At 45.0% G+C, this 53,811-nt stretch carries 75 protein-coding genes and 3 pseudogenes (1 of these 78 only partly in view); 36 read left to right on the top strand and 42 right to left on the bottom strand.

What is annotated here, in order from left to right:
* The 19 genes from ABR397_RS09805 to ABR397_RS09715 all read right to left on the bottom strand — a co-directional run.
* Nucleotides 1-1,080, bottom strand: partial view of a lytic transglycosylase catalytic gene (locus ABR397_RS09805; RefSeq protein WP_350305588.1) — the 5' portion only. It extends 933 nt beyond the left edge of the window; 1,080 of the gene's 2,013 nt are visible here — the first part of the coding sequence; its start codon is at nt 1,078-1,080; its stop codon lies off the left edge, out of view.
* Nucleotides 1,070-1,222: a DUF6889 family protein gene (locus tag ABR397_RS09800; protein ID WP_350305620.1), complete on the bottom strand. Its 153-nt coding sequence runs from the start codon at nt 1,220-1,222 to the stop codon at nt 1,070-1,072. Before ABR397_RS09800 ends, ABR397_RS09805 begins: the two co-directional genes overlap by 11 nt.
* A 35-nt stretch (nt 1,223-1,257) precedes the next feature.
* A complete protein-coding gene (locus ABR397_RS09795; RefSeq protein ID WP_350305587.1) occupies nt 1,258-1,683 on the bottom strand; it encodes a phage tail assembly chaperone in 426 nt (141 codons plus the stop codon).
* Between the two features lie 2 nt (nt 1,684-1,685).
* Entirely contained in the window at nt 1,686-2,126 is a 441-nt protein-coding gene (locus tag ABR397_RS09790; RefSeq protein ID WP_350305586.1) for a phage structural protein, read from the bottom strand.
* 9 nt (nt 2,127-2,135) lie between these two features.
* Entirely contained in the window at nt 2,136-3,599 is a 1,464-nt protein-coding gene (locus ABR397_RS09785; RefSeq protein WP_350305585.1) for a DUF3383 domain-containing protein, read from the bottom strand.
* Between the two features lie 3 nt (nt 3,600-3,602).
* The gene (locus ABR397_RS09780) at nt 3,603-4,154 is read right to left on the bottom strand and encodes a phage neck terminator protein (protein WP_455430658.1); all 552 of its coding nucleotides are present in this window, start codon (nt 4,152-4,154) and stop codon (nt 3,603-3,605) included.
* Entirely contained in the window at nt 4,141-4,530 is a 390-nt protein-coding gene (locus tag ABR397_RS09775; protein WP_350305584.1) for a head-tail adaptor, read from the bottom strand. Before ABR397_RS09775 ends, ABR397_RS09780 begins: the two co-directional genes overlap by 14 nt.
* A complete protein-coding gene (locus ABR397_RS09770; RefSeq protein WP_350305583.1) occupies nt 4,517-5,035 on the bottom strand; it encodes a hypothetical protein in 519 nt (172 codons plus the stop codon). The genes ABR397_RS09775 and ABR397_RS09770 overlap by 14 nt, the downstream gene beginning before the upstream one ends.
* On the bottom strand, nt 5,032-5,442 hold the full coding sequence (locus ABR397_RS09765) for a DUF4054 domain-containing protein (RefSeq protein ID WP_350305582.1): 411 nt from the start codon (nt 5,440-5,442) through the stop codon (nt 5,032-5,034). Before ABR397_RS09765 ends, ABR397_RS09770 begins: the two co-directional genes overlap by 4 nt.
* Nucleotides 5,411-5,806 carry an STY1053 family phage-associated protein gene (locus tag ABR397_RS09760; RefSeq protein WP_350305581.1) on the bottom strand — a complete coding sequence of 132 codons (396 nt, stop codon included), beginning with the start codon at nt 5,804-5,806 and terminating at the stop codon, nt 5,411-5,413. The genes ABR397_RS09765 and ABR397_RS09760 overlap by 32 nt, the downstream gene beginning before the upstream one ends.
* Nucleotides 5,807-5,845: 39 nt before the next feature.
* Nucleotides 5,846-6,793, bottom strand: a complete 948-nt coding sequence (locus ABR397_RS09755) for a DUF2184 domain-containing protein (RefSeq protein ID WP_350305580.1) — start codon at nt 6,791-6,793, stop codon at nt 5,846-5,848.
* A gap of 11 nt (nt 6,794-6,804) precedes the next feature.
* A complete protein-coding gene (locus ABR397_RS09750) occupies nt 6,805-7,311 on the bottom strand; it encodes a structural cement protein Gp24 (protein WP_350305579.1) in 507 nt (168 codons plus the stop codon).
* Between the two features lie 10 nt (nt 7,312-7,321).
* A complete protein-coding gene (locus ABR397_RS09745; RefSeq protein WP_350305578.1) occupies nt 7,322-8,578 on the bottom strand; it encodes a DUF2213 domain-containing protein in 1,257 nt (418 codons plus the stop codon).
* A 49-nt stretch (nt 8,579-8,627) separates the two neighbouring features.
* Nucleotides 8,628-9,161, bottom strand: coding sequence for a phage head morphogenesis protein (locus ABR397_RS09740; RefSeq protein WP_350305577.1), 534 nt, complete (start codon nt 9,159-9,161; stop codon nt 8,628-8,630).
* 70 nt (nt 9,162-9,231) lie between these two features.
* The gene (locus ABR397_RS09735; protein ID WP_350305576.1) at nt 9,232-10,707 is read right to left on the bottom strand and encodes a DUF1073 domain-containing protein; all 1,476 of its coding nucleotides are present in this window, start codon (nt 10,705-10,707) and stop codon (nt 9,232-9,234) included.
* A gap of 211 nt (nt 10,708-10,918) precedes the next feature.
* A complete protein-coding gene (gene terL / locus ABR397_RS09730) occupies nt 10,919-12,445 on the bottom strand; it encodes a phage terminase large subunit (protein ID WP_350305575.1) in 1,527 nt (508 codons plus the stop codon).
* Nucleotides 12,399-13,055, bottom strand: coding sequence for a terminase small subunit (locus tag ABR397_RS09725; protein ID WP_350305574.1), 657 nt, complete (start codon nt 13,053-13,055; stop codon nt 12,399-12,401). Before ABR397_RS09725 ends, terL begins: the two co-directional genes overlap by 47 nt.
* Nucleotides 13,056-13,067: 12 nt before the next feature.
* A complete protein-coding gene (locus ABR397_RS09720) occupies nt 13,068-13,244 on the bottom strand; it encodes a hypothetical protein (protein WP_350305573.1) in 177 nt (58 codons plus the stop codon).
* A 206-nt stretch (nt 13,245-13,450) separates the two neighbouring features.
* Nucleotides 13,451-13,663, bottom strand: coding sequence for a BRO-N domain-containing protein (locus ABR397_RS09715; protein ID WP_350305572.1), 213 nt, complete (start codon nt 13,661-13,663; stop codon nt 13,451-13,453).
* 330 nt (nt 13,664-13,993) lie between these two features.
* On the opposite strand from ABR397_RS09715, the gene ABR397_RS09710 reads away from it, so the two are divergent.
* Nucleotides 13,994-14,104 carry a KTSC domain-containing protein gene (locus tag ABR397_RS09710; protein WP_350305571.1) on the top strand — a complete coding sequence of 37 codons (111 nt, stop codon included), beginning with the start codon at nt 13,994-13,996 and terminating at the stop codon, nt 14,102-14,104.
* On the opposite strand, the gene ABR397_RS09705 is transcribed toward ABR397_RS09710, so the two are convergent.
* The 4 genes from ABR397_RS09705 to ABR397_RS09690 are packed head-to-tail and all read right to left on the bottom strand — an operon-like array spanning nt 14,082 to nt 15,640.
* Nucleotides 14,082-14,531: a lysis protein gene (locus ABR397_RS09705; RefSeq protein ID WP_350305570.1), complete on the bottom strand. Its 450-nt coding sequence runs from the start codon at nt 14,529-14,531 to the stop codon at nt 14,082-14,084. The two genes, ABR397_RS09710 and ABR397_RS09705, sit on opposite strands and share 23 nt — an antisense overlap.
* The gene (locus tag ABR397_RS09700; RefSeq protein ID WP_350305569.1) at nt 14,528-14,953 is read right to left on the bottom strand and encodes a lysozyme; all 426 of its coding nucleotides are present in this window, start codon (nt 14,951-14,953) and stop codon (nt 14,528-14,530) included. The genes ABR397_RS09705 and ABR397_RS09700 overlap by 4 nt, the downstream gene beginning before the upstream one ends.
* A 19-nt stretch (nt 14,954-14,972) precedes the next feature.
* On the bottom strand, nt 14,973-15,317 hold the full coding sequence (locus tag ABR397_RS09695; protein ID WP_350305568.1) for a nucleoside triphosphate pyrophosphohydrolase family protein: 345 nt from the start codon (nt 15,315-15,317) through the stop codon (nt 14,973-14,975).
* Nucleotides 15,314-15,640, bottom strand: a complete 327-nt coding sequence (locus tag ABR397_RS09690) for a phage holin, lambda family (RefSeq protein WP_149616189.1) — start codon at nt 15,638-15,640, stop codon at nt 15,314-15,316. The genes ABR397_RS09695 and ABR397_RS09690 overlap by 4 nt, the downstream gene beginning before the upstream one ends.
* Nucleotides 15,641-15,805: 165 nt before the next feature.
* Between ABR397_RS09690 and ABR397_RS09685 the strand changes: the two genes are divergently transcribed.
* The 4 genes from ABR397_RS09685 (at nt 15,806) to ABR397_RS09670 (ending at nt 17,278) form a co-directional block, all read left to right on the top strand.
* Nucleotides 15,806-15,970, top strand: coding sequence for a hypothetical protein (locus ABR397_RS09685; RefSeq protein ID WP_350305567.1), 165 nt, complete (start codon nt 15,806-15,808; stop codon nt 15,968-15,970).
* Nucleotides 15,971-15,986: 16 nt separating this feature from the next.
* Nucleotides 15,987-16,433 carry a hypothetical protein gene (locus tag ABR397_RS09680; RefSeq protein ID WP_350305566.1) on the top strand — a complete coding sequence of 149 codons (447 nt, stop codon included), beginning with the start codon at nt 15,987-15,989 and terminating at the stop codon, nt 16,431-16,433.
* A 159-nt stretch (nt 16,434-16,592) separates the two neighbouring features.
* Nucleotides 16,593-16,853, top strand: a complete 261-nt coding sequence (locus ABR397_RS09675; protein ID WP_105396299.1) for a type II toxin-antitoxin system RelE family toxin — start codon at nt 16,593-16,595, stop codon at nt 16,851-16,853.
* 65 nt (nt 16,854-16,918) lie between these two features.
* On the top strand, nt 16,919-17,278 hold the full coding sequence (locus ABR397_RS09670) for a helix-turn-helix domain-containing protein (protein ID WP_214085823.1): 360 nt from the start codon (nt 16,919-16,921) through the stop codon (nt 17,276-17,278).
* 178 nt (nt 17,279-17,456) lie between these two features.
* Here the strand turns inward: ABR397_RS09670 and ABR397_RS09665 are convergent, their stop codons facing one another.
* Genes ABR397_RS09665 through ABR397_RS09635 form a run of 7 tightly spaced genes read right to left on the bottom strand, consistent with a single transcriptional unit; the run spans nt 17,457 to nt 22,417 of the window.
* Nucleotides 17,457-18,221, bottom strand: coding sequence for an antitermination protein Q (locus ABR397_RS09665; protein WP_350305565.1), 765 nt, complete (start codon nt 18,219-18,221; stop codon nt 17,457-17,459).
* A 2-nt stretch (nt 18,222-18,223) separates the two neighbouring features.
* Nucleotides 18,224-19,198, bottom strand: a complete 975-nt coding sequence (locus ABR397_RS09660; RefSeq protein ID WP_350305564.1) for a DUF7146 domain-containing protein — start codon at nt 19,196-19,198, stop codon at nt 18,224-18,226.
* A complete protein-coding gene (locus ABR397_RS09655; RefSeq protein ID WP_350305563.1) occupies nt 19,195-20,742 on the bottom strand; it encodes a DEAD/DEAH box helicase in 1,548 nt (515 codons plus the stop codon). Before ABR397_RS09655 ends, ABR397_RS09660 begins: the two co-directional genes overlap by 4 nt.
* Nucleotides 20,736-21,629, bottom strand: a complete 894-nt coding sequence (locus ABR397_RS09650; RefSeq protein WP_350305562.1) for a hypothetical protein — start codon at nt 21,627-21,629, stop codon at nt 20,736-20,738. Before ABR397_RS09650 ends, ABR397_RS09655 begins: the two co-directional genes overlap by 7 nt.
* A 35-nt stretch (nt 21,630-21,664) precedes the next feature.
* A complete protein-coding gene (locus ABR397_RS09645; RefSeq protein ID WP_350305561.1) occupies nt 21,665-21,829 on the bottom strand; it encodes a hypothetical protein in 165 nt (54 codons plus the stop codon).
* Complete coding sequence (locus tag ABR397_RS09640) at nt 21,826-22,149, bottom strand: hypothetical protein (protein ID WP_350305560.1); 324 nt, start codon at nt 22,147-22,149, stop codon at nt 21,826-21,828. Before ABR397_RS09640 ends, ABR397_RS09645 begins: the two co-directional genes overlap by 4 nt.
* 34 nt (nt 22,150-22,183) lie before the next feature.
* Nucleotides 22,184-22,417 carry a helix-turn-helix domain-containing protein gene (locus ABR397_RS09635; RefSeq protein WP_350305559.1) on the bottom strand — a complete coding sequence of 78 codons (234 nt, stop codon included), beginning with the start codon at nt 22,415-22,417 and terminating at the stop codon, nt 22,184-22,186.
* 116 nt (nt 22,418-22,533) lie between these two features.
* Here ABR397_RS09635 and ABR397_RS09630 point away from each other — a divergent pair, with 116 nt between their 5' ends.
* The 18 genes from ABR397_RS09630 (at nt 22,534) to ABR397_RS09545 (ending at nt 28,735) form a co-directional block, all read left to right on the top strand.
* Complete coding sequence (locus tag ABR397_RS09630; protein WP_350305558.1) at nt 22,534-22,959, top strand: transcriptional regulator; 426 nt, start codon at nt 22,534-22,536, stop codon at nt 22,957-22,959.
* Between the two features lie 178 nt (nt 22,960-23,137).
* Nucleotides 23,138-23,404: a hypothetical protein gene (locus ABR397_RS09625; protein WP_350305557.1), complete on the top strand. Its 267-nt coding sequence runs from the start codon at nt 23,138-23,140 to the stop codon at nt 23,402-23,404.
* A gap of 218 nt (nt 23,405-23,622) precedes the next feature.
* Nucleotides 23,623-23,814, top strand: coding sequence for a hypothetical protein (locus ABR397_RS09620; RefSeq protein ID WP_350305556.1), 192 nt, complete (start codon nt 23,623-23,625; stop codon nt 23,812-23,814).
* Nucleotides 23,807-24,004 (top strand): hypothetical protein, encoded by a 198-nt coding sequence (locus tag ABR397_RS09615; RefSeq protein ID WP_350305555.1) that lies wholly within the window; start codon nt 23,807-23,809, stop codon nt 24,002-24,004. The genes ABR397_RS09620 and ABR397_RS09615 overlap by 8 nt, the downstream gene beginning before the upstream one ends.
* Nucleotides 24,001-24,195 (top strand): hypothetical protein, encoded by a 195-nt coding sequence (locus ABR397_RS09610; RefSeq protein ID WP_350305554.1) that lies wholly within the window; start codon nt 24,001-24,003, stop codon nt 24,193-24,195. Before ABR397_RS09615 ends, ABR397_RS09610 begins: the two co-directional genes overlap by 4 nt.
* The gene (locus ABR397_RS09605; protein WP_350305553.1) at nt 24,195-24,317 is read left to right on the top strand and encodes a hypothetical protein; all 123 of its coding nucleotides are present in this window, start codon (nt 24,195-24,197) and stop codon (nt 24,315-24,317) included. Before ABR397_RS09610 ends, ABR397_RS09605 begins: the two co-directional genes overlap by 1 nt.
* A gap of 3 nt (nt 24,318-24,320) precedes the next feature.
* Nucleotides 24,321-24,773: a hypothetical protein gene (locus ABR397_RS09600; RefSeq protein ID WP_350305552.1), complete on the top strand. Its 453-nt coding sequence runs from the start codon at nt 24,321-24,323 to the stop codon at nt 24,771-24,773.
* 21 nt (nt 24,774-24,794) lie between these two features.
* Entirely contained in the window at nt 24,795-24,956 is a 162-nt protein-coding gene (locus ABR397_RS09595; RefSeq protein ID WP_350305551.1) for a hypothetical protein, read from the top strand.
* A 74-nt stretch (nt 24,957-25,030) separates the two neighbouring features.
* Nucleotides 25,031-25,429, top strand: coding sequence for a hypothetical protein (locus ABR397_RS09590; protein ID WP_350305550.1), 399 nt, complete (start codon nt 25,031-25,033; stop codon nt 25,427-25,429).
* A gap of 89 nt (nt 25,430-25,518) precedes the next feature.
* The gene (locus ABR397_RS09585) at nt 25,519-25,881 is read left to right on the top strand and encodes a hypothetical protein (RefSeq protein WP_350305549.1); all 363 of its coding nucleotides are present in this window, start codon (nt 25,519-25,521) and stop codon (nt 25,879-25,881) included.
* Between the two features lie 15 nt (nt 25,882-25,896).
* A complete protein-coding gene (locus tag ABR397_RS09580) occupies nt 25,897-26,187 on the top strand; it encodes an ANR family transcriptional regulator (protein WP_350305548.1) in 291 nt (96 codons plus the stop codon).
* Entirely contained in the window at nt 26,184-26,375 is a 192-nt protein-coding gene (locus ABR397_RS09575; protein WP_350305547.1) for a PerC family transcriptional regulator, read from the top strand. Before ABR397_RS09580 ends, ABR397_RS09575 begins: the two co-directional genes overlap by 4 nt.
* Complete coding sequence (locus ABR397_RS09570; protein WP_350305546.1) at nt 26,375-27,163, top strand: Rha family transcriptional regulator; 789 nt, start codon at nt 26,375-26,377, stop codon at nt 27,161-27,163. The genes ABR397_RS09575 and ABR397_RS09570 overlap by 1 nt, the downstream gene beginning before the upstream one ends.
* The gene (locus ABR397_RS09565; RefSeq protein WP_350305545.1) at nt 27,160-27,690 is read left to right on the top strand and encodes a hypothetical protein; all 531 of its coding nucleotides are present in this window, start codon (nt 27,160-27,162) and stop codon (nt 27,688-27,690) included. The genes ABR397_RS09570 and ABR397_RS09565 overlap by 4 nt, the downstream gene beginning before the upstream one ends.
* On the top strand, nt 27,678-27,923 hold the full coding sequence (locus ABR397_RS09560; protein ID WP_407072873.1) for a hypothetical protein: 246 nt from the start codon (nt 27,678-27,680) through the stop codon (nt 27,921-27,923). Before ABR397_RS09565 ends, ABR397_RS09560 begins: the two co-directional genes overlap by 13 nt.
* A complete protein-coding gene (locus ABR397_RS09555) occupies nt 27,920-28,165 on the top strand; it encodes a hypothetical protein (protein ID WP_350305543.1) in 246 nt (81 codons plus the stop codon). The genes ABR397_RS09560 and ABR397_RS09555 overlap by 4 nt, the downstream gene beginning before the upstream one ends.
* The gene (locus ABR397_RS09550) at nt 28,158-28,415 is read left to right on the top strand and encodes a hypothetical protein (RefSeq protein WP_350305542.1); all 258 of its coding nucleotides are present in this window, start codon (nt 28,158-28,160) and stop codon (nt 28,413-28,415) included. The genes ABR397_RS09555 and ABR397_RS09550 overlap by 8 nt, the downstream gene beginning before the upstream one ends.
* Nucleotides 28,412-28,735, top strand: a complete 324-nt coding sequence (locus ABR397_RS09545; protein WP_350305541.1) for a hypothetical protein — start codon at nt 28,412-28,414, stop codon at nt 28,733-28,735. Before ABR397_RS09550 ends, ABR397_RS09545 begins: the two co-directional genes overlap by 4 nt.
* Nucleotides 28,736-28,855: 120 nt before the next feature.
* Here the strand turns inward: ABR397_RS09545 and ABR397_RS09540 are convergent, their stop codons facing one another.
* From ABR397_RS09540 to ABR397_RS09530, 3 genes and pseudogenes are all read right to left on the bottom strand, one after another.
* Nucleotides 28,856-30,130, bottom strand: a complete 1,275-nt coding sequence (locus tag ABR397_RS09540) for a tyrosine-type recombinase/integrase (RefSeq protein WP_350305540.1) — start codon at nt 30,128-30,130, stop codon at nt 28,856-28,858.
* Nucleotides 30,131-30,338: 208 nt separating this feature from the next.
* A pseudogene (locus ABR397_RS09535) lies at nt 30,339-30,899 on the bottom strand (Rpn family recombination-promoting nuclease/putative transposase); the annotation flags it as partial.
* A gap of 269 nt (nt 30,900-31,168) precedes the next feature.
* Nucleotides 31,169-31,480 (bottom strand): tail fiber protein, encoded by a 312-nt coding sequence (locus ABR397_RS09530; protein ID WP_350305539.1) that lies wholly within the window; start codon nt 31,478-31,480, stop codon nt 31,169-31,171.
* 71 nt (nt 31,481-31,551) lie between these two features.
* On the opposite strand from ABR397_RS09530, the pseudogene ABR397_RS09525 reads away from it, so the two are divergent.
* Nucleotides 31,552-31,785 (top strand): annotated as a pseudogene (locus tag ABR397_RS09525) (helix-turn-helix domain-containing protein); the annotation flags it as partial.
* 87 nt (nt 31,786-31,872) lie between these two features.
* Here the strand turns inward: ABR397_RS09525 and ABR397_RS09520 are convergent.
* The 3 genes from ABR397_RS09520 to ABR397_RS09510 form a co-directional block, all read right to left on the bottom strand.
* Nucleotides 31,873-33,711 carry a hypothetical protein gene (locus ABR397_RS09520; protein ID WP_350305538.1) on the bottom strand — a complete coding sequence of 613 codons (1,839 nt, stop codon included), beginning with the start codon at nt 33,709-33,711 and terminating at the stop codon, nt 31,873-31,875.
* A gap of 169 nt (nt 33,712-33,880) precedes the next feature.
* Nucleotides 33,881-34,372: a TraB/GumN family protein gene (locus ABR397_RS09515; protein WP_350305537.1), complete on the bottom strand. Its 492-nt coding sequence runs from the start codon at nt 34,370-34,372 to the stop codon at nt 33,881-33,883.
* A 242-nt stretch (nt 34,373-34,614) separates the two neighbouring features.
* Nucleotides 34,615-34,938, bottom strand: coding sequence for a hypothetical protein (locus ABR397_RS09510; protein WP_350305536.1), 324 nt, complete (start codon nt 34,936-34,938; stop codon nt 34,615-34,617).
* An 833-nt stretch (nt 34,939-35,771) separates the two neighbouring features.
* Here ABR397_RS09510 and ABR397_RS09505 point away from each other — a divergent pair.
* From ABR397_RS09505 to ABR397_RS09450, 12 genes are all read left to right on the top strand, one after another.
* Complete coding sequence (locus ABR397_RS09505) at nt 35,772-36,344, top strand: type 4 pilus major pilin (protein WP_021325162.1); 573 nt, start codon at nt 35,772-35,774, stop codon at nt 36,342-36,344.
* Nucleotides 36,345-36,364: 20 nt separating this feature from the next.
* The gene (locus tag ABR397_RS09500) at nt 36,365-36,649 is read left to right on the top strand and encodes a hypothetical protein (RefSeq protein ID WP_350305535.1); all 285 of its coding nucleotides are present in this window, start codon (nt 36,365-36,367) and stop codon (nt 36,647-36,649) included.
* Nucleotides 36,594-37,322, top strand: a complete 729-nt coding sequence (locus tag ABR397_RS09495; RefSeq protein WP_350305534.1) for a prepilin peptidase — start codon at nt 36,594-36,596, stop codon at nt 37,320-37,322. The genes ABR397_RS09500 and ABR397_RS09495 overlap by 56 nt, the downstream gene beginning before the upstream one ends.
* A gap of 99 nt (nt 37,323-37,421) precedes the next feature.
* Nucleotides 37,422-39,050 (top strand): shufflon system plasmid conjugative transfer pilus tip adhesin PilV, encoded by a 1,629-nt coding sequence (pilV, locus tag ABR397_RS09490; RefSeq protein WP_350305533.1) that lies wholly within the window; start codon nt 37,422-37,424, stop codon nt 39,048-39,050.
* A gap of 51 nt (nt 39,051-39,101) precedes the next feature.
* Nucleotides 39,102-39,635 carry a hypothetical protein gene (locus ABR397_RS09485; RefSeq protein ID WP_350305532.1) on the top strand — a complete coding sequence of 178 codons (534 nt, stop codon included), beginning with the start codon at nt 39,102-39,104 and terminating at the stop codon, nt 39,633-39,635.
* Between the two features lie 83 nt (nt 39,636-39,718).
* Nucleotides 39,719-40,060, top strand: coding sequence for a toxin co-regulated pilus biosynthesis Q family protein (locus ABR397_RS09480; protein ID WP_350305531.1), 342 nt, complete (start codon nt 39,719-39,721; stop codon nt 40,058-40,060).
* 4 nt (nt 40,061-40,064) lie between these two features.
* Nucleotides 40,065-41,666 carry a PilN family type IVB pilus formation outer membrane protein gene (gene pilN / locus ABR397_RS09475; protein ID WP_350305530.1) on the top strand — a complete coding sequence of 534 codons (1,602 nt, stop codon included), beginning with the start codon at nt 40,065-40,067 and terminating at the stop codon, nt 41,664-41,666.
* A gap of 36 nt (nt 41,667-41,702) precedes the next feature.
* Nucleotides 41,703-42,965, top strand: coding sequence for a type 4b pilus protein PilO2 (gene pilO2 / locus ABR397_RS09470; RefSeq protein WP_350305529.1), 1,263 nt, complete (start codon nt 41,703-41,705; stop codon nt 42,963-42,965).
* Nucleotides 42,952-43,491 (top strand): type IV pilus biogenesis protein PilP, encoded by a 540-nt coding sequence (gene pilP, locus ABR397_RS09465; protein ID WP_350305528.1) that lies wholly within the window; start codon nt 42,952-42,954, stop codon nt 43,489-43,491. The genes pilO2 and pilP overlap by 14 nt, the downstream gene beginning before the upstream one ends.
* Before the next feature lie 22 nt (nt 43,492-43,513).
* Nucleotides 43,514-45,073: a GspE/PulE family protein gene (locus tag ABR397_RS09460; RefSeq protein ID WP_350305527.1), complete on the top strand. Its 1,560-nt coding sequence runs from the start codon at nt 43,514-43,516 to the stop codon at nt 45,071-45,073.
* 6 nt (nt 45,074-45,079) lie between these two features.
* A complete protein-coding gene (locus tag ABR397_RS09455) occupies nt 45,080-46,177 on the top strand; it encodes a type II secretion system F family protein (protein WP_350305526.1) in 1,098 nt (365 codons plus the stop codon).
* Nucleotides 46,178-46,191: 14 nt separating this feature from the next.
* On the top strand, nt 46,192-47,307 hold the full coding sequence (locus ABR397_RS09450) for an ATPase, T2SS/T4P/T4SS family (protein WP_350305525.1): 1,116 nt from the start codon (nt 46,192-46,194) through the stop codon (nt 47,305-47,307).
* Nucleotides 47,308-48,783: 1,476 nt separating this feature from the next.
* Here the strand turns inward: ABR397_RS09450 and ABR397_RS09445 are convergent.
* The 6 genes and pseudogenes from ABR397_RS09445 to ABR397_RS09425 all read right to left on the bottom strand — a co-directional run.
* A complete protein-coding gene (locus tag ABR397_RS09445; protein WP_350305524.1) occupies nt 48,784-48,990 on the bottom strand; it encodes a hypothetical protein in 207 nt (68 codons plus the stop codon).
* Between the two features lie 576 nt (nt 48,991-49,566).
* Nucleotides 49,567-49,956 (bottom strand): annotated as a pseudogene (locus ABR397_RS25020) (hypothetical protein); the annotation flags it as partial.
* 69 nt (nt 49,957-50,025) lie between these two features.
* Nucleotides 50,026-50,232: a hypothetical protein gene (locus ABR397_RS25015; protein ID WP_407072872.1), complete on the bottom strand. Its 207-nt coding sequence runs from the start codon at nt 50,230-50,232 to the stop codon at nt 50,026-50,028.
* Nucleotides 50,233-50,441: 209 nt separating this feature from the next.
* Nucleotides 50,442-50,987 (bottom strand): immunity 42 family protein, encoded by a 546-nt coding sequence (locus ABR397_RS09435; protein WP_350305523.1) that lies wholly within the window; start codon nt 50,985-50,987, stop codon nt 50,442-50,444.
* A gap of 161 nt (nt 50,988-51,148) precedes the next feature.
* Nucleotides 51,149-51,349 carry a hypothetical protein gene (locus ABR397_RS09430; protein WP_350305522.1) on the bottom strand — a complete coding sequence of 67 codons (201 nt, stop codon included), beginning with the start codon at nt 51,347-51,349 and terminating at the stop codon, nt 51,149-51,151.
* Nucleotides 51,339-53,811: DUF637 domain-containing protein (locus ABR397_RS09425; RefSeq protein WP_350305521.1), on the bottom strand; the 2,473-nt coding region annotated here is incomplete at its 5' end. The genes ABR397_RS09425 and ABR397_RS09430, both read right to left, overlap by 11 nt.

Here is a 53,811-nt window from a genome sequence, read left to right as displayed (position 1 = left end):
AAACGCATTCACGGCACGGTTGATATCTTTTTCCCACTTGCTCCAGTCAATTAAGCTTTTGCCGCCTTCTTTCCATGTTTTGTAGTCGTCATAAAGCAGGAGAAGCGCCCCGATTAATACCGTGATCATGCCAATGGGTGACATCAGGAACGCGCTGTTCAGAAGACGCCATGCAACAACAATGGCCCCAAACATGGCAATCAGCATCTTGCTGCTTTCATCAAGCCGCTTCCACCAATCTATAACATCTCCAATACCTTGAACGACGCGGTAAACCATTCGGCTGAAGACCTCAGCGAACCATAGAATACCTTTAATGATCTTAGTGAGTGTCGCTTCAATTTTTGGGAAGTTATCCAGTATCTTCTGACGTAACGAGTCGAAGGAACTCGCTAAACCACCCGCCAAATTGGCGCCAATCTTATCCCGAAGAATACCCAGTAGTGCGTTAAAGCCATGTAATGCGGTAGTGAATTTATTCGCCTGTTTCGCGGCTTTATCCGCATTGAACCCGGTTTTCTGCAACATCATTTGATAGTCAGCAGTAAACCCAGCTAACCCGCGCCGCATCGCCATCAGCGTATTTTCATCGATACCGAGCATTTGGGCATACTGATTGGCACGATAATATGGCATGTTACTAAGCCGCTGGCCGACTCCCGCCAGTATGCTCGCAGCATCCCGCATCTGACCGGATGAGTCGCGAGTCTGAACACCAAGCCGATTAAGCCACCCTTCCGCACCGGGATTGTTGCGCATAAACCGCGCCATGTTTTCCAGTGCGCTCTGTGCGGCTTCAGCGTTTCCGCCCATCTGTTGTACGGCATAGCTCAATGCTTTTATGCCGGCGACGGTTGCCCCGGTACGCTCTGATTGCCAGTAAAGCTTATCCAATCCACTGGCAATTTTGGTCGTAAAACCGATAATGGTGAGTGCGGCCCCTTCGACCGCAGTACCCAGCTTAAGCACATTAGCAGTAACACCCTTCACTACGGCTTCAAATTTCCCCCGGCCTTTTTCGTCTACATCAAAACCCAGGCTGATGAGGAAATCTTTAATTGTGTCAACATTACCGCTCATTCGCATCTCTCCAGCGTGCTATACGGGCCTCGTTATCGGCTTTTAAATCTAACCAGTCATTCATGCGGGCGATATCCGCCAGGTCAACAGCGCCGCTTAAGAGATCGGGATATTGGATATAGCCGGCGTCAACGGGGCGCATCAGATAATCTTCCCCGTCAGGCAGGCAATCGAGCACTAAGCCGCTGGCGGGGTTAGCGTCTCGTTGTCGGGGAGTGCGTGCAAAAAATTTCCCAGTGAATCCCCGATCACTCTCGCGACTAGCTGCAACAACGTTGGCAAGTCAATGTCATCAAAATGCAATACCCCCTGCGAAAACACAGCGGTCCATCCCTTACCATGCTGACGAGAAACCACTGATAAGCAGGGATAGAGGATCGCATTGCAATCTTCGTCGCTTAAGTCAGAAACGGCCTGAGCAATTTTGGGCAGCGCCTTCTCTAAAGCGCCCTCCCTATTTCTATCTTGCGCCATTGTCTGTACGGCGCGAATATCTGATACCAGCCCCGCTAATACCGGCAGTAATTTACGGGATACCTTAAGTTGATCGAACACGCTCAGCTTTGCCGTGCGATACTGGATACTGTTAATTTCAAATTCCATTATTAAAACTCCCCTAACACTTGATCGATTTTGATACAGTCAAACGCCCATGCGACGGTACCGCCTTTTATTGCGTTGGTGTAATCGGGTTGTTTCTGGAAAGCACCGCCCCGTGCTGTCGTGATTTCTCCCGACACATGATTTCGAATAACAATCACGTTATTACCCCACGTAGAAGAAGACAGTGATTGCGCGTTATACGCCAGTGACAACTTTTTATTGGTCGGTGAGGTTTTCAATAAAGTCACTGTGATGGTGCCGGATTTGCCCGCATGTAACGAGTGCATCCCTTCCCCGTCTGCACCAATCGTCATTGTGTTCTTGGCTTCGGTCATTGTGATGGTGATCCCCTCTTCCGAAGTGGCTGAACCATACCCCATATCGATAACCCCGGTTGGGCCGGTTAAAGATGCCGAAACATCCATAAATGAATAGGTTGACATGTTTACCCCTTATCGAACGACATTAATAATGACATCAGCGTAGTGAACAGCCCCTGCTAATTTAATAGCACACTGGATAACCGGTGCTTTTCGGGCTTCCCTGTCAGCCTGCGCTTGTGTCGCAATTGCTGGTGCGTAGACGTAATACCCTTTAGTTAAGGTATCACCCGACTGGATTTGTCCAATGCTCCCGCCGTTCCAGATACCCGGTGCCACCAGCCCGTTAGTGACGGCCTGATCAAGGGATTGCTCAACGTTGGTCAGTAAACGCGTGACACCGGCATCCGTCTGGGGGATCTTGCCAGTACTGGTGTAAAGCAGGTTATAAAGATTGTTCTGCACGTAGTTCTGTAACCAGTCCAGCCCGTGGCGCTCATCAATGAAATCCCCGTTCGCCATGACGCCTTCCTGAATAATGGCCGTGTCGTTGTTGTATTTAACAAACACGTTGCCGTTTTTCTTCTTCAAGGCGTTAGCTTGGGTTGCCGTGAGATTTTCAGCCGTTACGGCCGGTTCCTGTTTGAATTTCAAGGTAATGGTGGTGTTATTGCCATTGAAATTCACGGTAAACATCCGCCCCATCAGAGAAGCGGCGGTATACGGTTTTCCGGATGAATATTGCCAGAGCGTGCGCTGATAGTTGCCCGCTTTCAGTTTTGAACCGATATCGGTACCAACATCAGTATCTAATGCCTCTGTTTTCTGTGCTGTATGTCCATAGATACGGGACACAGACGCGGATTCGATATAATCCGCCACAGACAAAACATTTTCATCCGTCAGTGGATCATCCGCAACCACCAGCCCATACCAGCCACTAGACTCAGCTCCCAGTGTTGCCACTGCTTCGGTAATCGTTTCTGCTTTAGCCGGTTCGATAGCGGTAGCGCCCGATCCCTGATTCAGTTTTAACAAGTCACCAATATGCGTACCTGTTGTTGCTGATGAGACATAACCCACTGTACCCGATATTTGTAACGAAATAACAAAACGTGAGATATCCCACGTCACCGCGCAATCTTTCAGCTTTTCCGCCACTCGTTGGGCAACGCCATTAAGATTCGTCTCTTTACTCAAATCAATGCCGCTGCATATCACCTCTTTTCCATTAATCATTAACTTAAAAGAGCCATCCGTAATGGTAGTAAAATTGCTAATGGCTTGCTGTTGCTTCGTCAGTATCGCGCCCCTTAAGACAGCAAACGACTGATCTTTTACCCATCTGCCGATATATAAATCAACCGGACGTGGCGACTGGGAATAATAAAGTGCCGCCGCCTGATACTCTGGGGTATCCAGCCCAAAATCAGCCCCGACACCATCGATATCGGAATACAAACGTAACCGCTCATGAGTATCAATCACCTGGCTTGCGCCGATGATCAGTAGTGAGCCAAAGTTCCGGGATTGCGCGGCACGCGGGGCCATGTTTATCGTGACATTGACGATATTTGAAACAGGTAATCCCTGCATAATTTAATCTCCAAAGAATTTAACCGGCGCGTCCACCAGCGATTTAACACCGTATTCACGCTCGACTTTTCGACGCAAGGTGACCGTCATGTCATAGCGACGCACCCATTGGTTGTTAATGAGCTCAGGCGCAGCAAAAACACGGCCGTAATTGCTGAGTGACAGACCGATTTGATTTAACTCGGCGTTGTTGGGGCTGAGCGTGATCCCATCCCGAAATTGCGTGCAATGATGTTGCCCTGCTGGACCGTAGAACGAGATAAGGCATTCGATTTTCTCATGTCGCCATAACTCTGTACTTTCATCCGTTTGATTAACGAAAGCGGGCGTATCATCGGAAACTATCGATGAAATCCCGAACGCACACCAGTTAGTATCGTTACCCGGAAAAATCCGGGTTTCATCATTATGTTGCCATTTTGGAAACATCATTTTCCCCGACAAGCCACTGACAGCGCTTATCCAGCGGGACAACTTTCGCTCTACCTCGCGATCATAGTCCGGGGCTGACATCGGTGTGAGCCAGCCCGGTTGTTGTGTGCTATTGCTCAACAGGTATCCCTCCATCGAACGGCAGCAATTCACAATGCGCCTGCACGAACCCGGCCCCGTAAGCGGTATACGGATCAACAGATTTAACCAGATAATCCCGGTTTTGGTACGTAACCACATCGCCCGTTTTATCAGTTTCGCCTGCTATCAACCGTGCTGTTGTGATAATCAGAATATTACCGCTGACGACTTGCCCGGCTATTCGTATCTGGGCCTCAAGAGAGCGGTCAACGGTCACCACCCCGGCAAAACCTTTTGTGGTTTTTTCCGAAGTGGCGAACCCATCGTCATCGACAATGACCGTTCGCCGGGTATATTTCAGCGACGTATCGCAGAAATCGGGATCAAATAAAACCTCAGTGACGTCAAGAAGTGGCATTTTTATTCCTCACTACATAGTTGATAGAACGTAAGAGATAACCGTGATCATACAAGGGTTTATCACCCGGTATTCCCCGATCGCGCCTATTCTGAAGGGTCTTTTCTGATAAGGGGTGAAGCCTGTCACCGTCACTAATGACTTTCTTGGCGCCATCACGTGCAATCCGTCCTGCGCGCTCCAGCTCACGGATAGCGGCATCCTGTTTACCTTCAAGAGCAAACTCTGCGGCTGCTTTTAAACACAAGGCCGTGCGATCCTTGGTGTCGTCAATGCCGAGTTCAAGGAATGGGCGGGGAGGGAGTGTTACGGTTTTGCCACCCAGTTTCACTGTCGCCCCAGTAGATTGCAGATAGCCGATTTCCGCGTTGTTTAGCGCTTCCCCGTCTTCGCGCGTAGCATTTTCGGCGGGGATACCCACCAGCACGTCCATGCCAGACAGCTTTTTCAGGGATTCCAGTATCGCCGCCGCATTGTCAGCCCTGACCGTCAGACCACTTTTCATAACAGTTGTCTCCCACCTGCACCGAACATGGACCACCACCAAAAGAATTCTCTTCCGTATGCCGTGTTGTTCCAGAATCCCGCATCAGGGTTAATAATGCCCGACACGTCATAGCTGACGCTGACTTTATCGACTGATTTCGACGTCGCCACGCCACCCGCTGCCGTATTCACGCTGCCGCTGATAGCCGCACCCGCAATAGCTTTCCCTTTCAACTCAACGTAATGCGCGGTGAAGAGTTCAGCCAGATAGACGAACTGATCACCATGCATATTCTGGTCGAGTAGCTTATCCGCCTGGCTGAGATAGAAATGGATTGCGGTGTCGGGATAGCGGGTGCTATCGGAAAATTCAGGGAAGTCTGTACGGAATTGATCAACTGTCGGCAGAAGACTGTTTTTTGCCATTGCCAGCCCTCGGTTTCTTTTCAGTATTGTTTTCTGTCAGGGTTTTGTCAGATTTCACTTCTATCTGAGCCTTCATTTCCTCTAAGACCTTATTCAGTTCGGAAATGGTCACGTCTTTCACCTCTATCTGAGACTTAAGATCTTCATTCTCAGCAACCAGTTTCTCAATCACCTCTTCCAGAAAGGCCGAAGAGCTATTTAAGTCCTCTTGTTTCAGCTCATTTTCATCAATTGGCTGGGCGTGGGCTGAGAATGCCCAGTGGTGAATAACTTCATCGGGAAAGCTGCTAATACCCGGTTGCAGTTCTATTTGAGTGCCGTCTGCAAAATTCAGGATCGCTTTCTTTGATACAAGGTATTTCATGTCAGTCTCCATAAAAGGCGGAGGCGTCCCCGCCAGCAATCAAGATGCAGGAACATCCAAATACGCAATAGTGTTGGCATACGGCGTTTCAACCTGCCCCAAACGTCCGTAGTAAGTTGTCAGTTGCCATAGTCCGCGATATTCCAGCGGGGTATTCAACAGGGGTACCAGCGGGAAGCGGATATATCGCTCTTCTTGTGTGTAAGCGACCATTCTGTGCGCACCCTGTGCGCCACGCTTAGAGGCCCATTTCATTGAGACAATTTCTAAGGGTTCGCCATTCTCCTGGAATGCAATGCAGTTTATTTTCACGTATTCCAGTACGGAAATATTCCCGGCGTTAGACACCTTCTTGCTTGAAAGCAACCCGAATAGTTCAGGTGCCAGACCAACTTTACCCGGACAAATCGCGTAGCCGGACGCTACCCACGCGTCAGTAAGAAGGATATTAAAGTCCTGGACGATAACGTCCGGGTCTGTCGCCGCCGTCCACGGAGCCGCTGCTGCACGCGGGATAACCTGAGGGATATTCAATAACCCGCACATCCCCTTTTCTGCATCACCGATGTATACCTGCTCGTCAACATCCATATTGTATTTTAGCTTCATCGCGTCATGCTTCTGGCTGTCAATGGGACGCCCCACCTGCATAGCCGAAGCCAATTCGGTGACGGTATAACCCACCTCCATCCCCCACAATTCCAGCGCTTGAGCCGTACGCTCGATATTTAGGTTTGGCCCGGAATTCGCTGTTGATGTTGTGCTGATCCAGTTCTTACCGTTAGGGTTTGACCCCCCTGTCGCCGCAAGTGAGGTGTTTGTGTAGGAAGACACTTCATCGGCGATAGAAACGTCAGTACGAAGTGGCATATCACGTGACCATTTTGTCGACACCAGTGGCATGTTCAGTGTCTGGTCCCTGCGCTCCAGCTCACCAATAAGAAACACGCCGGTTGAATCTCTTGTGGCTTTATCGATAGTAAACATAGCGTTCCTTATTAAATGTTGTATGCGATTTCAATGTTGCCGTTAGCATCACTCGGCCCCATCACTTCGGCGCCCGGCAACGCCGGTGTATTTTCCCCTGTAACATCCTGGACCAGCACAAATGACCCAACTGGGCTATCGGCTGTCGCCCCGGCGACGCGCACATAAACCGGATTGCCTTTGCTGGCGCTAACACTAGCAGCGGATACACCCACCGCCACGCAGATATAACCCCGTTTCAGATTGTCGGCGGCGGACCCTACTTTAACCCCAAGATAAGCCAGATCTGTCTGTGACTGGGTAGGGTAGGGACGAACGAGAATACCTTTCACTTCGTCTACCGTATCACCCTCCTCAAGCGGGACAAATTTCCCGTTCGAATATTTCCCCACCAGCCCATATGCGCTGAACAGTTTCTTAGGATCGAAGGTTTCAGGCTGAATAGTCAGGTCACGAGGACGCGTTACAGCACCCGGAATGCCCAGCGGCATCCTGTCAAGATAAGAAATTCCACCCATTGTATTTACCTTATTTACGTTTCCAGATGTTGGCGTACAACTCATTCAGTTGCGCCGGCGTAGCGTGCTTTGATCCCACTGCCGAACCAGCAGCATCAGCAGTTTGAAAAGTGATAGGATTGAGTCGGTTCTTTTGCCGGTTAATTTCTACCGCGGCGTTAAATACCGCATCAACGGTTGCCTTTGGTGTTTTGGAAAAATCATTGATGCCGAATGATTTCAGGCTATCGCCAGTACGCATTGCATGATTGAGCACTTGCCGCTTGAGGGACTTATCCCCTGTAGGTTTGAATCCCGGACAAATGATTTCCGCGTCAGCAATGATGTTGCGGCGGTATGCGGCATCACCTGTCACTTTAGCGTCGTCCTCTTCATCTTCGGGGTTACCGTCAGCCGTTTTTCCCTCTAACGTATCAAGACGAGTTGATACGGAATCCATGAATTTTTGAGCCCATTCCGGCACGGCGTTATCCTCTGTCTTTTTTTCAGGGTTGTCGGGCGTGTCATCAACCGTAGTACGCTCCGCAGTCGGCAATGCCGTTGCCTGAGAAGGTACATTGATGTGGATTGTGTTGCCCGGGATAGCAGTCATACTATCCGATGGAAGTTCCGGTGCTTCATCGATGAGTTTTGCTAACGCGTCGTCGTCTTTGGTTTTGACGGCCGTAGCCAATCTTTTAAGCCATGCCATAACAGGCTTCTCCTTCTTAGATTTGAATGGGGATGAGTCCCCGATTGCACAGCGGCCCCCTGCCCGGCCTTTTTCAACAATGGCGAGGTGGTTGCCTGTGATTTGGTATTGCTTGCCTTTTCCTGGCGAAAATTGCTCGTATTGAGCGTCGTAGCCGCAACTGACATCTGTCATTCCAGCGTTTACTGCGTCAATAGCCTCTTTGCGCTTAACCAGCAAATCGGCCACCAGCAAATCGGACTTATCACCGGTACCACGTCGCACATTTTGAATATGACCGTGAGCCAGTTCTGAGAAGTTTGAGGGATTAACAAAAACAATGTTTCCTTTCTCGTCTTCAGGATGATCCAGTGTGACCGCTACCCCTTCAAAACTTGCCATCGTTTCCGGTGAGAAAACCTCATCTTCGGTGCGATAGACTGTGACCAATCCGCTAGCATCGGGTTGTAAATCAATTTCTTCGGGCAAGTAAGTTTGCGTACCCGTGCGGGCTATCGGCACGTCTTTACACAGCAAAGAGCCATCGGCCTGTAGATAGCGTGTTTCTCCGAGCCTCGTCGTGAAAAAATATTTCATGGGTTACCTGCTAATTTCAGGCAATAAAAAAGCCGCGATTTGCGGCCTGTTATTCTCTCGGCGGTGGAATGTGAACTTCCGGCCAACATTTACAATTGGGTAGACATCCCGCATGTCCGGTCATGCCGTCCAATGTGGGTGGATCTTCCCATCGTACAAATTTATCTTTCATCTTTCTGTGTGAGGGTCGCGTGCCTGCCCCTTCAATACGCCACCAATAACCTTCTGAGCCAACTGATAACGCGCGAGCCTGTGTAAGCGCCGTTGTCGCTCTGCCAATCTCGGTACGGGCTATCATGCGTGCACGACCTGCGGCCACATTCCCCGACGCCATGATCATCCGATAAAGCTCATCCGGTCGCTCACCGTTGATAACGGCCTGTATTGCCCTATCCTGAATCTCTTTAACACGTTCAGCGGCTTCAAGCGGTAACGACTTCATCAGTTGAATCTGACGATAAACGATATCTTGAGTGACTTGCCCAATCGGAGTATTTCCAACGACATCGCGCAAGCCCTCTGAAATCTCTTGCGACACAGAACGCCACTGGCGCCATTCTTCACTCTCCACTTGCATGAACATTTTGTGTGCTACGGAGGTGATCCAGTCATCAATGACCAGTGAATAATCGATAAGATGACCCGATACGGTGTCAGCGCTGGCTTGAGAACCATCGTAAGAGCCAGTGATGATCTGATTTATTTGGCTGACTATCGCCAGTAGGCTTTTGCTGTATTGAATTTCCGAACGTCGGCGGAGGGCTGGTTTCAGATTCAGACTCCGCCCAGATCGCTTTTGCGCTTTCAATGTCTTCATCTGTGATTGACCCTCCGATGCCGATAATGTCAGCCATGTTACGTAAATCTGTCATTGCTGCATGTACGGGTAGAATTTGCCGATCTACTAGTGTGCCAATTGCAGACGCTACATTATTCGCCATTGTTGCTCTATCCGTGTCTGACATTTCCCAAAGTTTGTTGAACTCAAACGTAAAATCATTAGGAAGCGGCTCGCCGAATAGTGACCGATGCGAGATGTCCAGCAGCCATCTCAATGGGCGACGGAGACGTCTTTCTTGAAGCGTATTAACCCTGCTGTAGTAGTTTTCTAAGTCACCGTCGCCGGTACTGAAGCCTGACGGTGACTGACCAAACAAACGCACAAGCGGGATACCGGTAGCCCCAGAGACTTGTTCAGCGAAGCGCAAAATCACATCCGCAATACCGGCAAATGAGTAGCTGTGCGTCTGGAATGTATCCAGCGCGTCCATCAGCGTCATGCCTTCAATTGTCTGAAACTCGCGGATCATGTCCATATGCTTCATCAGTGCGGCGTATGCAGGACTTCTTTCGCCTGTCGCTAATATTTTCCTAAACCCGTCAATGCTATACGTCCGCAAGTGCGCTTTGTGAATGAGCTGAGTCGTGCCTACAGTTGCTGTGTCGAAAGCTTGAACTCGCTCAAAAATGCGCTCTACGACCGACATCCCCCAGCCATTTTCTGTCTGTGCTTGCTGAAATGGCAACGTGTCGCCTTCCATTCGAATAACGCGCGAGTAGTGAATCTGCCAGGGTGGAATTCCCTGTTGATTTATCACTACGTTATAGAATCGGGGTTTTCCGAAGTGCGGGCCGTACTCTTTCACTAAGTCACTGTCTGTCGGTTTGACCATCCACCGATCGAGACACATCACGCCTTTAAACTGTCCTTCCTTGATGGTTTCAAGATTAAGCTCTGTTGATGGGTCTTGTCCGTCAATCAGTACCACCAGCAATGCCCCACCGTAGAGCCGCGACCATTTCAACGTGTTATTGAGTTCGTCCCACAGTCCGATATCTTCCCAGAACGTTTCCAGCCTTCCTTTAGCATCTGGCTTCATCCGTGAACTAATTGATATGCCCTTGCGAGTCATATCATCAGCCATCGCGTCCACGCCCGCACCAATTAAAAAGGAGCTGCGATAGCCAAACTCAATCTGCACTCGGTTGCGTGAAATGTAGCCGGGTATGTACGTACCCCCGGTTTGAATGTTCGATGTATAGCTACCCAGTTTTGCAGTAAAGTTATTGTACCCGTCAGTAGTCCTAACGGGCTTTTTTGCGTCGTTACGACGATTTTTACGGGTCATTGCTCCCTCACTGAAATTTGTTAAAATTCGACACTTTTTAACATAATGACTCTTAAGTGAACTGAGGGTTTGAGGTTCACTTAAAATTGTCGCCAAAACGGATAAAACCCTCAATCTTTGTTGCTAAATCAGGCACTTTTATTTGTTGCTGAATTGTTAATAAAAACACAGAAATCATTTCGGAGTGATTTTGGTGTGAAACCGTTATTTTCTAGTGTTGTCGTCCTAAAGCTTCCCATATACCCAAGTCGCCGGACTTCATATCGGAAATAGCATCCATGAGCGGATCAAGTTGATCATCATGCGTATTGAAATCGGGAGTGATAGCTTCCATTTCAGTGAGAAAATCATTTATCCATTCAGCCTCGGCGGGCAAGTAAACGTAACCTGATTCGATATAGCCTTGAACGTCCATCAACCGCGTGAACTTATCCTTATCTCTCTGAATGGGTATCACCGGGCATAGGGCCTCTGTCTGGATTTCTTGGATTAGCCCGGTACCGGAAGCTTTATCTTCAATCTTCATCGAAATCAAAGAACCGCAATCTTTTCTGGCCTTACATTTCGTCCAAAACGCAACAGCACGACGTTTAAGCTCTTTCGACTCCCACTTTCCTCGGATCATGTCAATCAGGTACATCTTGCCGTCTTCACCCAAGCCCCACAGCTCAAAAACAGAGAAGTCATTGGCTTCTTTGATTTTTTGGGCCGTATCGCCGTAAACCGTACTCCAACGGATAGGAGGTAAGACGGTATACTCTTTAAACCACTCAGATTTGATTAAGCCGCCGCCTTTCGCCGTGGGTCTTTGCTGATACAAAGCATTCCAGACCAGCGACCCCCTTTGTTTACATTTATCGACAAAATCACGCGGCATGCGTTCTGGGAACAGGATTTCACCTGGCTTTCTTAAGCGATATGTTTTGCCGTTCAGTTCGTGAATTTCTTCTTTTTCGGCCTCCATCGGAAAACTGACGACGCGCCATTGCTCGCCGCCTTCCTCTGCCAGTTTAAGAAGTTGCCCGGCGAGGTCATTCTGATGCCAACGAGTAAGAATAATTACGATGCCGTTTAGCTTCGGGTCTGCACGAGTAAAGAACGTTGTGTCATACCAGTCCATGACAGCTTCTTGATAAACAGGAGATGATGCTGTTTTATAGTCCTTCGCAGGGTCATCAATGATACCGATATTCATCCCTTGACCCGTGATACCGCCATTCACGCCCGCCGCGCGATAAGAGCCGCCGTGCAATTGACCTTTTGCGTCCAGTACTTCCCATAGTTCCGCAGTACGAATTGCCCCACCCGCAAGCGTCCTGATGTTCGTTCCGTTTAAGCGGGTATCCGGGAATACCTCTTGATATTTTTCCGTATCAATAATGCGCTGCGTGTCGCGTGACATGCGATTAGCGAGATCAGACGAATATGAGCATGAAATAATGTGCCAGTTCGGATGCTTGCCTAGTGCGTAAGCGGGAAGCCGACGAGATGCCAGTTCACTCTTTCCAGAGCGTGGAGGTGCAAATATCATCAGCCTCGGCATCTTGCCAGCCTCGACATCACTTAGAAACTGATCGAGCTCTAGACAAAGTAACTCATTAAACCAGCCTGTTTCATACTGTGAGTTTGTATAGAGCGTGAAATCCATCAAAGATGATTTTGCTTGTTCTATTGCTCTACGTCGATAGGCTTCAAGAGTCTGTAAGTTTCTCATTGAGCTGACTTGAGCGACGGCCATATCCGAACTCCTTTAGTCTCTCTTCAAGTTGCTCATCAGTTAAATCAATTTGTATCGGACCGCCATCTTTGCCCGTAATCTCTGTCTTCTTCGGCGCTTCCCAGCCAAGTAGCTCCGACAATTGTTTAATTGCAGCTTTCGGATCATGAAGCTTTAACTTGATGCCGTCTTTGCCTGTAGTCAGTTCTGAGATTGCGCTTAGATACATCGGGTCTTGCAATGCTGAGTCTTTGAATTGCCACGATGCCTGAAAGACTGGCTTGCCCTCATCGTCCTCACCAATCTGACAGTTGCGAAATTCAGCGATGTCGTAGATAGAGACACGACCCATCGAAGACAGTCGTTCTAAGGCTTCTTGGCGGCTCATCACCGCATCAGAAACGGCTTCTTTGTTCATTGCGTCGAGAAAGGCTTTGACCTTATCAAAACTCATCATTCTGCTTGCTTGGGTATGCGCTGATTCTCCTTTAGCCTTCCCCCCTGACAGCTTGTAAGCATCTGTTAAGTTCTTACCCTTAAGAATGTGAGTGACAAATTTTTGCTGTAATGGAGTTAAGGCATCGAAAAGAATCTTCTGCTCATCTGTGAGCGTGACTTTCTTTTTTGCCATTCTTTAATTTCCTTACTTCGATAGCTCACATGCCATTTTCATGACATGCTCTAGTTCTTCATTACTCAGTCCGTGATATCGCTTTAATTTGATAATACTAACCAGCATCTTGGCTTTTTTTTCTGCCAATTCCGCGACATGCCGCCGAAGTGATGGCGCAAGATGAGGAGAAATCTGGTGCTCAGGCATATTTACCTCTCTGTTTGTCACTTTCCCTTAAATAAAAAAGGCCGCACTGGGCGACCATGTTGAACCCTTGCTAAACCGGAAACAGTTGGAATCAGAACTTTATGCTACATGCTGAAATATAATCCCGTGCTATCGTGAGACCACCAGCCTCAAAAACCTATACAAAACTCTATCAAAGGCACTTAATGAGCACCTTTTGTAGAATTTTATAAAATTAGTGACTCTCCCGAGGTCCTCACTTTGACCACCGTGGTCATGGTATCCATAAATTCGTCCTTGTGGCGCTGATAAATTTTGTTCACTTGCTTTATGTCAGCATAGCCAAGTAATTTAGCTAACTGCTCACCAGTAAACCAAATCTTCCCATCTTTGTTATCAAAAGGAATAATTTCGTGTTCTTTGAAAGTTAATGCGTTCATTTGCGTATACCTATAGAAATTAGAGCCTGCTAGCATAGAAATATCGTCCCAAGACAGGTCGCCACCTATAACGACATTTCTCAGGCTCTATTTCTATAAACTCTTGGTTAGGATTGGCGCATGCTAGTGCGCGGTGAAATTCGGATATAAAAAAGCCCCGAATTAAACGAGGCTCATTGATTAGGTATTCTTATTTTGCGGATAGTTTCACAAGATCTATAAAATCTTGACATAGTTCTAACTTATGTCCGTGATCGTCAACAAAGTTATATCTGTTAAAATATTCTAATATTTCCTCGGGACTTTTCCCATATAGAGGAGATTTAGAAAGTGAATCGAGTTCATGTTTCATCTTCAAACCTTCATTCTGTTGGTTATAACCAAGCTACAAAAACATTGGAAATAGTTTTCCGTCTTTCTATTGCTGACACTGAGTTTTGATGTAGTCCTGCAAGCCCTCTAATTGTGCCTGCATCGTTGTTACTCTTTCGGTGAGAGTGAAATAATCCCTGACAACGGAGTCTTCCAGTCTGGGGCTGGCTGCATCATCCAAGCGGGAGGAGCCGGCTTCGCCTTGATTACAGGTGGCTGCGATGCGCAACCGGCGATGACCAGCGGCAACATCGTTGCGAAGCACATCAATTTCAGATTTCGCATGAGCAAGTTCCTTTGTATGCTTCACATCTAATTCGTTCAACATCGTGATGTGAGAGTTCTGATAGCTGATAGTGTCAGTCAGTTGCTGGATTTCTGATTGCTGCTGCTTTGTAACTCGTTGCTCTCTCTGTAACTCAGCGTGATAGTAATAAGCTGTCAGTGAGATAATGATTAATGCGAGTATCGTGTAGTAGCTAGCGTTGAATTTCATGATAAAAACATCGATCTTTCAGATGCCCGTCGTGCGTCTAATCCCGGCAATATACGCCCACCAGCCTGATTCCATCTCATAAACTCATTGGCCGCGCCTTTATAGTCACCCGCATTGAGCTTCTTAAGCAGCGTAGAACGAACGAAAGCCCCGGCACCGCAGTTAAAGATAAACGAACATAAAGCATCAAACTGGCCTTGCGTCAGCGGCACTTTGACATTTGATTCGATAGTGATGTAAACCGGGGCTAAGTCTTCCAGTAAGAACTGCGTAGCTTGCTCATCAGTAATCGCATCACCGGGTTTGACGCCGTGAGTGTGACCGTAACCAATTGTCCACACCCTTGCAGGACAAAGGTACGCAGTCAGACTGCAACCCTCATAGCTTTTGAGTTCCTTAAGACCTTTTTCACTGATTTGCATTAGCTCACCTCAAAATTTCTTAAAATTTCTTACCACCCGTCCTCGCACGATTTTCTTTTTTATGATCTGCACGCTGTTTGTTGTATTCCAGCTTCTCAATGAGAGCGCTTTCAATGTCATAATTAAATGCTTCTGCGTAATCTAATATCCTGATAACAGCATCAGCAAGCTCAACCTCAGCCATCATTCTATGAGAAAGATGCTCATCTCTAAGATTCTTCCTTTCACCTTCCATGGCCTCGCTGATTTCTGAGTGAATTAGACAAAGCAAAGTGCCTTTCTCACGTGGATTATCCCACCAACCAGCTTCAACATTTTGCTGGTGAATAACTTTCTGTAACTCTGATATAGATAACTTACTCATTCTTTTACCCCCGCTTTATTACGCAAAGTCCCGCGCATCAATTGACCAAAGAAGTCAGTCCCCAGATAACCAATAATGACGCTGCCGATGTACGCTAAATCCGTGCTCAAATTTAAGAAGACCAACAAATCACGAATGAACCAGGCGATAAGTGCGCACATCAGCGCGTCAATCATTGTCTTCCAGAACTTACCGCCGTTATATCGACCTCTGAGATAAGCCATTGTTGCAGCCAGCGCCGCACCTAAACCTTGTTCTTTGACTGATAACAGCCATAACCATAGCTGCATCCAGATGTCTGGTTGCTTGTCCATTATTTTCATGTTCCACCCCCGCTGGGGATTAAGTCCCCGCGATTACGGGCGTGAAAAGAAAAAGGCCGCGAATAATCGTGACCAGGAATGAGTGCCAGTAAGCGACTGGCGGCGCATGCCCTTATCTGCTATCGTTAAATCGCCAAAAGTAACAATGCAAACGAGGAAAATTAGATGGGAAAAGTAATCAAAACAAATAAGTTTATAGGTGACAGCATGCCACCTGGACTTGCCAGAAAAATATACGAGCAAGCTAAGCAGCAACCACAACAATCACCAAATAAACCAAATGAACAATCTCCTACCTCTTCGAGTGGAGGTTCTAATAAAAACCAGTAAAAAATAAGGATAATTTATGAGCCGAGACAATCTGTTATATCAAATCTACTATTCATACCAGCTTCACATGATGTTTAGTGTATTGCTCGGTAGAATAGATAAAACACTTTCATTTTTTCTACTCTTACTCGGCTCGTCCGTTATTGGCAACCTTGGAAATCAGGTCATTATCGGTATTGCAATAGCAGCAATTACTGCGCTCAGAATGGCATTTTCATTTGAGAAGACAGCCGAATCAGCCAGAAAACAATCTATACGCTATCTCAATTTATTTACCACTCAAACGTTTATTACCTCTGATCAAGAATTGTCGAACCAGGTTTCCAATATACAAAATGATGATCTTAGTGTTTGGGGGTCTTTATCACATCCGGTAGACATAATTACAAGGAAACACCTTGGTGAACCGGTAGACATTAAACTTACCCGCTGGGAAAAATTTATGTCATGCATAGCCAGATAGCAAAGTAAGCCATTCTGTTTATTCAAACAAAAAAAGCCACGACATGCGCAGCCCTGAAAACAATATCGTATTTTAATCGCATTTTGTTGACATAATACGATTAAAATCGTATTATCTAATCATCCCAAGCGGATAGGCTCTTTAACAAATGAGGAAACGATGGTTACGGTTCAATGGACGAGGAAAGCACGAAAACAGTTGCTTTCAATCGATACCAGATACCGGAAAGCTATCAATGAGAAGGTTAACCAGCTTGAAACTTTCCCCGCAGTGATGTTGGACATCAAGAAGCTTCATGACCTTGATAACCAATACAGACTACGGGTTGGTGAATACAGGATAATCTTCGAAATCACTGACGGCGAGCCGGTTATCTGCTCGATAATGGCAGTCAAACGGAGAACATCGACAACGTACTAGGCGGGGCAACCCGCCATTTCCTCATTATTAAATTCACCGCGACTCTTGGCTACACGGATGAATACATGAAAATGCAATACATAAATGATGAAGCAGGAAAACCTCAATATGTTGTCCTGCCAGTAGCTGAATACGAAAAACTTCTCAGCACAAAGGAAGATTGGGAGGATGTGCCATACACTCCGTCAAAATATGATGAGGTGACCGTGCCTAACGGCGTCGTGTCTATTATGGTTGATCAGGATGTTTCTATTCTGGCAGCCTGGCGCATCTATCGTGGGCTGTCTCAGCATGAGGTAGCTGAAAAACTCAACACGGCTCAATCAACCGTATCTCAGTGGGAGGCGTCAGATCGACCACAGAAGCGCACACGAGAAAAACTGGCCGCACTATACAACTGTACTCCAGAACAGCTAATTCCATAATCCAACGGCCCCGCTCAGGGGTCGTTTACTTTGGCTGTAAACCTTGAGTTTGCTACTGGTAGAAATAGAAAAACCCGCTCATCGGCGGGCCTGAATATTCTTTAGTGAGCATAGCTAAAATTCCCCACTATCTGGAGAGATTACGCCAAGTTTATGCAAAACGCAAGCCCTCTCTTTTTTATCGCGTTACTTTGCTAAATTCAGATGCTGCTCTGCTTTCCTCGATATCACATTTCGCCACCAGCTTTTCATAGAATGGCTTCCAGTTACGTGACCAACTTGATTGTGTTAGTTCTGGCAGGAGAGCCTTAATTGCTGCATATGCCACTGACGATGGCACCCGACTATAACCGCGACCAGAACAACGCTCACAGATTTTAATCATGGGCGCACCCGTAGCTTTCGTTGCTTCACGGTCAACGACCTTCCCGGTCCCGTTACAACGACAACGACTGGATACGATCCCTTTGCCATTACAAGGAGAGCAAAGTTCATCTACCCGCTCGGTTTCTACCCGTTGCTCTATCACGTCCTTATATCCTGCGTACCTAATCACATCACGCTGAACAGAGATTAGCCCGCGTCCATTGCAATGTGAGCATGTGCTGATTGTAGCGGCAGATCGGGAATATTCTTCAAAGGCCATTTTTGCCAAGATCACCAGGCATTTTCCCAACTGGCGCCCGCCCGCTTTGGTAATGAGTTTGGGGACCTGACGTTTGGCATACAAAGTCAGTTGCTCAACGGTTCGTATGGTATCTTCATTGCTGACGCCGTGTTTACCCAAGAACGCAGCCATTCCAAATGTCGCCTTAGATTCAGCCATGCCGAGCGCTGCCATCACATCCGTACCCGTGATCCGGTCTGTTGATGTGCATTTGGATGAATTACTGATTGCTAGTCCTTTCGGGCTGAAATGTTTTAATGCTGATTCGAGTTTCATTATTATTCCACCCACTTCTTAAAAGACAGTTCACGTACTTCATCACCGTTAACAAGTACGTCATTGAAATCACCATGATCGGGCCAGCGAATACTGACCGTTTCTAAATCGTTTTTGGCAATGAGATTGCCCCTGGCGCACTCAAACGCCGCCGCGTGCCCAGTGGCTGAATGCAAATCCATATCTGTAAAAATAATTAAGTGTTTAACCCCGTTTGGCACCCGGAATTTCCCCATAAATCCCGCATTCATCGTTGACCACGTATTGCAGCCGTATATCTGCTTGCATGACAGTGCAGTTTCTATGCCCTCAGTGATCCCCAACGTTGATGAAACTGGGAACATACGAATAGCAACAGATCCTGTGTGCTTTAAATAATCATCAGACTGTAGAGAATACGTCTTTTTGGCGATATCCATATTGGCTTTCTTATCACCCTCTAATAGCGTTCTGTGCAGGTAACAGAGCGTGCCTTTATCATCCGTAGCCAGGGAATACATGGCCTGAAAAGCGTTCGTTCCTACGGGTTGATGATGGCAATACCTGATTTGTTCGACGGGTAAACAGTTGATCCCCCGGTGGCGTAAATAACTTTCGGCTGACGTTCCGCGCAGGCTCACCAGTGTAGAATACTTCCTAATCACCTTGTCACGAAATAATGACCGGTCATTTTTATTGGCAGAAGACTGAACGCTTTCAGGCTGATGTGCATACGTATTGCCAATAATTTCATCAACTTCTTTTGCTTGCGTTTTAAAGTCTTTCTTCTGAGTCAACCGGAGTAGTGCCCATCCATCACCGGTATTACAGACGCAAATAAAAGTTCCCCGCCCATCCCGATCATCACAACGATATTTACCTTTCTGATCGCAAATAGGACACTTGTCTTTGTAATGTTTCTTTCCTGTGATGGGAGGCAGGCCATAATGCTCAAACACTATCGACCATTTTCCGATAACTGCATCCGTTGTTTTCATTCGCTGCCTCCATGCGCGGCTGAACTGAGTTGCTTTTTCTCCTGGCTCTTCGCGTAAGCAATCAATTTCCATTTAATGAAGTTGTTCACTTCCGGGGTTATCTCTACCGGGTGATCATTTAAGCCATTCGGGTACTCACTGAATTTGCTTTTGAAGGTATGGGCGCACCAACCATCAGAAATGGGCCTCCCTTGGTTGGCTCGCTGACGCTGGTAATATTTGATTTGTGACCACCAGCTTTGCTTTTCTGTCTTACTGTAAGTGCGGTCCTTACCGTTAAGTTTTTTCAGTCCGCGAGAGCGATCAACTTCAACATCTTCACCGCTTAAGGGTTTAAATCCACACTTAGGGCAGGCGTAGACAGCCGGGGGTTTCATGAAGTGACACGATGGACACTCCTTCGGCAGCTTTTCAGCTTTGTCGCTGTCAGTACGGCGATAAGCCTCTTTCATACCATCACTTTTGGAAGGTAATGCGTCATACTCAATATCATCGGGATAACCGAGTCGATGGACTGTGCCGGAATGATCGAAGATACGACACGTTTTCTTTCCCGGCGCAACCCTTAAGCCTCTGCCAAGAATTTGAACCCATCTGATTTCTGATTTAGTCGGACGAGCGCAAATAATGCACCGGACATCACTGTCAAACCCCGCAATCAGCGTTCCCACGCTGACTAATATTTTTGTCACACCCTGCTCAAAGCGATGGATAATGATCTGTCTTTCTTCCGGGGGAGTCTCAGCAATGATGACCTCGGCATTAACACCGGCTTTGTTAAATTCGACTGTGATAAAATTGGCGTGGGCCACGTTGACGCAAAAGCAGATGGTTGGCTCATCATTACCATTCTCCAGCCAATTCTTGACGATATCGCCCACCAGCGTTGAATCACCCATGATTTCAGCTAACTGGTCCTCTTTATAATCCTGTCCAAAGTCATCACTGGAAGTCAGTTTTACGCCTTTCAGGTCCGGCTTTGTCGGTGCATAAAATTCATAAGTGCTAAGCTCGCCTTTATCGATAAGCTCCTTCATCGTGGTTGGTTTCAAGAGCTGTTGATAGTAGTTTCCCAGAAACGGAGAAAATGGCGTTCCTGACAGTCCAATCACTTTTACATCGGTGTTCTCTGCCAAGTGATGGATCACTTCAAGCAGCTTTTTGCGGCGCAAATGAGCCTCGTCAATAATCAGCAAATCAATGTTGTCCGGGAAGTCACGGCGGATCAGCGTGTCAGCCGAAGCAATCTGAATTAAGCGGTTCGGATCATGAGGCTGGTAATCCCGCCACACGTAACCAATTTCTTCTTCCGGCAGTCCGTACTGAATGAACCGGGTGGCAGTCTGGCGCACTAAGGTTAGGTAAGGCGCGACAAACATCACCCGCATCCCGCGAGAAACGAAACCGGCCGTGATGAATGCCGATAAGCCTGTCTTACCACTCCCCGTGGGCGCATATACCATGAATGTACTGTGCTGTTTCCAGTTCTGGCGCAACATGGACAATGCCCGGCTCTGGGTTGTGTTTGGGGTTATCGTCAGCATGTTTTACCTCCCCATTCCCTTAAGGCGAATTCAGTGACATAATCGCCTGTAGGCGCTGAATTCTGAGTCGTGCCTGCAAGAGCCGGTGAATTCCTCGCAAAAGTGTCCACCGGTTTCTTGCCCCCCTTAATTTTCAGTTCGTTTTTCCACGCATTGATAATCCGCTTACTGTCCTCATCATGTTCACGCGCAGGCATATCGTTGTACTGGCGCTCATAGTCAATTTTGTGGAAATAGGGATTGATGATCACAGGCGCAACGATACCCACCGCGCGCTCGACATCCTCGTCAGTTGGTACACGGTCGAGGTATTTTTTAAAGGTTAATTCTCCGGTATCCACAAGATGGTTAGTGATTTTTTTCAGCTGCTTCACTGCACGAAAAACCCCCTTCACGCTGTCGTTATTCGCTGACGGCATGACTTCACCTTCGATCCTCTCCCCGTCAATAACCAACGGAATGCTGTCGATGAATGCGCCACGGCTGAGGAATTTATTCACTTCAGCTGTCGTGATGTGCGGATAGGCTTTAACTAACCCGAACAGCATTACCGCCATTGGTTCATCATGCCATGAACTCTTGCCTTTTCCGTTTCGGATGGCGGCAATCAATGCGTCTTGATGCTTGAGGCTCAGCAGGTCATAATCACCCACCACAAGGTAGTGAGTGCTCAGCGCTTCCAGATCCACCGGCCTTGCGTGACTGTTGTGGGGCTTGTGAGGTTTATGTGTTTTCCGTGCTGGCGCGTTGGCCTTGACCATAGCGGCGGCCTCATCCTCTGACATGCCGGCAGCGACTAATTCAGCAATGGCTCGTGCAGGCTTCCAGCTTACGAGAGCACGATGTTTTTTGATGATCTTTTCTGCTTTTTCGTTTTTGATAATCATTCTCATTTGTCCTAAAAAAATAAGGGGGTACTTATTTAATACTTTTCCGTGCCTGCCACTTTTTTTGGTTTTTTGCCCACTTTGATAATCATTCTCATTTGGCTATTTTTCTCATACTTAGCCCTAGTGATCCCCTCACCACTGCTACCACAGCCAGAAGACACAGCCTTTCCCGTACTGACTGATACCACTGCGATCATCCTGCCACCTCCGATTGGGGCTGGTTCTCTGGCAATGCTTTCGGTGCCTTAAGCGGCTCCTCGGTATAACCCTGACTCGCTCTTGCATATTTCCTGACAAACTCCCTAAGCCGGATATTTGCTGCTCGTCTCGCTGCGTTATCTTTCCGATATAAAACCGGTTCTTCATCCCAAACCACCTCATACACCTCGGCATACTTGACCGTAATTTTTGCCCGTGTAGCCGGATCAAGACTCAGTAACATCTCCTGTATCCATTTGCCATCATCAGAAAAATATCGAGATGGCATTGATGCTTGAGCATGAAGATTAATGAACATAGTTATAACTATTGAGATAAAATTTTTAACAAATTCATTTCTCCACTCTTCGTATTGGGGCAAAAGCAAGACTTTCTTTTCGAATGGCTATATCGGGGCAAATCGCTACTGTTGCATCTTCAATCCTTTGCGAGAGAGATACAGACGGGCGGCGAAAACCATGCGCGATTTGATTTAAATAGGCCGTGGTTGTTCCAGACATTTTGGCAATCTGGCTCCATTGGGCGGACGTAAGTTTTTGGCGAAGATTTAGTAACTCTCGATCCATTTATCACCTCTTCTGTTGATATAATTCATCATTAGCAATATGCTAACTATACAAACAGAGCGAAAGATTAGCAATACTGTAAATAGCATTTAGCTAATTAACGAGGTATTTTCAAAATGGAAACCAAAGATATTAGGCGTAAAAATTTAAAATCACTTATGGAATCAAGTGATCTATCCCAAGCATCATTTGCTATGCGCTGCGATTTATCGCCATCCATGATAAGCCAATTAATTAATGGATACAGGAACTTAGGTGATTTCCTATCTAGAAAGATAGAAGAAAAGCTAAGCATAAAACGCGGTTGGTTGGATGTTCCACATGATGAAATAATCAATTCAAATGAATTAACAAAGTCACCACCAGACTTAATTGAAAGAGATAAAAAAATAACCCCACAAGAAGAGTATCTTATAGACCTTTTTAGACAAATGCCAGAAAGGGAACAATCAAGAATAATCAACGAATTAAAGGAAAAGGCGGATGATTACGAACGGATCATTAATGAGTTACTGGAAAGGAGAAAGCGCACACTGGGATAAATGATTCTAACGGCGCCGTTAAATTGGCGCTTCATTGTATAGTTTATTTTGGAATTAATGTTATTAATAAACAACATGTTATCATTAATTTCAAAAAAATTAGCAATTTGCTATTAATAAAAAATTACCATATAGCTATATTCAAATCATCCGGTACCACACTTAAGAGGTGATTAGCATGACCGTAAATCGAGAGAATCAGGAAATTAGCGAAAAAGTAGAAATGCTTAGTTCAATTTTAGTTGGTTTGCAACGTCTGTTACTAAGCGGTGGCGTGTCAAAGAAAGACCTAAATAACATAATTGGTTCAGCATTGAACATAAGCAATGAAATACATGTCAAGCTTGAAATTGACAATGGAAGCATGACTTATAATAAATGTGCAAACAAAAACATTAAAAGTCATACCGATGTCATTATTAGTAAATCTTATTTATCAAAATAAAGAATAGATGGCGGTTAAAGATACACAGCTAAAAAATTACCAACATAACCTCAAAACCGATTACCGAGGTAAGCATGAAGCACAACAAGAAAAGACATTAATAAATTGCAAGTATCAAAGTATAAGCGAAATTTAATTGATTTAAAAACGGCTCTGGTACCCGACACCAATCAAACACCAGAGCCTGAACAAAATAAACACTTTGAGGCATGATTACTATGTTCAACACGAATTGTATCACAAAGATTTTCACTTTTGCAGTCAAAAGACAAGCAGACACTGAACAGCTCATTGTTAAAGTTAAATATGTGGCTGAAAGTTATCAGCAAGCTAAAGATGCATTATCTGAAATGTTTTCAGGGTATTCCATTGTGTGGATGGGGCAAATAAACGAGGTGCGCAATGCGTAAACCAATTACTTTAGATGATGCACAATACCGCTCAGGTTTAGCCTGTTCACTCTATGAGGTCATTATAGATATGGCTGATAAAGAGGAGTGCTCAATCACCCTGACTAATTTAATTAATCTTGCGTGTGATATTAACTATGAGATTTCTCACTCCCTTAAAGCAGCTTTAGCTAGCAGGGGTGAAGAATGAATAATAACTCTCTAAATAAGCTAAAAAATATTCACTATATTGGTTTAGCGGCAGATGATGCGCTCGGAAAAATCGAAGCTTTAGCGGCAGCGGCGGGTTATTTACTTGCTGATGACGATCTAGCTGAAATCGGATTTGAGCTTATATCAATCATCCAGACAATTGCCAGTGAAGCATCAAAGGGGAAATGATGAGTGACTTAGCTGATGATATCTCTGATATGAATTTAAAGGTCATGCAAATACAAACAAATCTCGCTTCTAGTCTGGCGAGCGGTATTGCGCAAGAAATAAGAATATTGGAAGGGGCTTAAATTATGAAACCAAAAAAAATTGATTATTCCCGCTTTGATGACGATGAGCCTATTAGTGATAGTGCCATTGAAAACGCATTCGGTGTAAAAAGTTTGCCTGTGTATGTTGTTAATCGCCACGGTCATTATTACAAGCGCTTTAGTCGTGATAGTGCCATTAATAAGCTAGCGCATATTATGACGCAGAAAGTATTTAGCCGCGCCGGACGCCAAACTAATTACCCGGTCCGGCCAATTATTGGTGAAGACAATGAAGTGCGCTGGAAAATAGGGGAATTACTGCCTGACTATATCCAGTGTCATAAAAGGGCAATCAGGCGAATAAGATTGTTACTTAGGCGACAGAAAGAAATAGATATATTGTTCAACAAATATCGTCACGCTTTCGCCGAAACCATGAAATTAAAAAAAGAATGCCTCGATGCCATTGCCAAAAACAGTCCAGCTATATCTTAGTTAAGTTAAGGAGTTAAAAAAATGTACGAAGTTGAAATTATATATCTCTCAATTAACAGTCAGGCGACAACAATTTGGGTTGAAGCGGATAACGACGATGACGCAAAATGCGAAGTTGAATTATTGCGAGATATATTTGATGAGTCCAATGTTGAATTTAGATTAATGGGGATGAAAAAATAATTTCGCCACGCCGGGAATACAAAAGGAATCATCAGCACGGAAGCCAATTATTAATTAAAAATGAGGACTAAACAATGTCAGGAAATAAAAGACACGTGCACGCTGATGCAATGCTTGACTATGCGATAGATGCTTCTAAGACTGATGAGCCTTGGAAATTGTGGGAACAATTATGTGTCGATAGCGAGTGGAGGACTTTGACCCGTAATCCGACGTGGGATATTGACGGCGAATATCGCCGCAAGCCAGAAATGATCACGGTCGGCACAGTCAGTTTTCCGAAGCCTGTTGATTATGAATTAAAAACAGGTGCGGAATACTGGGTGGGTTATCACGGAGGTTGTTATAGATATCACTGGGATGATGATGACATTGATATAGCTTTATTAAAAAACGGTCAGATTCATTTAACAAAAGAAGCTGCTCAGCAACATTGTGATGCATTAATTAAAATAAGTAGAGGTGAGTTTTAAATATAAACTCTTACTAATGTAGTAATCAGTTAACTTTTAATTACAGCTTAATGGCTGGGGATTATCTCAGCCTAAGCAAAGGGGTATCTATGAGTAATCAAATATTAATTGAACGTTACAGAAATCGTTTAATCGCGGCAAAACTTGATGCAATGATGAAGAAGACTCACAGTCATTGTATTGCTGTCAGTCTTAACGATGGTTCTATGTGTACTATCGAGTTATCTGGGGAAATATTAAAGACGGCTTTGCATGTGTTCTTTGAGGTCCCTGTTTATAACGAACATAAACGAGAGAAAGCCGGTAAATATATTTTAAATAGCTACAGAGATTATCTCTCTAAATACGGCGGGTTAACAAAGGAAGGCAATGATTTTATGTGTGCCCTTGTTAAGGTAATTACAGAAAGGGTTAAATACAGCGGATTTTCACCCGAATATACATTTCAGTAAATAAGGGCCAGCGAAATGAACATTACTCATTTTAATTTCTCACAGAGAGCTATTCAAAGTGAGAAAGATGAAAAATATGAAATGGCGGCGATCCTCTGGAAGAAAGTCGCTGAACACGCCAAACATCCAGCTAACCAAAAATGGGCTGAATGCCGTGCTGAACTGAATTTAAAACGCCACACGTTACATCAGCGTTATGAAGAACTGAAAGCCCGCGCCAGTCAGCACCGTAAGAAAGAATGGGCAGCCAAAAAGCTTGCTGCTGCACTCAAGGTCCATATGGATAAAGAGGAGGCATCAGCATGAAAAGCTTTCACGAGTTAAAAGAGAAAGCCAAAGAGCTTGAAGAACGCGGCCTGTTTAGACGCGCAGCCAATACCTATAGCGAGGCTATTGACTGGGCGCTGACGGATGAAGAGCGCGAATGTTGTGCTCTTGATGCCAGTCGTTGTTCAAGAGAAGCCCGGTTACCAAATAGAGCGGAGGGATTGTAATGAGCTGTCAAAACAAACCCCACACAGCCGGTGTGACTTCTGTTAGCCGGGAGCCCAGAGTCACCCACAATCAAGCGGCCATGATGGGCAGCCGTGAAATTGCGGAATTGACAGATAAGCGCCACGATAACGTTATTCGTGACATCCGGGAAGTTCTGAAAGCCGTCTATAGCGTTGAATTCGATTCCTCATTTTTGAGGAATCATAGAAATCAACAAGTTATGTTTACTGCCGGGATTACTGTTGCTGTTGATGAGAGGGGTTTTATCAGTGAAATTCTCCTTGATCGCCGGAATACCGAAATTCTGATAACCGGATATGACGTAAGACGTCGTGCCGCCATCATTGATCGCTGGTTTACTCTGGAGTCTGGTGCCACAAAACCAAAATCTCAGGCTGAACTTAACCTTGCCTACGCCTTAGCACAAGTAGAACAGGAACGCCGCCTTAATCAGGTTGAAGAAAAAGTTGAAGAGGTTTCTGAAACCATTGAGCAAATCAAGAAGGGAGCTATTCCCACAGGTTGGATTGGGTTCTCTCTGGCTGCGACTGAATCAGGATTAACCAATGCCAAGTGCCGTACATTGGCCGAACAGTACAACGTACCAACGGACAGCATCATCATCATGACACCAGACGGCCAGCCTCGCCCGATGAAAATCATATTTAAAGAGGACTTTATGAGCACGTTCCGTCTGATGATGAGCGAAGCTGAGCAACGTAAATCCAAATGGCATCACCCAAAAATGGGGCTGTTTCAGGTTATCGGGTGGGAGGAAAAGCAATGATTATTCGTTCATGTCTATTACGTGCTGCATTGGTGTGTGTCGCTAAAGATGATCTGCGCTACTACCTTTACGGATTACACATCACTCCCAAATACCTGGAGTCAACAAACGGCTGCGTAGCTTTACGGTTAGAGCACGGCGTTAACACTCGCCGCAAAGCTATCGTTCAATTTCACGGAAGAGTACCAAGGAAAGCAGAAACAACGGAACTGCATTTCACCAAAGAACCTTATGCCGTGCACAGGAGTATTACCGGGGTGAGAGTTGGATTTACCGCTCTATCAATATTGGATGATCGTTTCCCTGATTTAGAGCGGATTCTTCCAAAGAAAGTGGAAAATGTTATCCCTCACTTTCAGGCGCGTTACCTAGCCTATCCTTACAAAATGTTTGGGGCTGATACAGATCTTATCACTGTTTCTATGTACCCATCCAGTATGACAGATGGTTGCTTAATGAAGTTTGGCGACAACATCAATCAGCGTTATGGCAATCCTCAATTTATTGTCATGCCGTGCCGGGTGTAGGAGTCATTGCGATGAAAATCGACTATCAGGACAAGGGCAGCACTGCACAAATCGTCGTTACCAGTTTCATCACTGAACGCCGCAAACACAACCGTTGTATCGATGCCGCCCTGTTAATGGTACCTGTTCGTGCCTGGTCTACTGGCTTTCTATTAAGGAAAACCACTATCACCGGCAAAACAGCTCACATATTGCGGGCCTATAAAATCATTTGCAGGGAGAGCGAACAGTGACAGAAGAGCACAGCCAGATAGCAGATACCGATGATGAACTGGTCAGAACGACATTCCATATCGATGATGGCAGGGACTATACACAGCAGATCATCCATCGTATGAAACGTAATTTTTACATCCATGAGGGCGTTTGCCCTCCTCTGCCACCAGCGCCGCAGGTGGCGAATGTGAAGTTAACGCCAGTTAAGAAGACTAAGAAACGTCGCAAATTACGTAACAAGGAGCAGGAAAGTGAATAAATGCCAAAAGAACGGAAATAAATTATCCGCCTGTAGCGCACTAGCAAAATCCCTTGAACTTGGTTCACCCACAAAACGCAGCAAGGGCTTATTTTTACCAACGAGGTTCATCATAAAAACCGGGGAGCCGGGCACTGATATCGTTCAGTTACATTCCGGTGAATTTGTCGGCACTGGCGTTATGGTGAATTACTGCCCTTTTTGCGGACAAGATATAGATACTGTTAGTCACCAGAGGAAAAAACAATGATCAATAATTCACTCCACTTAACACAGGTAATCGCCTCAGCATGGGGCGATCCATCTAATATTACAGATGCAATCTGGAACGCCGGTTACAGAAAAGCTGACAGAACATCGGAAGAGATGGTATTGATGACACTTAAGGCCATCAAGGATTCTCATCACAGCGATATTCCATGTGAGTATTGGCCTAAAGATTTAGAATCCGTACTTGCTGCTGAACTGAACTTCATAATTGATGATCTTGTCTGGAGTGATAAAACAACTCCGGCAATAGTGGCAAGGATGATTTTGGAGAATGGTTATCAGAGAGGAAGTAAAAAATGACTCAACAGCTCTATATCAAAACAAAAGAACTTGCTGATCGGTATGGTGTAAAGCCACACACCATAAGGCTATGGGTGAGTAATGGGAAGCAAAAAAGGGAGGGCTTCCCAAAACCCAAGTTTAAATCCGACCAGCTGAATTTTTTGTGGCAGGATATTCTTGACTGGGAGAACGGGAAACAATTTTAGTCAACTTCGCCCACCAGAGTTCATATGCCTCCTTTTGTTCATTAAGGTAAGTGTGCTTATCGTACACTTGCCATATTCCCGGCAACTTATGACCAATCATAATTTCAGCAACGTGAGGTGGTGTTAATTCAGAAACACCAGTGCGCATAGTTCTGCGTAAGTCGTGGATTGACCAAGAGGTATAAGGATCAAAGTGAGGAGTCATCTTTTTATTGAGACCATCAATGATGTTCGCATGTGATCCCCTGGTGAAGGGTTTGCCATCAAATACAGTAAATAAATATTCACTCCCGTGATTTAATTTTTTTGCCTGCTCAATGAGTTCCTTAGCTTCTGAAATAATCGGTCTGACAAGAGGTTTTTTGGATTTTCTCCCTGTTTTATGGTTTGCAGGGGGAACGGTCCAGATATTTTTCTCATAATCAAAATCATTAACTTTAGCTTTAAATAATTCACCAATGCGACACCCAAATAACAGACATAATTTTATTATTAATGCGTTCCTCGGATTGTATTTAGGAGCATTGATAATATGAAATAGAACTACCAGTTCATCTTCACTTAATGCCCTTTCTCCCGTGTCAGTATCGGCATCAATGTCAGTATTAGGCTCCTTCCCTTTCAAATCATTGGATGCTACATCAGACAAAGGTGTCGTATGTGCCATTCCACGTCGAACAGCCCAGCGGTGCGCGGTTTTAGAATATGTCAATATACGCGTTCCGATTGATGGAAACCGTTTTGCGACTTCTTCGATTAAAGTAAGCCAGACATGCAACGTCACCTCATCGTGAGGCAATTTACCAATTTTAGGGAAAACATGAATTTCGAAAGAACGCAATATCTGGTCAGCGTTAACTTTCAAACCTTGCATTGTCGTTTTCCACCACTCTCTTACGAGGTTTTCCACGGTGACCGCGCTCAATGCAGATTCTTTTCGAACTCGTTTAACTATTTTGGGATTACGATGCTGCTCCAGTTCTCCGCGATAAGAAATCACCGAGTCACGAGCATCTTTTAAGCTCGTTGCCGGATACGTGCCGATGTCAATTCGATCCCCTTTTCCATCCCATAGATATCTAAACTGAAATATAACCTTCCCTTTGGGAGTAACGCGAACGGATAAGCCATCTCTGTCAGACTTAGTGATCATTTTTTCTTGGGGTTTGCCGCTGATTGAGCGCAGCCATGAATCAGTAATAGCCATATCAATTTCCTTAAAAAACAATACAGCTTTCAATGTAATTTATGTACGCCTGCATGTACATATTTTTCATGACACAATGTGAATATTTATGATTATCACTGACTAAGATGAACCCATGAAAAATAAATTTCAATTTAAAATCAATTAGTTAATTTAATTTTCATGACTAAAGATGATCATTAATGTTGAAGGGTGATTGCATCAGGGCATTTCTGCGACGGATGTGTTTTTGCACCAGTTCCATCAGGGCAACCCCTTTATGCGTCAGGATTTCTGCATCGCTGAGCACACTGACGTCCACCAACGGAAACGCCTGACGGTATAAGCGGGCCGCCTGTTCAGGGAGCGTAAAACAATCCAGCCACCGGTTTGAGTAAGGATACGGGCGAACCTCACCATGATAAAACAGCAGAGGTGCCACCAAAGGGAGTTCGGTATGGCCTTTTTTCAGGTGGGCCGCCATGGCTGACATGGCATAATACATCAGCCGCCAGGCCATCAACGGGTCAGGGGTAGACTGATGTTCAATCAGACAATAGATATAGCCCTGTCCCCGGGTCGTTTCAACCGAGTACAGCACATCACTGTGCAGTTGACGTAAATGCCGGTCTACAAAACTGCCGGGTTCCAGTTTCAATGTGGCTAAATCACACAACAATTGGATCTCTTCAGGCAGATAAAGGGATAAAAATTCCCTGGCCGTTTCGGGCTGCGTTAAAAAATGTTTGAATAACGCGTCATGGTGAGGCCGTTTTTCTTTCTTTGCCACAATCTGTTTCTCTGTCTTATCAGGTAGTCATTATTACTCATTGTCAAGGTATAGTATTTCTACCAAGTTACAAAAAACATTGTCTCAAATTTCCTCAGGCAAATCTTTACCGAATGCATTAATAGAAGAGCCTAAAGAATAAAATATCAGAAAATGAAAAACGATAAAATATTATATTTACAACAACTACTTTATGAAAGCTATTTATTTGAATCAGTTTTTAACTTGTATTCGCAGAATGATAATCCCTTTTTCAAAACATCGATTACTTATATTTCCGTTAATGGTGTTGTGTTTTTGAAAAAGGTTTTTTCATCGAAGCTACCACTGGCTTTACTATTGTACTCCTTATCATAAAAACTATCCCCACACATTATAAAACGGCTTATTAAATCGGGTGTTCCATTATTACCATCACAAAAAGCCCATCCAGAAGGAGCGCTATCGCCGGAGAACATCACAATTATTCCTCTGGGAAATATTTTGTTGGGATCAGTGTTGACATTGTTTGTATCTGTTGCAAGATTTTCTGGTTTAATATTAGTATCCTCTATATCGGATTGGTTATGTTTTCTTTTCATATTTATCACCATATACCCGTAATCATTGAAGATGCTTGATTTTATCCGAAATGGAGATCATTATCCTCGCTATGAAAATATTTATTACATCAGAACAAAAAATCAAATTTGAGCGTCTTCACGACACCACTCGTGATGGTCAGGTACGAGACAGAATAAAAGCGATCCTTCTGGTTTCTGAAGGGTGGAGTTCTGTGATGATAGCCCAGGCATTGCGACTCCATCAGACTACCGTTGACCGTCATATCGGTGATTACCTCAATCAGGGGAAACTTCAATCTGATAATGGGGGGTCTGATAGAATGGAATTTTCCTTTTTGGCTTCCAATTATAGAGTTGGTCGAAAACGCGCTTGTCGTTTATCAAATTCTTATTCGCTGGATGTCTAAGGTTTAGACTTCATGCTTTCTAATGTTCTGATATAGTGTTTGGGTTTTCTTAAAGGCGTTATCCTGTGCGGATTTCATCCATGTTTTGCCTTTCTCCCCGGCGATATCCATCAGTTCCGTATAATTGGCGGTGTAATTTTGTAACACTTGTTCACGTTCATTACCTTTTGCTTGCAGTGCTTTGTAGACCGCCAGACTCTCATTGACGGAATGACCACCATCAAACACTAGAAATGCTAAGGTATTAAGGTATCCTTGCTCTGCTGAGAAAGAGGAATCCTTACTGGCAATATAGTTATTGAGATGAACCATGATATTGGTTGAGCCAGATGCTCCTGTCACAACAGAGTGGCCTTGTGCCAGAGCGTTACGTTCAAAGCCTTTCGCTCGTTCAGGAGTTAATATCCGGCTAGCCGCGACTTTCCGTCCATACAGAAAGTCGTCATATTTGTCACCATAGGGCTGGTAGGGCAGAGCAGTACCATAATCATTAGTCTGTGGTTCGATCAGATTAACTTTGTACTCAAGATCAGTCCCGGCGGTAAGTTCGGTACTGGTTGAACGAGCTTTAGTAATTACATCCATATAGAAACGATCACCTTCTGTTTTCCATGAAGCTATACTCATTCCCATATTTTGACTGATCGCCATTTTCACGGCGAGAAATGGTATTTTGATTACATCAAATCCATTATCTACTTTAGTCATCATGGCCGTGAAGTTGGTAAAGGTCGGTGATTTCAGGAAGGTGGTTAATTCAGGCACTTTGCTAAACCACGGACGAACATCCTTGTTAATATCTTTAGTGAAAGCGAGCATCCGCTGATCACGTCGTTCACTGTCGGCTTCACCAGGAAACAAGGTATTCATAAACTGCTCAAATTCTTGTATCAGGAATTGTCCCATTTGCCTGGAGGTTTTCTTCGCATTTTCTGAAGGTGTTTTCACCATTTCATGGGCTAGTTCGGAATCAAACCGGCGACCAAATAGGTTATCAATATATTGCCCGGTGACTTTTTCTTTCTGGGCATCATCTTGTAACTGCTGGGCCAGAGATTGCAGCTCAGGATACGCATCTAATTGAATGACTGCATCATTAAACAGCTCGATAGTCTTTTGTGTTGTCACTTGTCCAGTGAACCAAAGTTCCTTGGCTCGTTTAATCAAAGGTTCAGCCTCTGGAATTTCAGCCTCTTCCAGTTGGGTTACAAAAGCGATAATGCTTTCACTTTCGGTTTTGGGAGCTTCTCGTTCGGCAGTAGAGTTAGTCTGGGTTAACGCCTTGATTTTCGAATTGGAGAGATGGGCAATTTCGTCTGGTGTTAAATCTCCTTTCAGACCGACCACTCGCCCAAATCCGTCGAACAATACCTGTTGTTCAAACTGTGCGGCATCTTGAGGTGTTACTGTGATCCCTAAAATCCCCGCAGACTTGGCGCTTTGCATTTGACGGTGTGCAACTAGCTTATTCATCTCAAGACGTAGATCTTTTACCTGTTCACTGCGTTTGGCAAATTCATTTGGGTTCTGCTGTTGCCAATAAAACAAGGCACCTTCGAGCTCTAATACATGCTTTTCATTTGGTTGTTCGACTGTTTTATTGAAGGTGTCACGCACAGTTTTCAGCTCTTTACTGGGCTGATCTAAATTTACTTTACCAAAGCGTCGCTTGGTGGAATCGATAAACTGTTTACTCCCTTTATTTAGTAAGGGTAGTTGCAGTTCTGATGTGTCGTTATCTATCTCTTCATCATCTTCAGTCGAATTCTTCGGATGAGTTAAAAGTTTTTTCTCTCTGCTTTTTGAATAATTAACATTTTCACTATATTGATTTTTTGGCATATTATCACCTATTAATTTATTTTGATAAGAATTATCTTGTAAAGAAATAATATACCCTATGGATTTTAAGATGCATTGCGACGGCAAGGGAGCGAGCCATCTTGAAATCTATTGGGTATAGTGAAAAGTATTCATCTTTGGTTTTGTTATATTAGCGATTGTACTGTAACTAAGATGTTAATTGAATACGGGGTACTTCAACCACATCATCATAACGTTTGCGTTGGTTGATATCGTCGGCCTGAGCGGTAAAATGATTATTTTCATCTACCTTGAGGGCCGGTAATCCAAGACGATGGGTAATGCCTGGTAAAAAGTGATCAATACCTTTATGGGATTGCAGATGAGCCTTACCATAGATGGCAACGAACTTCTCTCCCGCAGGCAATTGTTGTAAACGCTCAACTGCCACATTATTAGCCGCACCGGCACGATACATCAGGCCATGCTGTCCTTCTGTAGGGCGAGTTGTGCTGTTGTTATCTAGTGCAATGATTTTCATCTGCTTGCTTCTGGCCTGTTCAAACAAATTCGTAGATAAATGTTTGGTCTTAAGTATTGCGTCTAGCTCAGCGGGCATGGGTTCATTCTCACTTGTCAGGAATTTATCTATCAACGGTTGAGCTAAATCTGAGCGTATTATGGAGATGCTTAAGTCCATGCAGAATTCCCTGATAGGAAGGACCAATAGTTTTATCGTACTCATATACCATATTATCACCCGTTGTCGGTAAGAGGTATGTTTGGAAATAAATACTATATGGATTAAATTAATGTTTCACTGTGTTAGTTTGATTAATACTAACACGGAAAAATAAAATAAATATGTTAAAAATAATTAATTTTAATAAATAATTATTTTTTAGGCGAGTGATTGTTTGTTATTTTTTTATGAAAATAATTTTAAATTCCAATTAACTTATCAACATTTTCTTTAGAAACAACAATACCGACACCATTTATCTGAATAATAGCTTCTTGGCTATCTTTCAATTTTAAAAGCGAATATTTTATTTGTGGTAAATAAGTTACGCTAGTAATACAGGAAACTTCAATAATAACACTTTCGTTTTCCTGATTTTGATTATTTTCTGTATCAGGTTTGGTTGTCAGATTCACTTTAGCAAGGGCAAGACGTACATATTCTGTGCCACCTAATTCCGTGCATAATTTATCTATTAAAGCCTGGTTGATTTGTGAATTATCCAGACTGGGTTTTTGATCCACAGAAGCGGATATTTTACTGGATTCATCATTTGTGCTGCCTGATTATCTGGTTGACTGTCTGGACTGGAACCGTCGTTTGACGGCTTATTTCTACCAGACAAACTACTTTTAATTTCGGCTGATTCAATAAAATTGATAACTCAACAGCATTACAGGCGGCGGGACACGTCGTTTCTGCCCACGGAGGCCAGCGTCAATCCGTCATAAAGACGGTGGCGGCCTGAGAAGTGGGAAGCCTCGCCGTTTTTTACGGCGGGGAGCAGTCACTCATAGAAAATTTCAAACATCATTTTTAGCCGTTGACGAGTTTCTGGTGGCTTCAAAATCCTGCTCAACGTCAACGGCTTTTCCTGCATTAAGTTGGTGGATTTTATCTGCCGATAATAGGGCAGTATCCCACCCCCATTTTCACCAAAATGTGATCTGTGACAGACGTAGAACAACAGTAACGCTTAACAACAACCCCGCTAAATTTATTAAATATATTTATAAATAATCACTTCTAACTAATTGACAGAATAAAATCCTTTGGTTTTTTAATGAGCTATATCATTAATTTTAATCGATATTCACGATGGAAATTAATATATTTGATAGTTTTTAACGATCGATAGTATGATTTTTGAACGATTTAAACAATTTTATTTTTCAAATTATAACGCATAAGATTTATTTCAATTTGAAATATTTAAATTTTATAAATATTTTGATTAATGTGATTATAACGTATATGTTTTATTCATTTTTGTAAGCATGTGAGTTTTCAGTTCAAGCGGCAGTTCTGAAGTCGTGCATTGTAGCGCGTCTATCATTTTGATTTTGGAGTTATCAGCATGAATAAGAAAGTCAGTGTGTTACTCAAAACCAAGCGTCAATCGGGCTTTACGCTGATTGAAGCGTTGGTTGTGATGATTGTTGGTATTGTGATATTAGCCGCAGCCGCAGCGGGGATTGGTAAGTTGTTCCGGGCTTCGGAGATTTCAACAGAGTCGTCGAATATTACTCAGATGGCAGCAAATTTGAAATCAATTAAAAACGGCGCCAAAGGCTATGACAGTTTGGATAACAAGATTGCCATCCATTATAAGGTTGTTCCGGCCAATATGACTCAGGATGGCACCAGCGGAATTATTTTTAATAGTTGGAATGGCAAGGTGCTTATTTCGCCGGGAGATGCTACCGCTCAGACGTTTAAGATTGAGTATCAGAATGTGCCTGATGAAGCTTGCCAGCAACTTTCGTTGAAGTTGCGGGTGGCGGGTTGGTCGAAAATGACCGTCGGTGGTGGTGGCGGGAAAGGGCAACAGTCGGCCACGGAAATTAAGCCGGATTCGACGTTGGCTCAAATTAATACCGCATGTAATGCCAATGATGCTAATACGGTGACGTTTATTTCTGCCAGTTAGGTCAATTATTGAGTCTTTATGTGATGTGTAGCTTGGTCGTCTTGTTGAAGGCTTCTCAAGCTGCACTTTCTGTGGTGCAGGAAAATGGCTGGTCTGCTTTGGTTTTGTTGGTGTTTCCTCACTGCTTGTTTTCCTTACTGAATGGGGCGCGTTTTGCGTTAAATATGTCGGGAGATCATCATGGTAATGGGATGGTTGCAATCTTCTGCGGGGTGTTTGGTCCTGGCGTCGGGGTTGCTGGGGTTGTGTGTGGGCAGTTTTTTGAATGTGGTGATCTGCCGTCTGCCGATCATGATTTTCTCTGAAATCAATAATGAGGCGGCTGGCTTTAATCTCTGTTTTCCCCGTTCACATTGTCCACGTTGCCGTCATGTGTTAGCGGTCCGCGATAATATTCCGCTGTTGAGCTATTTATGTCAGAAAGGGCGCTGTCGATATTGTAACGGGATAATTTCAATCCGCTATCTGCTGGTTGAGGGAACGGTGGCAGTGCTTTTCTCTTTGTTGGCTTTAGATATGGGCTGGAGCTACTCGTTGTTGGGGTTGTTGGTGCTGAGTTCTTTGTTGATAGCGTTGGCGGTAATTGATTTCGAGTATTTGTTGCTGCCGGATCAACTGACACTTTCTTTGTTGTGGCTGGGGCTGCTGTTCAATCTGCAATCCGCCGGATTTGTGGCACTGCCTTTGGCAGTGAGTGGTGCGGCTTGTGGATACCTGTTTTTCCGGCTGGTTGAGTGGATAGCCCAACGATTGACTCAACGTGATGCATTGGGAATGGGTGATGCCAAATTCCTGGCGGCGCTGGGTGCCTGGTTGGGGGTGGAAGCGCTTCCATCAGTGGTTTTGCTGGCGGCAGAGTTTACGCTGATAACTTATCTGGTGATTCGCTGGCGACGCAAAATTAAAACGGTCCCACAGATACCTTTCGGGCCAGGTTTGGCGATGGCGGGATTACTTGTGGCGTTTTTCCATCGATAGCCGGATATGAGCTCGGCGCAGCGCTCTTGGGTGGAATCTCTTTTGGGTAAAGAATTCATCGGATGAAATAAATGTTCATACTTTTAAGAAGGGCTATTTATGCATGTTATGCATGATGAATCTGTGTCCATATTAATGATACGCCGCCGTAATGCAGGTTTCACTTTACTGGAAGTGACGGTTGCACTGATGGTGCTGGCGTCAATGATGGTGGTTGGTGTGGTTTATCTGAACAGGCAGAGTGATATGCTGGTTAATCAGGTGGTTGCCGGGCAGATCCAGCATCTTGGCGATGCAGTGGCGGATTATGTGAATGATAATTACACCGCTTTAAGTCAGGGGCCCACTCCAGCGCCGATCAATTGGGCAGAAATGCTCCCCTATTTGCCCCCGGGACTGGACCAAAATACGGTCAATCCGCTGGGTCAGAAATATGATGGCGTATTACGTGTTGTTATGTTGTCTAATGGCAAGAAACGCATTGATCCGTTGATTTACACCGTTCCGGCAATGGCTGACGGCAAGCCGCCGGATGTTGCGGGTCATTCTATGAAAATCGCGCAGTTGATTGGTGTTGGCGGTCTCTACCTGGATTACAGGGATCGTGACAGTCATAATCCGGCCACTTATTGGAACAGCTACGGTCAGGTCAATGCGCCTGAATCTTTTGCCGGTTTCTTCCATGAGCAACCTAATGAAATCGGACGCATTTTTTATGCTCCGTTCATCCGGGACGCGTCAACCTATGGACCAGGGACATTAGCCGGTGACTTGCTTCACCGACAAAAAATAGACGCTCATCCTGAGTGGAATCGGATGGAAACCAGCATCAATATGGGCGGCAATAGACTTGATCAGGTGGATACGCTGTCAATGCAAGGTGCTGGTGTTGTTAATGGTGTGAATAAGATGGCTTTTTCTTCCCGTTTTCAGGAAAAACAATCTTATGTCGCGCAAGGTGATGATGGGGAAATTGTTGTCAATCCGGCGCATGGTACGTTGTTTATCCTGGATGGTAACGCCAGTTCTAATAGGAAAGGTACCTTGGCCGTTGGTGATGTCCATGCAGATAAGGATGTGGTTGTTGGCAACAATTTAGTGATAAACACCAAAACCGGAAGCTTAGCTGGTGGGGATTGTCCAGCATTGGGTAATGTCTCCATGAGTAAGGAGGGAGAATTGTTAGTGTGTCAGCAAATAAGCGCCCGTATTCCGGCTTTGCAATGGAGAGAGGCGACCGGAGGCGGTGGGAGGTTGTTTGCGAAACAGGCGGGCATCGGCAGCGGCTATTGGTCTGCGGCGGGGGTGAAACCTGAATTGACGGAGGAGATAGCGACCTATTACGCCAGCAGTGGTGGTAAGGCAAACCGTCAGCCTTTCTTCAATAATTCGGATTCTCCGGTGCGAGTCACCGCCTCCACGCCACCGCTTTCTGATGGTTATCATACGCGTTGCGTATTAGCCGTGTATGAAGCGGATAAAAATGGTAACAGTCAACCATCTGATTTACCGCTAATTTTTCAGGATTCTGGATTGACGGATTATCTGGAAGGTCGTGCCAATATACACCTACACAATGCCGGGTCTTGTGCTGTGACATTCATTGCCGGGCCGCACCGCAAATATAACATTACCAGCGTATTTCATTCTGCTAAAAACAGCGACCATATTTGGGAAGTGATAACTGGTGATCAGGTGCCTCCCGTGCACCTTATTATTTGGAATTAATGAGTTTGGTTTAGTGAATTTCTGCTGTCTTTAACTTACAGGAGAACAAAAATGTGGTCATTAGCTATTGTTGGGATCGTCATCGTATTTTTTATGCAGCTGATTTTCGGCCAGTTATTGCATGAAGTCCGTGTGCAATCGGTGCGTGCCAGAACGGATGTGGCTGCGTTGTTTCGTAGTTATGCTTCAGCCAGTGAGCAACTGCTTAATCATCAGACTCAGGGAGAGGTCAAGCGCCGGAAGATGCGGCAGGTATTGACCGCAATGCACATGGAGTGGGTGAACACCGATGCTTGGTGTGACAGCTTCTCTGGCAAGTCTGGCAAGTGTCTCTGGGGAGCATTTATCTCAAGGTCGCATGTCTATATTTTCCGCAAAAATATCAGCTACGGTGACAATGTGTTGCTACATGGCGCTTTTGCGGAATTACTGAGATGGGGGGCGGAACCCGATCAGATTGGTTTCAAGCACGGTTCCAGTCTGATTGACGGCAGGGGAAAACGAATAGGCAGCCCGCTTGCCAGGCAATTACCCGATGGTGTCCGGAAATTTGTGTCTGACGGCGCGCTGGTGGAAATACTGTAATTGCTGTTCGGTAAGTGGGATTTTTAGGGTAACTGACGGATTAATAAATTGTTTGGCTGCTTCTTTTTCTTTGGAAAGATCTAATGAACAAAATAATCGCATATGTTTTTACGGCTCTTGTTTGTATATCGAATGTCGCCGTTTACGCAACACCTGTGCCAACGCGGGCTCCTTTGGCTGCGGTGTGGATAGCAACTCCGGGGCAAACTCTGCGTGATGTTACGCAAGCATGGGCGAGCAGGTCCGGCTATGAAGTGGTATGGGATGCCTCTTATGATTTTCCGATCCGGGCTGGCCTGCGTTTCAATGGTACGTTTATTCAGGCGATGAGTGAGCTATTCGACGCTTACACGATGGCGAACCGTCCTTTTACTGTTGATATTTATCAGGAACAGCGGCTTGTTCATGTACAGGCTCAGGGGTAATAACATGTATATCCAGTTTTTGACGTTCCCCAGATTGATATTGCTGTCTTGCATAGCTGCTGGTCTGTCAGCTTGTGCGGCAATCAACAAGGTCGATCAGCAGGCGGATACTGAGATGGCGAATGCGACCGAAATTATTAAGGGCTTGCGCAATAGTGCTGCCGCCACTGCGGTGCATGTTCATGAACATGGTTATTGGGTGTCAACCAAGGAGATCCCATCGAAGAAGGAGAGTGAAACCGTCTCCTGCAACTTGACCTTGCAGGAAGCAGAGCCAATGACGTTGAATGAGTTTGCCGGCAAGATCAAACGCATTTGCGGTGTACCGGTAGTGATCAGCGCTGATGCGCGGCTTGCGGCGTATCCCAGTTCGTCATCGGGTGAAAAGGGAAGTGAGCGGGGGGTGGTGGTTGTCAATTCAGGTACACAGCCAGTATCTGAAGGTAGTGAACCGGAAGCGTTGAAAATCAATGTGAATTGGCATGGATCTCTGGCGGGTTTGCTCGATTCAGTCATTTTATCATCAGGGTTGCATTGGAAAGTACATAATGGCGTAGTGTCTATTTTCAAAACAGAGACGAGGGTGTTTCAAATATATGCATTGCCGGGTACGGATGCGTTGTCTTCCAGCGTGACCGCGACGACCAGTGCGACGTTCGGTGGTGGAGCCGGTGGGACTGATAGTGGTAACAGCGGTAGTACTCAAACCCTTGCGACGTCTTTGACACGTTCAGTGATGGATGAGATCCAAAAAACGGTGTCAGGGATGCTGACGCCGGATGAAGGTAATCTAACCTTGTCTATGGCAACGGCATCATTGGCGGTAACCGACTCACCTGAAATACTCGACAGAGTGAAGGATTATATTGATCAGCAGAATAAATTGCTGACTACGCAGGTGGTGCTTAATGTCAAGATCCTTAATCTGACGTTTGATCGGGATGATCAGTATGGTGTCGATTGGTCGTTGGCTTATAAAAGCGCTCACATAGGATTGGTTGATAAGAACTCAAGTGCTATTGATGAGGGAAGTATCAATACGAATATCCACATTCTCAAAGGACCCTTCAGTGACAGCACTTTGCTGATTAAGGCGCTATCGGCTCAAGGCAAAGTATCCATAGTGACTCAACCCTCTGTTACCACATTGAATTTGCAGGCGGTACCGATGCAGGTGGCAACCCAGACCGGTTATGTTTCATCAATTTCTAGCACGCTGACACCACAAATCGGGACTTCGGTGGGGATTGAACCCGCGACAGTGACGACCGGTTTTAATATGTTGATGTTGCCTTATGCCATGGCCGACAAGCAAATCTTGTTGCAATACAACATTAGTTTGAGCGATTTGAAAAAGCTGGCGAAATTTGGCAAGGAAGAGACCGGTCAGGTGCAATTGCCGACAATAGATTTACGTGCATTCAGTCAGAAGGTGCGGCTGCATTCAGGTGAAACCCTGGTGCTGTCAGGATTCGAGCAACAGTCGGATACCAGTGAACGCAGTGGCTTGGGTAGCCCGGATAATCAGTTCCTGGGGGGAAGTCGCGAGGGTAAAAGGAATCATAATGTGATCGTGGTCATGATTACCCCTATAGTGGTAGATTGAAAGTTGACCAAGACAGAGACAGACGTGGAGCACGTCATGCAAATCAAGTTATATGGTAAGACTCTGGTGGCAGGCATCATCTGGCGACCACCGGTAACTGTGTTAGCGCGTTCTAGCATGCGCAGAAATGGGATTGCGGCGGGGTTTACCTTGGCTGTCCGGCATCGTGTCGGGCAAGGTATTCAGGTCGGTTATATACCCAAGGAGGCTGGGGCGCCGGGTAATTATTCATTGGCCGCGGCCCTTGCCAAAGTGGTAGATAAACCTAACTGGATAGGTGCGTTTCGTTTGTCTGATGGGCATTATGCGTTAGTCGCGGTACATCAGGGTGCAATAATGGCTGGGCGTGACTTGATCGGACCTCGCGAAGAGATCGAAGCGAAGTTGCGTGATACGGTCCAGTTGGTAGAGGGCGCTAACGGGGTATGGAATGCGATTTATGCACCGAAAGAGTTTGAATCGTTGTGGCCGGAGATGCCGTTGGTGCAGTTGTTGCCGAAATCCGCATTGAAAAAATCTGTCGGTCAGTTGGAAAGTTTAACGGGTGAAATGTCGAAGTATCAAATTAAGCTCTTTGGCATGACCACGGGTTTGGTGCTTTTGCTGGCTGGTGGCTGGTGGGGGTGGCACATCTATGAGCAGAATACGGTATTGATCATCCCCGATGTACCCCATGAAGTGGAAATTCCACCGCCGCATCCGTGGCTTACACAACCACGAATGGAATGGCAGTTCTCTGTATGGAAGAGAGCCTTAGCCAGGGTTCCCTTATCCCTTGCTGGTTGGCAGGTTGAATCCATTCTCCTGGATACTGATACGGTTTCCGTGAGTTACCAGCGTCATGAAGGGATGCCGATCAATATTTTTCAGGTTGCTGCTATCAATATATTCCGGTCTGGCCCTGTGATTTCCAATGGGGGAGAGCAGGCGCAGGTATTGATACCGTTCAATCAGCAGAATGAGGATCTGCCGGAAGGCGACGATGACGCATTGCCGTCGTCAGATCAGGCGCTGATTGGGTTAATGTCTTATTTCCAGGCATTGGGTTTGTCTCCTCCGGTTTTAACTGAAAGCGTTTCTGTTCTGCCATCCGCTCCTCCTACGGTAGAAGGAGAGACTCATGTGTGGGCTAACCCTGACTGGCAGACTTATAGCTGGACGCTCTCTTCCCAATTACCGCCGGATGCCTTGTTTTCAGGTAAGCCACTCCCTGGATTGAGGGTCACCAGTGCCAGAATTGTGTTATCTGATGGTTTTCCTCAGTGGGAGCTTAGTGGAGTTTTCTATGCAAAAAATTAGTCAGTTTATGATCAGTGTATTTGTGGTGTCGGTATTTTCCCTGGCATATGCACAAACATCACCCACTGAGATCCCGGCGGTTCAGGCAAAGCCCGTTGTGCAGAAACCGGTATTGCCGGCGGCAACGACTGACAGTGTTGCTGAACAATTGGCAAAGTTACAGACCGAGGTGATGTTACTTAAAGCTGAGACTGCCAGGGCAAATGCGCAGGCTGAACTCGATAAAATTTCCAGCGTCGTAAATAAAAGCGGTGCGGCTAATAATGATCTGCCTCTAGTTAAGTCAATCTTTGGGCGCAATAGTGCGCTGATTGCCACGCTGCGGTTTCGTTCGGGAGGCATTATGGATGTGAAAGCCGGTGATCGGTTGCCGAATGGTTACAAAGTGATCCGCATTAATAACGGTGTGGTCACTTTGACCAAACAGGGGCGATTCTATGATGTGGGACTGACTGAGACTAATGATGCATCGTTATTGGATAGTCTGGATTTAATGGTTGCGCCGCCGTTGCCGTTAAGTCGTTAATTGCTGATAGGTGGAAATTCCTATGGTAATCACAAGTTCCGATCTGCTGTGTATGGTCAGGCAGGGGGCGAAAGTGTTATCCGCCCTGAGCGGCGCACTTGAAATAGAGTTGGCGAATCGCAGTTTGATATGTCTTATTGAGTTACCCCAGCAACAGGGGCAATGTGTGCTTGCTGTGTCTGCCTCTCACCGGCTCGATCCCCATGTACTGGCTTATGAGGAAACGGTTAAAAGACACGGTTTCATTTATCAGATAGTCACCTGTGGGATGGGGAACATATTGGAGTTGTACCGTCTCAGTAAGAGTCATCATAGCCATGGGTTGGGGGGTACTGAGTCCGATGTTCAGCGTTATATCATTCGCTTAATCAGTGAAGCCACGCAGGAGCGAGCGTCGGATTTACATATTGTCGCCCGGCATAATTATTGTGAGATCCGGTGTCGTATTGATGGTTATTTGCGGCCTGTGGAGCAGTTGCGTCCGGAAGAAGGATTACGACTGTGTGCGACGATTTACCAAAGTATGTGTGACGTGGCAGAGCCGACTTTTAAGCCGATGCAGGCACAGCGTGCGCGCATGAAGGATGAATTTCTTACCGAATGCGGGCTTTCTGGGGCGCGGATTAATACCCGTCCGCTTGATCGTGGCATGTTAATGGTACTGAGGTTGTTGTATGCGGATAGCCCCGGTACGGTGTGCACCCTGAACGATCTTGGCTATTTGCCGGAGCAGTGTCAGATATTGGAAGAGCTGATGGACCATCGGGCCGGGGTCGTCCTTTTGTCTGGCGCGACTGGCAGCGGCAAGAGCACGACCCTGAAAGTTGTGATGCAGAAGTTGATAGCTGAACAAGCGGGGATTCATTTGCTCACGCTTGAAGATCCACCTGAATATGAGATTGAAGGCGCCAATCAGTCGCCCATAACCGGCGATCGTGGTGATAGCGTGGTGGTTGAACAAGAATGGGCAATGGCAATCGCTGATGCGATGCGACTCGATCCCGATGTGATCATGGTCGGTGAGATACGTGATGCGGTTACCGCAAAGATGACATTCCGCGCCGCAATGACAGGCCATCTCATTTGGACCACGATACATGCAAACGATGCTTTAGCGATCCTGCCCCGTTTGCAGGATGAGGCGGTAATGGAATCACTGCTGATGGATTCGCGGTTAGTGATTGGTTTAGTCAGTCAATCGTTGGTTCAGGTGTTATGCCCTCGTTGCAAAGTTCCCTTGCAAGGACATGAGCAGGAAATTTCCGGGCGTCTGTTAAAACGGTTGAATCTTTATTGCCAGCCGGAATCGGTTTGCCTACAGGGAGAAGGCTGTGATTATTGCAAGCAGAGCGGCATCGTGGGCCGAACGGTAGTCGCTGAAGTGGTACGTACTTCTCCGGGCTTAATGCAAGCTTATCGAACCGGTCATCATCACGGGGCAACCCGGTATTGGATGACGGAAATGGGCGGATTAAGCAAGATCGATGCACTTATTTACAAAATAAATGACGGAATCATCGATCCCCGTGCTGGAGAGCGCGTCATGGGGCCGATTATCCCCACGATCCATCAAATAGAGTAAAACACTATGTTCCTGACCGATTTTATTGAAAGACTGAACTATCGAATGGCGAAGATCCAGTTCGGTAAGAAAGCGCGGATTCGTTTCTACGGGCATCTTATTATGATGCTGGAAAATCGTGTCATGCTGATTGATGCATTACGCGAAATGTATAATGTCGCCAGCAATGAAGGCCAGAAACCCAACGGTGGTTATGCGTTGGTCTTGAGTCGTTGCTATGAATCTGTGAGCCAAGGCAGCACTTTGGCAGAGAGTTTGCAGCAATGGATTGGTCCTAATGAAGTCGCGGTGATTGCTGCGGGTGAGCGTTCCGGCGACATACATAGCGCTTTCATGGATGCGATTGCCATGATTGAAGCGGGCAACAAGATCCGCAATGCGGTTGTCGGCGCCTCTATTTATCCGGCGGTGCTGATTGGGATGATATGCGTGTTGTTACACATTGTGGCGGGTAGTTTGGTTCCCAAACTGGCGGCGGTTTCTAAGCCGGAAACTTGGGATGGCGCGGCTTATACCCTTTATGTGATGGGAACATTTGTTAATGACTATGGGCTGTATTCGCTGATATTCCTGGTGATATTGATCATTCTGTTGTCATTATCGTTGCCTTTTCTGAGTGGGCGGTTGCGAACAGTGCTTGACCGATTTCCGCCGTGGTCACTGTACAGAACCATTCATGGCAGCATGTTCATACTGAATGTCTCGTTGCTGATCCGCTCAGGGATGATGTTGCAATCGGCGCTGGAATTGCTGTTGGAACAGGCGGGGTCGCGTTGGTTGTATGTGCGTATTGCTGCCACGCTCGAACATATTTCAATGGGAGCTGGTTTTGGCGAGGCGCTGCGCGATACGGGTTATCGTTTTCCGGATAACGAGGCGATCAGTTATCTGAGGCTATTGTCACGATTGCAGGGTTTTGATCAGTCGATGGCGAAGTTTGCCCGGCACTGGTTGGATGAAACGATAGTCAAAGTTCAGATAGTCACCCGCGGATTCCTGCTGGCTTCAATTCTTATGATTGGTGGTATGTTGATGCTGGTGGTTACGGCGGTGTCTGGTATTGAAAATGCCATTGAACAATCGTTATCTCTACCATCTGCTTAACGTTGAAATGAATGATGAAAACCAGACTGGACATTGAAACTGGAACCCGTGCAGTTCAGGGAACGGATGGTGCATGTCGTGAGGAAATACTGGATGAGCTTAGACAAGCTTGCGGGCCGGTTATCCTCCAGGCGCTTGATGATAAGAATGTGGTGGAAATCATTATTAATCCTGATGGAAAACTGTGGATTGAATTGCATAACCAGAACATGAATGAAGCTCAATCCGATTTTCCGGCAGAGGCGGCGGAGCGGATTTTGCGTATTTCTGCTTCATTGCAAAAATCGGATATTGGTACCGATGTGGGCCTGATTGAAGGTGAATTCCCGTTGGGCAGGGCTCGCATTGCCGGCGTATTGCCACCGCTTGCCAATGCGCCTGCTATTGCCATTCGCAAACACTCTCCTGTTGTATTATCGCTGTCTGATTACCGGAAAAGCGGCATTATTAAGCCGATAGGCGCTACCGCCATGCGGCAGACTTCTGGGCTAGCGATCCACAAACGTAGCTTTGAGCACCCGATTGAGGCAATTTGTGAAGCGGTGATCATGCGCAAGAATATCTTGATCGTTGGCGGTACTGGTAGCGGGAAAACGACGCTGACGAATACTATTTTGCATGAGATTAGTCTGCAATGCCCGAATGACCGTATCGTGGCGATTGAGGATACAATGGAATTGCAGCTTAACAATGCTAATCGTGCACTGTTACGAACCAGTAAAGATGTGGATATGCGCCGCTTACTGCGAACGACAATGCGCTTGCGTCCGGACCGTATCGTGGTAGGAGAGATTCGCGGTGGTGAAGCTTATACTTTGCTCAAAAGTTGGAATTCTGGCCACCCTGGAGGAGTAACGACAACGCATGCCAACTCATCTGAGGAGGGGTTGCAAAAATTGGCGCATTACATTTATGAAGATGAAGCCGCACAGGGTTTTACTCCCGGGACGATCGGCTGGATGATCGCCAGAAGCGTGAATCTGGTGATCGTGATAGAAAAGATTGCGACGGAGCCGGGGCGAATGGTGACGGAAATTTGCGAAGTGACTGGGTTTATGAATGATCGTTACAACATGAATGTTTTGTGCTTGCAGAGTAATGGACACTGTGAGTTCAGGCCACGTATTTGAGGTTGGATTTGATGTTATAGATTTTTCAAAGCACAGTTTTAAATAAAAAGTTTTTAAATTTTTAAAAGGAGATTTATTTTATATTTGGTTTAATGGTTTAATGGTTTAATGGTTTAATGGTTTAATGGTTTAATGGTTTAATGGTTTAATGGTTTAATGGTTTAATGGTTTAATGGTTTAATGGTTTAATGGTTTTTGTCTTGTCTTCATTAAAATGGCTATTTTAGCGTAGTAAATGGTATGTGCATTTAGTTAATGTCATTTTTAAAATTAAAATCGTTTATTTAAATAAAATAGGTTCATTATATGATTTTAGCTTAACCCCATTTACCCATGTATATTTAAATGATGTTTAAATAGCTTGGTAAATTCATTTAATAACGCTTTGTTGTATCAATAATAATGAAAAGTCTGGCGAACTAATTAGCCTGAAAGGTTATAATGATTAAATGGGTATTTAAACGTTAATAAATCACGAAAATAGCTTGGAAAAATAACGATATGAATTGATTTTTTAAGGCATTATTTAAATAAAACCGTAAAAAACAATGCTATAGGACAGGCTAAAATAGTGTAAAACAAGTTTAAGTAGTCGTATTTAATGTATTTTATGAATGATTATTTAACTGGATTATGAAAAATTTTATCCCCAGTTGAAAACGTTATTAAAATCTGTTCCTTTTGGAAAATAGATTGTCTGGTTAACCGATTCATATTTTTATTTATCCTTTTTTACGGGGTGTGTAAAGCATTAATAAAGCCAATTATTTTTCTCATTTTCACTGATAGATTTATGGTAATCAGGTTTTAAACTGTTATTATAAGCCATTTTTTAATCTCTGGTTTTAACTGGTATAATAAGGTTTTAGTCATTGTTTTTACTTCTTTTAACATTAGCTTCTTATTAAGTTTAATCATCATGGTATATTGTGTTTTATGTTTAATCAATGTTGGTTATACTCGATTTTATCTTTATTGACGCTGTTTTACTGGCAATCCTGAGTAGTTTTTACTTGATGGTATAAAGATAGCATTTTATATTTTTTTTCGGATAATATTCTTTTTTCTGGTTTATTTTTATTTTTATTTTTATTTTTAATTTTCTTTTTATGGTTAATGGATTTCGATTAAATCTAATTAACATAATTTTAAAAATTTGTATTTACAGTTAAATTCGTCTTTTATATAAAAGCTTTAATATCTTTGTTTTAATTCTTTTAAATAGTCATGGCAGGGCAGTTAAATGCAAAATAACCGGAGGATAACATTGTCGGTGAATACATTAAACATAACAGGGAATACGCCGTTTTTAGTGATTCTGTACCTTTTCAAAATTTGGTATTAATGGGAATCTGTTTTTTTACTCTTAGCTAACTAATCACCGAAAAAAGCAGCTTTCTGATTGCCAAAAAAGGAAAACAAGTAAAAAAAGAAAGTAAACTATGTTTAAAAGATGACAAATCTGTAAAGCGATTCTTACATTCTATATTGAATGGTTTTAAGTGTACCGTTTTTAATCTGATCTCCAAACCCCGATTGCTTAAATAATTCTCTCATATCACTAACAGCACCTTTATTCGGTTGATAAGATTGTTTATTCTTCCCAACAATCGAAGCAACTGAAACCTTACCACCAATAGCACCACCAATACTGGCAGATTCTACCGCTTCTTTGGCTATCAATACACCTTTTTCCTAGGCGGGTAGCGAGTTATACAACAGCCCTAAATCGTTCCGGTTTTCTGTAGTCACAGATTGTAAACATTCATGGAATGCAGGTGGTTGAAGAAGATCATGATTTCCCTGGCAACGCCGTCGATAATTTTGCCACCGGCCTAAATTTACGAAAGGGCGAATAAACTGCGGAGATATGAGTTTCACCTGATAGCCCCTATGTTGAATATTGTAGAGGGTATCCACCCTGCCAGCGTACCGCTAACAGGGTGAGTGTGATTATTTCATTAACAGGAAATTATATAAATCTATTTACAGTCTTTTGAATGTCACAAGTATTCTTTGGGTATATTTGATACCTGCTTCTCTAACGACCAATTTTCTGGCTTGGATTTTTCGGAGTTCCATCTTGCCCCTTTATCCAACCATTTAGATCTGTAATTTTTTAGTGCTGTTAAAGTAGAGTCCTCATAGCCAAATTCCACTCCACAACAGTCACAGATATCAAATGTTGGTGAATTACCATCTTCACCCCATGGAGGCTCTAACTGTTCTGCTCCACATACACGGCATATATATAATCTATTATTTCTGCGCATTAAAGTAATCCAAATTTGTTTTATGTCCATGATCTGCCGGATTTGGCTTAAACATAGTTTTGGGCACACCATCTGCATTTTTTACTGCGAAAATATTTGTTGTTGGATTGTAATACAACGTATCTCCGTTAGCTCGAGCTTTGATTAAAGTTCCTTTTGGCGGATTTTTAACAAAATTATGGGTAGCTTCAACATATTGTTTTGAGTTTTGGTACTCAGGGAATTCATTTTTATGTTTGTCCCAGTGACCATAGGCGTTTGCTACAGGTTCTTTTTTACTTGTCTCTGTCCAAATTTGAGTTTCTTTATTTTTGCCCGAAGCTGTTGCGCTACTAACATTATTACGATTCTTCCCAACAATCGAAGCAACTGAAACCTTACTACCAATAGCACCACCAATACTGGCAGATTCTACCGCTTCTTTGGCTATCAATGCACCTTTTTCCTAGGCGGGTAGCGAGTTATACAACAGCCCTAAATCGTTCCAGTTTTCTGTGGTCACAGATTGGCTAAGACGTTGAGCGTCTTCCGCCGATAAGCCAAACATCCATCTCAGGCCACTAACGGCATCGGCTGTTTTTATTCCACCTTCCATTTCGGCCTGATAGGTTAGCGTGTATAACCCACCGCTCCCGGCACAGTCAGACAACATTTCTGCCCGTTGCGCAGCGCTCAGTTCTCCGTATTTGTTCCAAATGGCTTCGGTAGAGGTGCCTTGTTTATTGGCCTCTTGAAGTTCTCTAGTCAGATTGCAGGTATTAGTATAGAACTCAAAAGAGAGAATTGTGGATTATTTCACTGATAAATAAGTGATAATCAGTAAATAAGTCAACCCCAACCAAGGTTGGGGCTATATAGATATTATAATGATATATAATATTTTTTCATATTAGCAATTATCTCTTTAACTTCATTTTTATGAAGTTTTATTTCATAAAAATTTTGGTTAAGAATGTTTTCCCAATAACCACGGCCATTATTATCATATCTCAAAATACGTCGTTTTGCTCCGATGATTCTAACAATATTATTGTAAGAAACAGCAAATACAGAACTACCAAAGTCATCAATATTCTCTGTCGAAGCTTTATAAATATATGATGATTCAAAATCCTCAGGTATATCACTGTTACTATCAACCAGATTAGGAGATATCATACCTAACATTATGTTAAATGCTTCTTTGATTTCTTTATCAAATACATCTTTATTTTCAGGAAAAGAAACCAATGCATTTTTATCATCTAAAGAAAAAATATCCACATTTAATGTTGCGGTGGTTAGTTCATCAGGGAACATTTTTCCATTAATATAAAAATGGAATAATCCATTTTTGAATGAACTATCACTCCAATAGGGAATATATTCTACTAATATCGCAAAGCGATATGGATCACCGAAAATCATAGTTTCTACCTCCATTTACCAGGTAAGCCAAAACTTTTCTTCACATCATTAGGAATTTCTTGTCTATCTAAATCGTTTTGGTTTTCTGTAGCCACAAACTAGCTGAGATGGACTGACAACCAAAAGGGGAGCTCCCGACTCTCTGGTCGGGAGCTAATCTATTATAAAACCCGTTTGACTGCGGCCAGCCAATCTTCCCACATAGCTGGATCCGCAGGGCCGGATGAATCATCCCAGATCGTCCAATCCATTGATCCCAATAAGCAACCGATATCATCCGATTTAGTCAATTTATATTCATGCTCTAAAAAATAAAACATAGCTTTGTAAGCTTGTTCTATTGTAATCATCTTATTTTCCATTTTTACTACCTCTTGGCTTCAGCGAAGATAGTCCCGCCTGAGGATCATATGATTTAGTCGTTGATTTATTCCCTTTAATGATCGAAGCAACAGAAACTTTACCACCAATACCGGCAGATTCTACCGCTTCTTTGGCTATTAATGCACCTTTTTCCCAGGCAGGCAATGAATTATACAATAGCCCTAAATCGTTCTGGTTTTCTGTCGTCACAAACTGGCTAAGACGTTGAGCATCTTCCGCCGATAAGCCAAACATCCATCTCAGGCCACTAACGGCATCGGCTGTTTTTATGCCACCTTCCATTTCGGCCTGATAGGTCAGCGTGCATAACCCACCGCTCCCGGCACAGTCAGACAACATTTCTGCCCGTTGCGCGGCGCTCAGTTCTCCATATTTATTCCAGATGGCTTCGGTAGCGGTGCCTTGCTTATTGGCCTCTTGAAGCTCTCTGGTTAGATTGTAAACACTCATGGAATGCAGGTGATTGAAGAGGATCACGATTTCACCGGCATTAGCACCACTGTTCGCACTTTCTGCGCTATGAGTCGCAATCGCACCAGCAACGCCGCCGATAATTTTGCCGCCGGCCTGAATGCTCATCGGGTCTCTGAAAGTTTTATCCAGCGTGATTGCCGCCAGTTCTGCTGCCAATGCACCAACTGCGGCACCTTTTGCATTACCGCCACCTATCTCGGCCGCCAGAGCGGATACAGCAGCATGGCTGATCGCCTTGCCGGGTAAACCTAATATTTGACCGTTTTTCCCAATTAAATTGGCCCCTTCCGCATTAATCTGACTACCAATATTAGACAGCAAAGCCGTGGTGAAATTGTCTTTAAAGCTGCCGCCAGTAATCGTTGTCCCCAGACTGGCGCCGATAATGGACTGGCCTGCGACCCGTTGAGCCACTTTGCTCCAGTCATGATTGCTCAGTTGGGGTAAGGTGGCTTTTGCCGGATCCAGCTTCCCGCCATTTGCCGCGTTATCCCATCCCATCACCGTGTCAAAGCCCGCCAGTGCGCCGCCCATTGCCATGGACGTGAAGGTGGATTTAACGGTGTCGCTGCTGCCCATCGCCTTTAAGGTTTTGGATAAGTCTCCTTGATTATCCACCAGAGCGACCGCTGCCTGAGAGGTCAGCGCCGCCATGCCGGAAGCCGTCGCGCCGTAAGCCATTGAGCCCACGGTAGCGGCGGTGCTGACGGTCGCCCCCGCTGCCGTCGCCGCTGAACCTGCCGCGCCTGCGGCTGATCCGGCCACCGAAGCCGTTATGCCTGCGCCTGCTGTCACAGCAGCCACAGCAATCGCTATCACCGCCGAAACCACCGGGTTCAGATGCTGGCTCTTATAATCCCAGCGGTCATACGCGTCTTTGACTAAGTTCCATTGCACATCCTGACGTTCACTCAGTCCTTTCAGCCAGGCGGTTTCCGGGGTATTACCGAAGACAGAGACAACATTTTGTAACGACTGACCGTTTTGGGCTTTAATATCCGCGCTGACACCGTTGGCTGCTTCTACGGTGAGTTTTCCACCGAGATGAATAGCGGGAAGCACCCATCTATTTTCGGTGTAGCCTTTATCTGTTTGCCTGATGTAGAACCCTTTGGAATGGGTAATCGTTTGCGCAAAGGTGCTGTTTTTTACCGCTTTAAAATTAACCTTACCGTGAGTACTGGTCAGTTTGGCATTTTGATGGGTGGCGATTTTGCTGGCTTCATAAGTGCTGTCATCCCGGCTTAACAGGTTAATATCACCGCCGGCGGTAAATTCAGTCACTTTGTTCGTGACATCATGACGGGTGCGTGTGGTGGTTTTCTTTTTGCCATACCACCGACGTTTGGTCTCTGTTTTCTCATAGTGACTGGATTCTTCCATCGCCTGAGCGTACAGATAACCGCCTTGTGCCGCGATATCCATCGCCCCTTTGGCCGCCAGTTTGGCGGACTGGAAAAGAATACTGCCGGTTGAGATAACCGTAAGTATGCCGCCGCTGGTTAATTCAGTGCCCTGCTGAGTCACTGATTCGGTGAATTCCCTGCCGTTTTCCCGGTAGATGTGATTTTGCACCGATTCGAAACGCATATTACCGCCGGAGGAGAGGGTGACATCGCCATCAGAAGTCAATTGAGCGCCCACAGTGGTGAGGATCCCATTTGCCGCCATCGTCAGTTTTTTATCGCCGCGGATTTGAGCAATAATATGTCGGTCATCTTTGTTGTTATCATTAGCCTGGTTAATGACAGAATAAGCCAGGGAAGGTAATGTGATATTTCTTCCGGCGGATAATAATGTATTACCGTTAGCCTGTATCTGAACGGCTTTCCCGTTAATATCCCCGCCACTGATTATACTGATATTATTCTTTGCTGTGATCCTGCTGCCTAATACCAATGAACGTGACGGTGGAATATAATCACCCGATAGGAAAAGGCCTTCCAGTTTATGAAAAATCAATTCA

Origin of the sequence: Photorhabdus viridis (assembly GCF_040256935.1) — a bacterium.
Taxonomy (GTDB): domain Bacteria; phylum Pseudomonadota; class Gammaproteobacteria; order Enterobacterales; family Enterobacteriaceae; genus Photorhabdus; species Photorhabdus viridis.
This window is presented reverse-complemented; position numbering and strand designations above follow the sequence as displayed.

Coding starts and splice junctions, on each gene's coding strand:
- ABR397_RS09505 (WP_021325162.1), top strand. CDS start 35,772: ATGAATAAGAAAGTCAGTGTGTTACTCAAAACCAAGCGTCAATCGGGC.
- pilV (WP_350305533.1), top strand. CDS start 37,422: ATGCATGTTATGCATGATGAATCTGTGTCCATATTAATGATACGCCGC.
- ABR397_RS09705 (WP_350305570.1), bottom strand. CDS start 14,531: ATGAAATTCAACGCTAGCTACTACACGATACTCGCATTAATCATTATC.
- ABR397_RS09700 (WP_350305569.1), bottom strand. CDS start 14,953: ATGCAAATCAGTGAAAAAGGTCTTAAGGAACTCAAAAGCTATGAGGGT.
- ABR397_RS09770 (WP_350305583.1), bottom strand. CDS start 5,035: ATGAAAAGTGGTCTGACGGTCAGGGCTGACAATGCGGCGGCGATACTG.
- ABR397_RS09750 (WP_350305579.1), bottom strand. CDS start 7,311: ATGGGTGGAATTTCTTATCTTGACAGGATGCCGCTGGGCATTCCGGGT.
- ABR397_RS09595 (WP_350305551.1), top strand. CDS start 24,795: ATGTACGAAGTTGAAATTATATATCTCTCAATTAACAGTCAGGCGACA.
- pilP (WP_350305528.1), top strand. CDS start 42,952: ATGCAAAAAATTAGTCAGTTTATGATCAGTGTATTTGTGGTGTCGGTA.
- ABR397_RS09605 (WP_350305553.1), top strand. CDS start 24,195: ATGAGTGACTTAGCTGATGATATCTCTGATATGAATTTAAAGGTCATG.
- ABR397_RS09600 (WP_350305552.1), top strand. CDS start 24,321: ATGAAACCAAAAAAAATTGATTATTCCCGCTTTGATGACGATGAGCCT.
- ABR397_RS09630 (WP_350305558.1), top strand. CDS start 22,534: ATGGAAACCAAAGATATTAGGCGTAAAAATTTAAAATCACTTATGGAA.
- ABR397_RS09485 (WP_350305532.1), top strand. CDS start 39,102: ATGTGGTCATTAGCTATTGTTGGGATCGTCATCGTATTTTTTATGCAG.
- ABR397_RS09680 (WP_350305566.1), top strand. CDS start 15,987: ATGAGCCGAGACAATCTGTTATATCAAATCTACTATTCATACCAGCTT.
- ABR397_RS09790 (WP_350305586.1), bottom strand. CDS start 2,126: ATGTCAACCTATTCATTTATGGATGTTTCGGCATCTTTAACCGGCCCA.
- ABR397_RS09675 (WP_105396299.1), top strand. CDS start 16,593: ATGGTTACGGTTCAATGGACGAGGAAAGCACGAAAACAGTTGCTTTCA.
- ABR397_RS09615 (WP_350305555.1), top strand. CDS start 23,807: ATGCGTAAACCAATTACTTTAGATGATGCACAATACCGCTCAGGTTTA.
- ABR397_RS09665 (WP_350305565.1), bottom strand. CDS start 18,221: ATGAAACTCGAATCAGCATTAAAACATTTCAGCCCGAAAGGACTAGCA.
- ABR397_RS09765 (WP_350305582.1), bottom strand. CDS start 5,442: ATGGCAAAAAACAGTCTTCTGCCGACAGTTGATCAATTCCGTACAGAC.
- ABR397_RS09720 (WP_350305573.1), bottom strand. CDS start 13,244: ATGCCTGAGCACCAGATTTCTCCTCATCTTGCGCCATCACTTCGGCGG.
- ABR397_RS09760 (WP_350305581.1), bottom strand. CDS start 5,806: ATGAAATACCTTGTATCAAAGAAAGCGATCCTGAATTTTGCAGACGGC.
- ABR397_RS25015 (WP_407072872.1), bottom strand. CDS start 50,232: ATGTTGTCTGACTGTGCCGGGAGCGGTGGGTTATACACGCTAACCTAT.
- ABR397_RS09625 (WP_350305557.1), top strand. CDS start 23,138: ATGACCGTAAATCGAGAGAATCAGGAAATTAGCGAAAAAGTAGAAATG.
- ABR397_RS09725 (WP_350305574.1), bottom strand. CDS start 13,055: ATGGCAAAAAAGAAAGTCACGCTCACAGATGAGCAGAAGATTCTTTTC.
- ABR397_RS09580 (WP_350305548.1), top strand. CDS start 25,897: ATGAACATTACTCATTTTAATTTCTCACAGAGAGCTATTCAAAGTGAG.
- terL (WP_350305575.1), bottom strand. CDS start 12,445: ATGGCCGTCGCTCAAGTCAGCTCAATGAGAAACTTACAGACTCTTGAA.
- ABR397_RS09530 (WP_350305539.1), bottom strand. CDS start 31,480: ATGAAAAGAAAACATAACCAATCCGATATAGAGGATACTAATATTAAA.
- ABR397_RS09670 (WP_214085823.1), top strand. CDS start 16,919: ATGAAAATGCAATACATAAATGATGAAGCAGGAAAACCTCAATATGTT.
- ABR397_RS09590 (WP_350305550.1), top strand. CDS start 25,031: ATGTCAGGAAATAAAAGACACGTGCACGCTGATGCAATGCTTGACTAT.
- ABR397_RS09645 (WP_350305561.1), bottom strand. CDS start 21,829: ATGATCGCAGTGGTATCAGTCAGTACGGGAAAGGCTGTGTCTTCTGGC.
- ABR397_RS09715 (WP_350305572.1), bottom strand. CDS start 13,663: ATGAACGCATTAACTTTCAAAGAACACGAAATTATTCCTTTTGATAAC.
- ABR397_RS09775 (WP_350305584.1), bottom strand. CDS start 4,530: ATGCCACTTCTTGACGTCACTGAGGTTTTATTTGATCCCGATTTCTGC.
- ABR397_RS09545 (WP_350305541.1), top strand. CDS start 28,412: ATGATCAATAATTCACTCCACTTAACACAGGTAATCGCCTCAGCATGG.
- ABR397_RS09640 (WP_350305560.1), bottom strand. CDS start 22,149: ATGTTCATTAATCTTCATGCTCAAGCATCAATGCCATCTCGATATTTT.
- ABR397_RS09650 (WP_350305562.1), bottom strand. CDS start 21,629: ATGATTATCAAAAACGAAAAAGCAGAAAAGATCATCAAAAAACATCGT.
- ABR397_RS09430 (WP_350305522.1), bottom strand. CDS start 51,349: ATGGAAAATAAGATGATTACAATAGAACAAGCTTACAAAGCTATGTTT.
- ABR397_RS09635 (WP_350305559.1), bottom strand. CDS start 22,417: ATGGATCGAGAGTTACTAAATCTTCGCCAAAAACTTACGTCCGCCCAA.
- ABR397_RS09785 (WP_350305585.1), bottom strand. CDS start 3,599: ATGCAGGGATTACCTGTTTCAAATATCGTCAATGTCACGATAAACATG.
- ABR397_RS09435 (WP_350305523.1), bottom strand. CDS start 50,987: ATGATTTTCGGTGATCCATATCGCTTTGCGATATTAGTAGAATATATT.
- ABR397_RS09655 (WP_350305563.1), bottom strand. CDS start 20,742: ATGCTGACGATAACCCCAAACACAACCCAGAGCCGGGCATTGTCCATG.
- ABR397_RS09685 (WP_350305567.1), top strand. CDS start 15,806: ATGGGAAAAGTAATCAAAACAAATAAGTTTATAGGTGACAGCATGCCA.
- ABR397_RS09800 (WP_350305620.1), bottom strand. CDS start 1,222: ATGCGCCCCGTTGACGCCGGCTATATCCAATATCCCGATCTCTTAAGC.
- ABR397_RS09740 (WP_350305577.1), bottom strand. CDS start 9,161: ATGTTCATGCAAGTGGAGAGTGAAGAATGGCGCCAGTGGCGTTCTGTG.
- ABR397_RS09690 (WP_149616189.1), bottom strand. CDS start 15,640: ATGAAAATAATGGACAAGCAACCAGACATCTGGATGCAGCTATGGTTA.
- ABR397_RS09610 (WP_350305554.1), top strand. CDS start 24,001: ATGAATAATAACTCTCTAAATAAGCTAAAAAATATTCACTATATTGGT.
- ABR397_RS09620 (WP_350305556.1), top strand. CDS start 23,623: ATGTTCAACACGAATTGTATCACAAAGATTTTCACTTTTGCAGTCAAA.
- ABR397_RS09455 (WP_350305526.1), top strand. CDS start 45,080: ATGTTCCTGACCGATTTTATTGAAAGACTGAACTATCGAATGGCGAAG.
- ABR397_RS09755 (WP_350305580.1), bottom strand. CDS start 6,793: ATGTTTACTATCGATAAAGCCACAAGAGATTCAACCGGCGTGTTTCTT.
- pilN (WP_350305530.1), top strand. CDS start 40,065: ATGTATATCCAGTTTTTGACGTTCCCCAGATTGATATTGCTGTCTTGC.
- ABR397_RS09520 (WP_350305538.1), bottom strand. CDS start 33,711: ATGCCAAAAAATCAATATAGTGAAAATGTTAATTATTCAAAAAGCAGA.
- ABR397_RS09565 (WP_350305545.1), top strand. CDS start 27,160: ATGATTATTCGTTCATGTCTATTACGTGCTGCATTGGTGTGTGTCGCT.
- ABR397_RS09575 (WP_350305547.1), top strand. CDS start 26,184: ATGAAAAGCTTTCACGAGTTAAAAGAGAAAGCCAAAGAGCTTGAAGAA.
- ABR397_RS09460 (WP_350305527.1), top strand. CDS start 43,514: ATGGTAATCACAAGTTCCGATCTGCTGTGTATGGTCAGGCAGGGGGCG.
- ABR397_RS09695 (WP_350305568.1), bottom strand. CDS start 15,317: ATGAGTAAGTTATCTATATCAGAGTTACAGAAAGTTATTCACCAGCAA.
- ABR397_RS09480 (WP_350305531.1), top strand. CDS start 39,719: ATGAACAAAATAATCGCATATGTTTTTACGGCTCTTGTTTGTATATCG.
- pilO2 (WP_350305529.1), top strand. CDS start 41,703: ATGCAAATCAAGTTATATGGTAAGACTCTGGTGGCAGGCATCATCTGG.
- ABR397_RS09570 (WP_350305546.1), top strand. CDS start 26,375: ATGAGCTGTCAAAACAAACCCCACACAGCCGGTGTGACTTCTGTTAGC.
- ABR397_RS09450 (WP_350305525.1), top strand. CDS start 46,192: ATGAAAACCAGACTGGACATTGAAACTGGAACCCGTGCAGTTCAGGGA.
- ABR397_RS09540 (WP_350305540.1), bottom strand. CDS start 30,130: ATGGCTATTACTGATTCATGGCTGCGCTCAATCAGCGGCAAACCCCAA.
- ABR397_RS09585 (WP_350305549.1), top strand. CDS start 25,519: ATGAGTAATCAAATATTAATTGAACGTTACAGAAATCGTTTAATCGCG.
- ABR397_RS09660 (WP_350305564.1), bottom strand. CDS start 19,198: ATGAAAACAACGGATGCAGTTATCGGAAAATGGTCGATAGTGTTTGAG.
- ABR397_RS09515 (WP_350305537.1), bottom strand. CDS start 34,372: ATGGACTTAAGCATCTCCATAATACGCTCAGATTTAGCTCAACCGTTG.
- ABR397_RS09795 (WP_350305587.1), bottom strand. CDS start 1,683: ATGGAATTTGAAATTAACAGTATCCAGTATCGCACGGCAAAGCTGAGC.
- ABR397_RS09745 (WP_350305578.1), bottom strand. CDS start 8,578: ATGAAATATTTTTTCACGACGAGGCTCGGAGAAACACGCTATCTACAG.
- ABR397_RS09735 (WP_350305576.1), bottom strand. CDS start 10,707: ATGACCCGTAAAAATCGTCGTAACGACGCAAAAAAGCCCGTTAGGACT.